The 57,671-nt window shown below is 45.5% G+C and carries 42 protein-coding genes, 5 tRNA genes and 2 pseudogenes (1 of these 49 running past the window's edge); 19 read left to right on the forward strand and 30 right to left on the reverse strand.

What is annotated here, in order from left to right; translation table 11 throughout:
* A pseudogene (locus tag FTU82_RS08690) lies at positions 1 to 111 on the forward strand (IS701 family transposase); the annotation flags it as partial.
* 597 nt (positions 112 to 708) lie between these two features.
* Here the strand turns inward: FTU82_RS08690 and recD are convergent.
* The 3 genes from recD to FTU82_RS08705 all read right to left on the reverse strand — a co-directional run bounded on the left by recD (position 709) and on the right by FTU82_RS08705 (position 10,392).
* On the reverse strand, positions 709 to 2,490 hold the full coding sequence (recD, locus tag FTU82_RS08695) for an exodeoxyribonuclease V subunit alpha (RefSeq protein ID WP_100329313.1): 1,782 nt from the start codon (positions 2,488 to 2,490) through the stop codon (positions 709 to 711).
* 71 nt (positions 2,491 to 2,561) lie between these two features.
* A complete protein-coding gene (locus FTU82_RS08700) occupies positions 2,562 to 6,683 on the reverse strand; it encodes a UvrD-helicase domain-containing protein (RefSeq protein ID WP_180101255.1) in 4,122 nt (1,373 codons plus the stop codon).
* 4 nt (positions 6,684 to 6,687) lie between these two features.
* Positions 6,688 to 10,392 (reverse strand): exodeoxyribonuclease V subunit gamma, encoded by a 3,705-nt coding sequence (locus tag FTU82_RS08705; protein ID WP_180101256.1) that lies wholly within the window; start codon positions 10,390 to 10,392, stop codon positions 6,688 to 6,690.
* A gap of 175 nt (positions 10,393 to 10,567) precedes the next feature.
* Between FTU82_RS08705 and FTU82_RS08710 the strand changes: the two genes are divergently transcribed.
* Positions 10,568 to 11,068, forward strand: coding sequence for a hypothetical protein (locus FTU82_RS08710; RefSeq protein WP_180101257.1), 501 nt, complete (start codon positions 10,568 to 10,570; stop codon positions 11,066 to 11,068).
* A gap of 53 nt (positions 11,069 to 11,121) precedes the next feature.
* On the opposite strand, the gene FTU82_RS08715 is transcribed toward FTU82_RS08710, so the two are convergent.
* Positions 11,122 to 12,540: a phosphate--AMP phosphotransferase gene (locus FTU82_RS08715; RefSeq protein WP_180101270.1), complete on the reverse strand. Its 1,419-nt coding sequence runs from the start codon at positions 12,538 to 12,540 to the stop codon at positions 11,122 to 11,124.
* A 205-nt stretch (positions 12,541 to 12,745) separates the two neighbouring features.
* On the opposite strand from FTU82_RS08715, the gene FTU82_RS08720 reads away from it, so the two are divergent.
* From FTU82_RS08720 to FTU82_RS08750, 7 genes are all read left to right on the forward strand, one after another.
* Positions 12,746 to 13,450: a hypothetical protein gene (locus tag FTU82_RS08720; protein WP_074383941.1), complete on the forward strand. Its 705-nt coding sequence runs from the start codon at positions 12,746 to 12,748 to the stop codon at positions 13,448 to 13,450.
* A gap of 146 nt (positions 13,451 to 13,596) precedes the next feature.
* Complete coding sequence (ubiE, locus tag FTU82_RS08725; RefSeq protein WP_005095322.1) at positions 13,597 to 14,541, forward strand: bifunctional demethylmenaquinone methyltransferase/2-methoxy-6-polyprenyl-1,4-benzoquinol methylase UbiE; 945 nt, start codon at positions 13,597 to 13,599, stop codon at positions 14,539 to 14,541.
* Positions 14,542 to 14,553: 12 nt separating this feature from the next.
* Entirely contained in the window at positions 14,554 to 15,231 is a 678-nt protein-coding gene (locus tag FTU82_RS08730; RefSeq protein WP_180101258.1) for an SCP2 domain-containing protein, read from the forward strand.
* 12 nt (positions 15,232 to 15,243) lie between these two features.
* The gene (locus tag FTU82_RS08735; RefSeq protein ID WP_180101259.1) at positions 15,244 to 16,863 is read left to right on the forward strand and encodes an AarF/ABC1/UbiB kinase family protein; all 1,620 of its coding nucleotides are present in this window, start codon (positions 15,244 to 15,246) and stop codon (positions 16,861 to 16,863) included.
* 72 nt (positions 16,864 to 16,935) lie between these two features.
* Positions 16,936 to 17,358, forward strand: coding sequence for a hypothetical protein (locus FTU82_RS08740; protein WP_100357912.1), 423 nt, complete (start codon positions 16,936 to 16,938; stop codon positions 17,356 to 17,358).
* A gap of 90 nt (positions 17,359 to 17,448) precedes the next feature.
* Complete coding sequence (locus FTU82_RS08745) at positions 17,449 to 18,528, forward strand: patatin-like phospholipase family protein (protein WP_180101260.1); 1,080 nt, start codon at positions 17,449 to 17,451, stop codon at positions 18,526 to 18,528.
* 60 nt (positions 18,529 to 18,588) lie between these two features.
* Entirely contained in the window at positions 18,589 to 18,906 is a 318-nt protein-coding gene (locus tag FTU82_RS08750; protein WP_074383938.1) for a hypothetical protein, read from the forward strand.
* Positions 18,907 to 18,960: 54 nt separating this feature from the next.
* Here the strand turns inward: FTU82_RS08750 and FTU82_RS08755 are convergent, their stop codons facing one another.
* The gene (locus FTU82_RS08755; RefSeq protein ID WP_180101261.1) at positions 18,961 to 21,315 is read right to left on the reverse strand and encodes a Tex family protein; all 2,355 of its coding nucleotides are present in this window, start codon (positions 21,313 to 21,315) and stop codon (positions 18,961 to 18,963) included.
* A 336-nt stretch (positions 21,316 to 21,651) separates the two neighbouring features.
* Here FTU82_RS08755 and ompR point away from each other — a divergent pair, with 336 nt between their 5' ends.
* The 4 genes and pseudogenes from ompR (at position 21,652) to FTU82_RS08775 (ending at position 26,738) form a co-directional block, all read left to right on the forward strand.
* Positions 21,652 to 22,416: a two-component system response regulator OmpR gene (gene ompR / locus FTU82_RS08760; RefSeq protein ID WP_180101262.1), complete on the forward strand. Its 765-nt coding sequence runs from the start codon at positions 21,652 to 21,654 to the stop codon at positions 22,414 to 22,416.
* Between the two features lie 259 nt (positions 22,417 to 22,675).
* Positions 22,676 to 24,136: an ATP-binding protein gene (locus FTU82_RS08765; protein WP_100329320.1), complete on the forward strand. Its 1,461-nt coding sequence runs from the start codon at positions 22,676 to 22,678 to the stop codon at positions 24,134 to 24,136.
* Between the two features lie 205 nt (positions 24,137 to 24,341).
* On the forward strand, positions 24,342 to 25,859 hold the full coding sequence (locus FTU82_RS08770) for an acetyl-CoA hydrolase/transferase family protein (protein ID WP_180101263.1): 1,518 nt from the start codon (positions 24,342 to 24,344) through the stop codon (positions 25,857 to 25,859).
* A 229-nt stretch (positions 25,860 to 26,088) separates the two neighbouring features.
* Positions 26,089 to 26,738: pseudogene (locus FTU82_RS08775) on the forward strand (DsbA family oxidoreductase).
* A gap of 109 nt (positions 26,739 to 26,847) precedes the next feature.
* Here the strand turns inward: FTU82_RS08775 and FTU82_RS08780 are convergent.
* Positions 26,848 to 27,048: a dodecin family protein gene (locus FTU82_RS08780; RefSeq protein WP_005095303.1), complete on the reverse strand. Its 201-nt coding sequence runs from the start codon at positions 27,046 to 27,048 to the stop codon at positions 26,848 to 26,850.
* Between the two features lie 400 nt (positions 27,049 to 27,448).
* Here FTU82_RS08780 and FTU82_RS08785 point away from each other — a divergent pair, with 400 nt between their 5' ends.
* The 4 genes from FTU82_RS08785 (at position 27,449) to FTU82_RS08800 (ending at position 30,681) form a co-directional block, all read left to right on the forward strand.
* Positions 27,449 to 27,616 carry a hypothetical protein gene (locus tag FTU82_RS08785; RefSeq protein ID WP_171063334.1) on the forward strand — a complete coding sequence of 56 codons (168 nt, stop codon included), beginning with the start codon at positions 27,449 to 27,451 and terminating at the stop codon, positions 27,614 to 27,616.
* A gap of 267 nt (positions 27,617 to 27,883) precedes the next feature.
* Positions 27,884 to 28,063 carry a hypothetical protein gene (locus FTU82_RS08790; protein WP_005095300.1) on the forward strand — a complete coding sequence of 60 codons (180 nt, stop codon included), beginning with the start codon at positions 27,884 to 27,886 and terminating at the stop codon, positions 28,061 to 28,063.
* 9 nt (positions 28,064 to 28,072) lie between these two features.
* Positions 28,073 to 29,467: a hypothetical protein gene (locus FTU82_RS08795; RefSeq protein WP_180101264.1), complete on the forward strand. Its 1,395-nt coding sequence runs from the start codon at positions 28,073 to 28,075 to the stop codon at positions 29,465 to 29,467.
* Positions 29,468 to 29,559: 92 nt separating this feature from the next.
* Positions 29,560 to 30,681, forward strand: coding sequence for a hypothetical protein (locus tag FTU82_RS08800; RefSeq protein WP_180101265.1), 1,122 nt, complete (start codon positions 29,560 to 29,562; stop codon positions 30,679 to 30,681).
* A gap of 428 nt (positions 30,682 to 31,109) precedes the next feature.
* Here the strand turns inward: FTU82_RS08800 and htpG are convergent, their stop codons facing one another.
* The 5 genes from htpG to FTU82_RS08825 all read right to left on the reverse strand — a co-directional run bounded on the left by htpG (position 31,110) and on the right by FTU82_RS08825 (position 36,999).
* Positions 31,110 to 33,029 carry a molecular chaperone HtpG gene (htpG, locus tag FTU82_RS08805; protein ID WP_180101266.1) on the reverse strand — a complete coding sequence of 640 codons (1,920 nt, stop codon included), beginning with the start codon at positions 33,027 to 33,029 and terminating at the stop codon, positions 31,110 to 31,112.
* Positions 33,030 to 33,187: 158 nt separating this feature from the next.
* Positions 33,188 to 33,532 (reverse strand): lysozyme inhibitor LprI family protein, encoded by a 345-nt coding sequence (locus FTU82_RS08810; protein ID WP_100355507.1) that lies wholly within the window; start codon positions 33,530 to 33,532, stop codon positions 33,188 to 33,190.
* A gap of 186 nt (positions 33,533 to 33,718) precedes the next feature.
* On the reverse strand, positions 33,719 to 34,327 hold the full coding sequence (locus tag FTU82_RS08815) for an OmpW family protein (protein ID WP_180101267.1): 609 nt from the start codon (positions 34,325 to 34,327) through the stop codon (positions 33,719 to 33,721).
* A 331-nt stretch (positions 34,328 to 34,658) separates the two neighbouring features.
* Positions 34,659 to 36,023 (reverse strand): Na+/H+ antiporter family protein, encoded by a 1,365-nt coding sequence (locus FTU82_RS08820; RefSeq protein WP_005173021.1) that lies wholly within the window; start codon positions 36,021 to 36,023, stop codon positions 34,659 to 34,661.
* Between the two features lie 100 nt (positions 36,024 to 36,123).
* A complete protein-coding gene (locus FTU82_RS08825) occupies positions 36,124 to 36,999 on the reverse strand; it encodes an alpha/beta fold hydrolase (RefSeq protein WP_100355509.1) in 876 nt (291 codons plus the stop codon).
* A gap of 117 nt (positions 37,000 to 37,116) precedes the next feature.
* Here FTU82_RS08825 and FTU82_RS08830 point away from each other — a divergent pair, with 117 nt between their 5' ends.
* Positions 37,117 to 37,611 carry a DUF4442 domain-containing protein gene (locus FTU82_RS08830; protein WP_205668332.1) on the forward strand — a complete coding sequence of 165 codons (495 nt, stop codon included), beginning with the start codon at positions 37,117 to 37,119 and terminating at the stop codon, positions 37,609 to 37,611.
* 57 nt (positions 37,612 to 37,668) lie between these two features.
* Here FTU82_RS08830 and FTU82_RS08835 read toward each other — a convergent pair whose 3' ends face one another.
* From FTU82_RS08835 to rpoB, 3 genes are all read right to left on the reverse strand, one after another.
* Positions 37,669 to 38,034, reverse strand: a complete 366-nt coding sequence (locus FTU82_RS08835) for a hypothetical protein (RefSeq protein ID WP_005095281.1) — start codon at positions 38,032 to 38,034, stop codon at positions 37,669 to 37,671.
* A 211-nt stretch (positions 38,035 to 38,245) separates the two neighbouring features.
* On the reverse strand, positions 38,246 to 42,436 hold the full coding sequence (rpoC, locus tag FTU82_RS08840) for a DNA-directed RNA polymerase subunit beta' (RefSeq protein ID WP_005173031.1): 4,191 nt from the start codon (positions 42,434 to 42,436) through the stop codon (positions 38,246 to 38,248).
* Between the two features lie 181 nt (positions 42,437 to 42,617).
* Positions 42,618 to 46,706: a DNA-directed RNA polymerase subunit beta gene (rpoB, locus tag FTU82_RS08845; protein ID WP_100357923.1), complete on the reverse strand. Its 4,089-nt coding sequence runs from the start codon at positions 46,704 to 46,706 to the stop codon at positions 42,618 to 42,620.
* Here rpoB and FTU82_RS08850 point away from each other — a divergent pair.
* A complete protein-coding gene (locus tag FTU82_RS08850; RefSeq protein ID WP_034608820.1) occupies positions 46,700 to 46,951 on the forward strand; it encodes a hypothetical protein in 252 nt (83 codons plus the stop codon). The genes rpoB and FTU82_RS08850 overlap by 7 nt on opposite strands.
* A gap of 63 nt (positions 46,952 to 47,014) precedes the next feature.
* Here the strand turns inward: FTU82_RS08850 and rplL are convergent, their stop codons facing one another.
* The 16 genes from rplL to gspD all read right to left on the reverse strand — a co-directional run.
* Complete coding sequence (gene rplL, locus FTU82_RS08855; protein WP_005095274.1) at positions 47,015 to 47,380, reverse strand: 50S ribosomal protein L7/L12; 366 nt, start codon at positions 47,378 to 47,380, stop codon at positions 47,015 to 47,017.
* Between the two features lie 48 nt (positions 47,381 to 47,428).
* Positions 47,429 to 47,935, reverse strand: a complete 507-nt coding sequence (gene rplJ / locus FTU82_RS08860) for a 50S ribosomal protein L10 (RefSeq protein WP_005095272.1) — start codon at positions 47,933 to 47,935, stop codon at positions 47,429 to 47,431.
* A 300-nt stretch (positions 47,936 to 48,235) separates the two neighbouring features.
* Positions 48,236 to 48,931 carry a 50S ribosomal protein L1 gene (gene rplA, locus FTU82_RS08865; RefSeq protein ID WP_005095271.1) on the reverse strand — a complete coding sequence of 232 codons (696 nt, stop codon included), beginning with the start codon at positions 48,929 to 48,931 and terminating at the stop codon, positions 48,236 to 48,238.
* A gap of 3 nt (positions 48,932 to 48,934) precedes the next feature.
* Positions 48,935 to 49,363, reverse strand: a complete 429-nt coding sequence (rplK, locus tag FTU82_RS08870; protein ID WP_004278614.1) for a 50S ribosomal protein L11 — start codon at positions 49,361 to 49,363, stop codon at positions 48,935 to 48,937.
* Positions 49,364 to 49,482: 119 nt separating this feature from the next.
* Positions 49,483 to 50,016: a transcription termination/antitermination protein NusG gene (nusG, locus tag FTU82_RS08875; protein WP_004278615.1), complete on the reverse strand. Its 534-nt coding sequence runs from the start codon at positions 50,014 to 50,016 to the stop codon at positions 49,483 to 49,485.
* Positions 50,017 to 50,023: 7 nt separating this feature from the next.
* Complete coding sequence (secE, locus tag FTU82_RS08880; RefSeq protein ID WP_005095267.1) at positions 50,024 to 50,464, reverse strand: preprotein translocase subunit SecE; 441 nt, start codon at positions 50,462 to 50,464, stop codon at positions 50,024 to 50,026.
* Positions 50,465 to 50,538: 74 nt separating this feature from the next.
* Positions 50,539 to 50,614: transfer RNA gene (locus FTU82_RS08885), tRNA-Trp, on the reverse strand.
* A 52-nt stretch (positions 50,615 to 50,666) separates the two neighbouring features.
* A complete protein-coding gene (tuf, locus tag FTU82_RS08890) occupies positions 50,667 to 51,857 on the reverse strand; it encodes an elongation factor Tu (protein WP_005095265.1) in 1,191 nt (396 codons plus the stop codon).
* Between the two features lie 150 nt (positions 51,858 to 52,007).
* A tRNA-Thr gene (locus tag FTU82_RS08895) sits at positions 52,008 to 52,082 on the reverse strand.
* Positions 52,083 to 52,099: 17 nt separating this feature from the next.
* A tRNA-Gly gene (locus FTU82_RS08900) sits at positions 52,100 to 52,175 on the reverse strand.
* Between the two features lie 38 nt (positions 52,176 to 52,213).
* Positions 52,214 to 52,297, reverse strand: a tRNA-Tyr gene (locus FTU82_RS08905).
* Between the two features lie 54 nt (positions 52,298 to 52,351).
* Positions 52,352 to 52,427: transfer RNA gene (locus FTU82_RS08910), tRNA-Thr, on the reverse strand.
* 98 nt (positions 52,428 to 52,525) lie between these two features.
* Positions 52,526 to 54,019 carry an anthranilate synthase component I gene (gene trpE, locus FTU82_RS08915; protein ID WP_100354883.1) on the reverse strand — a complete coding sequence of 498 codons (1,494 nt, stop codon included), beginning with the start codon at positions 54,017 to 54,019 and terminating at the stop codon, positions 52,526 to 52,528.
* Between the two features lie 108 nt (positions 54,020 to 54,127).
* Positions 54,128 to 54,796, reverse strand: coding sequence for a phosphoglycolate phosphatase (gene gph / locus FTU82_RS08920; RefSeq protein ID WP_100329455.1), 669 nt, complete (start codon positions 54,794 to 54,796; stop codon positions 54,128 to 54,130).
* A 78-nt stretch (positions 54,797 to 54,874) separates the two neighbouring features.
* The gene (locus tag FTU82_RS08925) at positions 54,875 to 55,534 is read right to left on the reverse strand and encodes an FHA domain-containing protein (protein WP_005095259.1); all 660 of its coding nucleotides are present in this window, start codon (positions 55,532 to 55,534) and stop codon (positions 54,875 to 54,877) included.
* Between the two features lie 62 nt (positions 55,535 to 55,596).
* Positions 55,597 to 57,671, reverse strand: partial view of a type II secretion system secretin GspD gene (gene gspD, locus FTU82_RS08930; RefSeq protein ID WP_180101268.1) — the 3' portion only. The gene runs 178 nt beyond the window's last position; 2,075 of the gene's 2,253 nt are visible here — the last part of the coding sequence; its start codon lies off the right edge, out of view — the gene reads right to left on this strand; its stop codon occupies positions 55,597 to 55,599.

The following is a 57,671-nucleotide window of genomic DNA, read 5'->3' on the forward strand; positions in this document are numbered from 1 at the left end:
GAAAATGTATATCGTTGGCAGAAGAAATTATTTAGACCAGTTATCAAAAACTTCATTGATGACTTTATTCTCGATAAAAATCATCTGCTACCACAGAGAATCTATAAATAATAGTGCGTAAGTCCTAAAATAGATAAAAAAAAGCCCGAGTTTAGTCGGGCTTTTTGGCGCTGTAGTTCTTTCTCTTATCATTATTATTTATTGTGTTTTTTATAGCGTTTTACGCTTGTTATTATTTTCAAACATCCTGTTGAAAAATCACCTTCCTTGTGTGGTAGATTTTGCCATATTCTACAAAGACAAGTAGAGGCATTTAGCGTATCTTGCTGTAAGCTATTTCGTACAATAACTAGCCTAAAAGTTGCATAATATTACATTAATACCACTTTATTTAACCTAATTCGCTTAAATCCAGCCATTCCACAACAATATCCAACTTTAGAATTAAGGTAAATATCTAGTATTTTGAAATATAAATTAATTAAATATAAAAAAGCCTTGTAGTCTCTCCCAAAACTACAAGGCTTAGCGGCTGTAAGTTTCCTCTTTTTACTTACCTCACTGTAAGTTCGCTGTCTACTGACATTCTTTTTATAATTATACGATTATGCTCAACTTTCCGTGTTGAGTTATTTTGTATGACCAATCTTCTCAAAAACTGATTAAAAGCTCTATGCGGCAATTTCTTGAATCCGTGTAAGCTTTTACCTACAAGATCTGATTATTTTTTGCCAATAAACTAGTAGATTGTTCAAGTATTTTTTGACTTAAACCACTTTTACGTGTGGTTCGTACGCATAAGGCTTGTGTAAAAGCGTCACAATCTACCAATAAACTGACCACTTTTTTAGCACGGGTAATTGCAGTATAAATCAACTCTTTACTTAATAGATTTTGCGCATATTGATCCAGCACCACTGCGGTATGTGCAAATTCTGAACCTTGAGATTTGTGAATGGTCAGTGCAAAAGCGGTTTCTATACTCTTTGGCAAACGGGTGGCTAAGACCCATTTTTCCAGACTCGGAAAATAGACTTCAAACTGGCACTGACCAGACTGCTCACGTAAAAAACAGATGCCAATATCACCATTGGATAAACCCAGTTGATAATCGTTATAGGTCATCATGACCGGCCGCCCGACATACCAGTCACCCTGCTTCAGTTGACCTTGAGCTGCTAAAAAGCGTTGTTCAATCTGTAGATTGATTTTGAATAAGCCCAGATCACCAGAACGAATCGCAGTTAAAATACGGTAATCATCAAATGATCTCACCACCTGTTGTACATATTGCTCGAAATTATCTAAGCCTTGCTTATTTTTGACAACCTGTGTATAGGCCTGATAACCATACATCAACTGGTCATAATATTGATTCAATGTAGTGGCCGTCTGTTCAGCACTAGGCGCTAAATATTGCAACTGGATCTGGTCAATCTCAACCTGATCCAAGGCGATGGCTTGTAATTCACTGGCAGTGACAATCTGCTGCTCAAATTTTTGCAGGACACTGGCAGCTTCATGCTGCTGCTGAATAAAATCAGCCATTGCCCCAATCTTGGCCCCTGCTTTAAAACGTCGTGTGGTAATTAAGTTGACCCGATTATCCTGCAAAGTCGCAACCTGTTGCAGATCTGCCAGAACGGTGCCGACATCCACAGAAGCCAACTGGTCTGCATCGCCAAGTAAAATCAGACGTGCCTGAGATGGTACAGCGGCCAGCAACATCTGTGACAGACTTAAATCCAGCATCGAGGCTTCATCGACCACAATTACGTCATAGGGCAAAGGCTGTTTGGCATGAAAACGTGGCTGTCCGCGCGTGCCCAATCCCAATAAACGATGCAGGGTCACGGGTTGTAACTGTTGTAGTGCAGCTATTTCAAACTGCTGCAAAACTTCAGTCTGTAAGGCTTTTTGCAGCGCTTCTTTCATCCGCTGTGCAGCCTTTCCGGTCGGCGCGGCCATGGCAATCCGGATATTCGGCAGCGCATCATATAAAACTGCAATAATATGCGCCAGCGTATAAGTTTTACCGGTTCCCGGCCCGCCAGTAATAATACTGAAGGCTTGCTCTGCCACCATTTGCAGGGCTTTTTGCTGCTGTGGATCTGAGAGCAGACTGCGGTCACGTGCTGTTAACTCCAGGGCTGCAATAGACTGGGTCTTGATTCGTGCTATATGCGTTGCCACTGCCTGTTCCAGCTGCCAGTAGCGGTACAGATATAAATGCTGATCTTCAAACACCAAGGGGGCAATACCCGTGCCTTGCTGAGCATGATCACGCACCAGATTATGCAATAATGCCATTTGTTGAGGGAGCGCTTCAATGCAGCTATCGCCGGCCTGCATCGCCTCAAGCAATTGCTGAATCAGTAATTTTGCTGCCGGATCAAATGTAGCCGAGCTAAATGGAGGCTGACATAAATAGTCAATCCAGGCCATCAAACTGGCGTTTTGTTGCGACACGTGATTCTGCTCATTTTCCACACAGTTATCCTCAAAGTTATCCACAGGATAATTTTCTGTTTAATCTCTATATATTGTATCAGGCAGCAAAATTATGCTGTTTTTTTCTGCTCAAAATAGCCCAAAATCTGATCCAGTTTTTCAACAAATTCGATGTCTGGTTGCCAGTGATATACACCTTGTTCCATCTGCCCGTGCATACCGCGTAAATATAAATAGCTTGCGCCGCCCAGATGCTGCTGCATTGAATACGCCTGCATATTTGCGTTCAGATAACGATGCAGGGCCACCAGATACAAGGCTGCCTGCAACCAGTAACTGGACTGGCTCATATTCTGCTGAATCGCCTCAGCGGTATAATGCTGTTGATCGGGCCCAAGAAAGTTACTTTTATAATCGGCAATATGGTAACGCTGGCCATCAAAATACACCAGATCGATGGAACCGGTCAGATAACGTGCCGATTTGGCTTCATTAAAATCGCTCATGACCATGTCATGTTCAACAAAGAGCTGATGAATTTGTCGGATCTGCAAAGGCGCATCGGTCAGTGACAGATAGAACGGGAATTCTGACAGATACTGTTGATCACCCAGTTGTGCCAAAACAAAATCTGCCTGAATCGGAGTGACCAGAATGTCATGCACCCAGTCATGCATCAGATTGAGTAAAATATCTTCCCTAATTTCATCAAGCAATCCATCTAAAGCAGTCTGGAATATGCTTTCGACATTGAGCTGTTCAGGACTTGCAAGGTGTGCAATCTGGGCCATTTCCTGTTCAAAAAACAGGATAAAGCTGTCATCATCCAGCTCGGTGAAATAACGCTCAAACTGACTTAAAAAGAGCATCAAGGCTGATCGGTCTTGCTGTGCCGATTGAAATAACTGTCGCCATTGTTGACGATAAGCTTCGCTCTGATCATGCAGGCGAATGCCGCTCAGCAATTTATAGTTCAGGCTGGACAAAACGCGTTGCATACTCTGTTGCAACTCATCTGCTTTGAAATTTGCCTGCGCTGCGGCTTGAAACAGGCTACGCAGATTCACCGCTGCGGCCTGATAATGCGGCGCAAAGGTCTGCTCCAGCACAGTACGCAGTTGAAAGGCCTGTTCGAATTTTTCTTTTAGCTCCTGCCAGATTTGCGGTGCAGTATTTTTAAAACGACGGCGAATTTCCAGATTCCAGTAACTGCTATCCTGAAAATTGATATGTTCAAAAATACTGTGCAAGAAAGTCCCGGCCACCGTACCTTTGGGGAAATTCAGCTTGATCCAGTCTAGCGGTGTGACAGCCGGCTGATCTGCTAAAGCATTCAGATTGATTTCATCCGCTGCACTATCCGGGTGTTCCTGTGCATTGACCAGATCATCCTGCAAAACTGGCGCATGTGACTGGTGTTGCGACAATGCGGTAAAACTGGTTTTGGTGCGTGGATAGAACTGTCGCTCTGGCAAAGGTTGCGCCAGCATGTCGATCTTATGATGGTGTGACTGCTCGACCAGACGTGCCGGTTCCTGAGACAGCGGCTGCTCGACCAGAGATAAAGCATGTTCGAAGATGGCATCGCCCTGGCCACGCCAGAACGCCAAGCCCGAATCGGATTGTGCAGCGTGGTCTTGTAACATGGCATACACCCGATGACTGGCACGGGTCAGCGCCACATACCAAAGCCGGTGATTTTCCGCTGCATTACGCGCTGCATTCTGTAAAATCGCCTGCTCGTGCAAATGCTTATGATTGACTGCAATCACCCGGGATTGTTCTAAAATACTTTCAGACAGTGTGCCACTTAATGAAAAGTTCAAGTTGCCTTTATTTACATCAAAAGCAGCATCTGCGCCCAATAAAAATACCACTTTAAATTCCAGCCCTTTAGAGGCATGGATGGTCATCAGCTGTACCCCATGATCACCAGACAGCTTGCGTTCTTTTTCACTGTCTTTGCCTGAAGGGGACTGTAACTGACGCAAATACCAGTGATAGAGTTTTTGGGCACCCTGATAATATTCGCTTTGCTGGCTCAGAATTTCGGTCAGATGACGCAAATTCACCACCACCCGTTCATTATCCAGACTTTGACTGGCCACCAGATGAGTCCAGACCTGAAACAGGTTTAAGGCATAATTCCATGCCGTGAGAAAACCTTTTTCGAACCACATTTCCCGAATTGCATCCAGATCGGCAATATAGCGACTGAGCCCTTCACTCTGCGCCTGTAACTCAATCAGTTTTTTCAGGTTGAAACCCAGCAGGCGGGTCAGTAAGGCACGTTTGACCTTGGATTCATTAAAAGGATCCATGATTGCAGTCAAGACGGCCGCGACATCCTGCGCAATAGCACTGGCAAAAACACTTTGTTTGGACTCTTTATAACAAGGAATACCCATACGCTGTAGGCGCTGCTTGACCTGCTCAAGGGCAAAATGTCCAAACCCCAGCACTGCAATATCATCGGCTTTCAGGCTTTGAATACTGTTCTGCTGCTGAAAATATAACTGCTGTTGAGCAGACTGATTGAGGAGTGCACGGATTTTCCAGGCCACCTGATCGGCTTCTACATCCGACTCACCCAACTGAATCCAGCGTAAGGGCTGCGGATTGCAGACAGCGCTATCGATGAGATCCGGATGTGGCCGACTACCGGCCTGAATCAGGGTGTACTGCACCTGTTCACCAAAATCCATCTGGCATTGAAATAAAGCATCGACCACTTCGACCAGCGCTTTGACCGAACGATGGTTCTGCATCAGGGTATATTCGCGGCCCTGCTTCTGCCGCACGTCAGCATGTGCCTTGTTATAGGTCAGCATGTCGCCACCACGGAAACCATAAATCGCCTGTTTCGGATCGCCGACCATAATCATGCAGCCGGATTGAACCCGGCTGGCATCCCGCCAGATCTTGGCCAGCAGGTCATCCTGATCCTGATTGGTGTCCTGAAATTCATCCACCAGAATCAGCGGATAACGTGCCTGTACAAACTGGGCAAAGCGCTGGCCTTGTTGTCCTTGCAGTGCTTCTGCCAGTGTGCGGATTTGCTGGGAAAAAGTCGTTTCACCCTGCTGTTGCAGGGTTTGCGGCAAACGAGTTTGCACACTTTGAATAATATGAAATTCCAGATAGGTCGTGAGCTGCTTCAACTGCTCATCCAGATCCTGTTTGACCTCACACAGTGCATCAATTGCCACAATCAGGCTGTGTTGCAAAATCAGCTGCTGCTCCGCTTCCGGACAGCTCTTGTTAAAAACCTGAGTGGTCGGCTGGAAATCAGTTTTTTTACGGCGTAAATGGCACAGATTCAGTAAAATCGGTTGCAATTCCGCATCAAAGAAACTCATGCCACCCTGAGTTTTTAGGGCTGCGCTCCAGGTCATAAAGTTTTCACAAACGTCGGTTAACTTGGTCAAAAAACTCTTGTGAAAATACTTTGGACTTTCCTGACAATAGCGCCGCATGACTTCGAGATCATGCTCATGAATATTCAATAATTGGGTAATACAGGCTTCTAATTTACCTAGATCACATTCAGCCGGCTCGACCTTCTGGAATTGCTGCTTGCTAAAATTCAGAGCATCCCGAACCAGCCCGGTATAATGCTCGACCGGTTTCAGCAGATTCTGCACATACAAATGATTGACCATATATTGGGGCTGCTGCTGAATCCAGTCACGCAGCACATCATGAATCAGTTGCTGGATATATAAATCCTGATCTTCGGTCAGTTCAGCACGTTCAATCTTGCCACTTTCAAAAGCAAATTCACGTAACAGTTTCTGGCTAAAGCTGTCCAGCGTCCCGACAAACAGTTCATCCAGCTGGTTCAGTACCAGACGCAAGCGGCGACGGGCATAGTCCATCCGTGTGCCATAATCTTTCAATACCTGCTGAAATAAAGGATCAGTTTCGCTCTGAATCTTCGCTGCAATTTCCACAGAATTGAGCTGCTGATGACGCTGGATATAGGCCAAAGTTTCTTCGACCCGCAGCCGTACCCGGTTTTTCAGTTCGGCCGTTGCCTTGCGGGTGAAGGTGGTTGCAATCACCTGATGCGGATAATACTGATCCAGAAAAATCCGCACCATCAAACTGGATAAAGTATAGGTCTTGCCGGTGCCTGCCGAGGCCTCAATCCAGTGTAAGCCCCGGAACGTCATGTCCTGAATCGGATTGGTAGAAATGGCTTTTTGCATCTGCTGCTTTAACACGGTCATATTGCTATTTCACCCATTCCAGATGTTGGTGAATCGGCGCATACAGAGCATGGGCGAAATCATGACAGCAGCGCTGCAAGGCCAGATCCGGGTCCTGATCCTGCAAAATAAACTGCCAGTCCTGATGCAACAGGCTGGATTCATCCGAAGCCAAAGGCTTGGCACTTTCATAGCTATTATTCCAGGCTTTTAGCAGTTCCGGCATTTCCACAATGGTCATTTTGCCCTGTTCATTTTCGGCCCACTGCCACTCTTTTTTCATCAACAATTCCGCTGGCAACACCAGCGGCTGCTGTTGACCAATTTCCCAGGCTTTGAACCAGAACTGTAAATATTCTCGCGCTTTAGTTGAACTCAAGCCGGAAAATTTCAGGGTCTTATTACTGAAAATCACAATACGTTCCAGTTCTGGTGAGCGTGCATCATCATTTAAGTAAGCCAGCCATAACAGATATTCCAGCCAGATCTGGGCACGGCGTTTTTCCGAGGCCGAAGAAGATTGCAGACTTAACCAGTAACTGCTGTGCGAGGCTTGTGGTACGCTGATATGAATGATCAGTTCAGGACTAAATTGCAAGGATTGCTGGGTCACCGGCGTCAGTTCTTTGCCGAGCTGTAGCAAACGTTCTTGCAACAACTGCTGTTCCTGCTGACTGCTGAGCCAGGTGGCTTGCTGGGTTTTGCCTACTGGCAAACGGTCTAGCATCAAGCTCGGCTCAATCTGCTGATCTTGTTGTAATAGAAAATCCCGCACCTGATATTGTTCCAGCTTGTTTAATAACAAGGGCTCACGGGAACTCGGCAAATCTGCATAGCGAATTGTGGAAATTCCGACACTTTTCAGAAATAAACGCGCCGGGAAAATCATGTCCCGAATCCACTCATCGCCTTTTAGCACCCGCAGTTCTTTTTGTTCAACTGCCGGATAATGCGCATTGATCCAGCTGCTGCGCTTGCCTTCGGCGCTGCGGATATATTCTGCCACCGCAAACCACTGATCCCGATAACGCGGTGTTTGCACATCTGCAAATCCGGCTGGATCAAAAGGCTGCAAGGGATGTACATGATAAAGCTGCTGGATATGTTTAGCCACTGACAGACCATTGATTTCCACCACAGAATCGACCTCGGCATCCGGCTGTTCCGACTGACAGATGAATGCGATATGCTGAATCAGTTCCTGCAAGGCAGTGGATGGATCGCGGGCCTCGCCATCGTCCAGATCAAAGCCATTATAAAACAGCCATAAATTATCCTGCGCCAATAGCAAGGCATCCAGAAAAGCGCCCTGCTCATCATCCAGACGCGAACGATCGCCGAGTTGCGGCTTCAGGCTGCGCATCAGATCAAACGGCACCTGCTGATTCCGGCTCGGAAACTTACCGCTATCCAGATTCAGCATCACCACCAGCTGATAAGGGAGTGGCCGGATCTGGCCAATCTGGCTAAAAGTGATCTGTCCGGTTGGTTCGGCCTGATCCAGCTGCATTTCTAGCGTATTCTGAATTTCTTCCAGCACATAAGGCAAAGGCAAACTCAGTGCCACCAGCTCCTGACTGGCATGTGAATCATCCTGCTCATGATAATCGGCCAGGGTCAGCATCCGCATCTGCTTGTCGATAATCTCGGCCACAGTTTTGAGCGATTCCACCCCGGCATCACGAAATTCATTCAGATCGGCGCGCAAATATTCCAGCCAGGTTTTCACCGGCGTGCGCTGTCCGGTCTCATGCAAAGTCAGCCAGTCACGGCGCTGCACCAGATCCTGATAAATCTGGATCAGGGTTGAAATCAACGGGAAATCACTGGTCAGAACCTTGGCATAACTCAAGGTATCCTCAAACATTGTATGTTCAGGAATGGCCAGGCCCAAAGCCAGACGGTCTAGCGCGAATTTAAAACTAAAACGGTAATCATCATCGCCTGCGCTCAGGCTTTGCTGTAAATGCTGCTGGTCCAGACCGCGCTTGAAGCCAGCCTCCGTCAGCAACTGCAACATCCGTTCTACCTGACTATAGTCCAGAGCATAACGTTGCTGGGTGGCATTCAGGCTGAGCCAGTCGGCAAAGTCCTCAATACTGAAACGGCGACGTACCCACTGGATCCGGCCCAGTACCGCGCGCCAGGCATTGCTAACATCCAGACGCGACACCCCGGCAATCTGGATCGGTAAATACAGGTTATCTTTCTGCAACCGTTGGCTGCCGATCTCACGCTCACGTGGTGGCGGGGCAAAGACACTGCGAATCGCCGGTTCCAGTTCTTTCAGATTCGGACTCAGCACCAGAATGTCGCTCGGTTGCCGTGGCTGCTGTTCCGTGCCTTGTGCCAGCCAGTGAATGACCTGTTCTTTGAGTACTTCCAGCTGACGCAACGAGGAATGACAGACATGAATCTGCACCGAATCATCGGCCGGATTTAAAGCATATTGATGCTGTTCAGGTTCGAGTAAATATAAAATATCTGACTGGATTTTTGCCAGCAGCTTGTCCTGATAGTTATCGACAAAGACATCGGCCCAGAGACCTTCTTCTCCCGAAGCCAGTTTGGAGAGTAAAGAGAAATGATCCCGCGCCTGCTTGCCAAAGCGGGTCAACAGCGGATGCCGCGATTCACGATCTTCGGCATTAAAATTGAGCTGCTTGATTCGAAATTCTTTCAGTTCAGCATCATTCGGTTTACGTTGGCGAGTTTTTTCAAAGCGCTGAATAAAGCGCTCTTCCCGTTGCAGATCAAATTTGGCTTTCCAGTCCGGATCGACACTGTCGGCCCAGTATTCCTGCGAGGGGTTAAAATGAAAGATATAAATGTCTATGTACTGACCCAGACGGCGTAAAAAGTCCAGCTGGCTGGGCGGAAGTTCCAGCAGGCTAAATACCACTATCTGTGCCGGCAAGCGCTTCAGGGCTTCGCTTAGGGTTTCCGGATTCTCCAGCCGTTCCCAATACAGCCGCTCAATTTCCAGAATTTTGGCATAATCCTCCTGAAATACATGCTGCCACAACCAGCGTTGCCAGGCTTCCAGCTCACGCGCCTGAATTTTGACGAAATCGGCCACCTGCATTTCGTGACCATTTTCATCTTTGGGACTATAAATCATCTGCTCGGTATCCAGCGCAACATCCTGTCCCCAGGCCTCTAGCCAGTTGGTCGGGCAGCTGCAGCTTTGCGGTGGACAGTTACGTGCACAATAGCCGCGATAATCCATATAATGGCTGAACAAGCGCGATACCTGTTCGGCCACCCAGTACAGCATGCTCTGTTTTTTCAGCTGTTTTTCTGTGCCCTGTTCCAGCCGGTCGGCACTGTCGTAAATCCGCTTTACAATTGAATACAGCGGATGATCGACGTCTAAGGGAATCTGTTCTGGCAGAATACATTTGCGCAGTGCCTGAAACACGCGCCATTTGATGATAATACGCGGAATATTGGCTTCTCGAACCTGTTCGACTTCTTTAGGCGCATTCAGCACCCACTGATAAGACGTCCACTGAAACGCACGAATTCGGTGATGGAACTGGCTATTGGCACTGATGCCTTTCTTCTCGGCAATTTTTTGAGTCAACCAGCTTTCTACGGCCGGAGACGGCACAATAAAATGCCGGGGCTGTAACACTTCAAACGGATGCCGGGCAGTTTGATTGACAATACGCAGCATACTATCCAAAAGCACATCAATGCGTTGACTCTGAATAACATGGATTGCCATCGTTTCCCCTGAACTGCTGAACTAGTTTTACTACAAAATGATAAAGATTAGTTACTATACATCTCGAGCGCTGTATGACACTTTAAAACCACACTTCAGTCGAAAAATTTCTTTGAAAAAAGCATCTTAATGATGCTTGCATAGAAAAAAACAACATAGAGCTTAGGTAGTGCCCATGAAATTAGATAAAATTCCTGAACGTATCGATCCAAGCTTAGATTTGGAACAAATTCGTGCCGAGTGCCTGGAACTCACCAAAAAACGTGCCTACTATTCTGCGGGTGCCGCCATTATTCCAGTGCCGTTTATGGATGTCGTCATTGACATCGGCATCTTGTCGCAATTGATTCCCGAGATCAATGCCCGCTTCGGACTGGCGCCTGATCAGATCAGTGTCTATGATCCCAAAACCCGTCAGGTGCACTGGAATGAGCTGCGTAAACGCAGCGTAGAATTTTCTGGTCTGGTGGTCGCGCGAACTGCTGTCAAAAAATCTTTGAACAATGTTGCAGCGAAAGTGATCACAAAGCAAGTGACAAAATTCATTCCCCTGGGTGGTCAATTGATTGCCGCCAGTCTGGGCTATTTTGTCATGAAAAAAATTGCCGAAGCTCATGTCGAGGAATGCTACCGTGCGGCTAAAAATATCCAGCAAAAACAGATCGCTCAAGGTTAAGCACATTTGAGCTCAATATTTTAAACAGCTGAGCCCGTGCTACTTCAGGCAGATTATTCTGCCTGAAGCTGTTTTAAAATGGCCTTTAACACCTCGACCCGTGCGGTATTTTTATCATCGGTCGCAATGATATGCCAAGGTGCATAATCGGTCGAGCTACGTTCAAACATGTCGGCTGCCGCTTTCAGATAATCCTCCCAGCGTTCCCGGTTACGCCAGTCATCCTCAGTAATTTTAAAACGCTTATGCGGTGTATCTTCGCGGGCCTTGAAACGTGCGGCCTGTTCATCTTTGGAAATGGCCAGCCACAGCTTGATCACCACGGTTTGATGCTTGACCAGACTTTGCTCAAAACGGTTAATTTCCGCATACGCACGTTGCCATTCTGCGGTACTGGCAAAACCTTCTATCCGCTCTACCAGTACCCGCCCATACCAGGAACGGTCAAAAATACAGATATCATCATCGCTTTGCAGTTTGGTCCAGAAGCGCCATAAATAGGGACGGCTCAGCTCATATTTTTCTGGTGCGGCAATGGTATGAATTTCATATTCACGCGGATCCAGTTTTTTCACAATGCGCTTGATCGCACCGCCCTTTCCAGCCGCATCCATGCCCTCAAACAGAATCACCACATTCCGCGGATCGGACCGCATCGCCTTGGCCACCTTAGCCGTTAATTTTTTCAGCTCCGGCTTGTAATCCTCTGCCTTGGCTCGAGTTTCGGCAGGATGTTTTAACAGTTCGGGAATCTTGGCCTGTTTCCATCGTCCACTGGCTCTGGCCGGATGATTGGGGCAATGCTTGAGAGCACCCAGAATATGCTGGGCAAATTGCTGGTCACGCTGCTGTTCATCTTCACCCTCAATAATGAACCAGTCTTCGGTAAAATGCTGACGCAAGCGCTGCAAGGTGTCGTACTGTTTTCTGTCGCGCCAGTCCAGACCATGCAGCTGATGCCAGTGCGCTTCACTCGGATCCATGGCATCCAGCCGTTTTTGCAGGGCTTTCCAGGACAGGTCAAACCAGACCTTGACCACATCGACATGATTATTTTTCAGGTCCTGTTCAAAGGCCTGCATCTCTTGCAGATAATGATTGAACTGTGTATTAGTGATCGGATCTGAAGCTTGCATGGCGCTGCTCAGCAGGTCGCTGTACCAGTTGCCAAACAAGACCATGATCTGTCCTTCGGCCGGAATAAACCGCGCATAAGGCTGCCACAAAGTCTGTTTAGGCCCGGCCACTTGCGGTGCATCCGCTTTCACGCGCAAATAGCGCGGATCGACCCATTCACGCAGCTGCTTGACCGCTTCACCCTTACCGGCCAGCTCAATCCCGTTGACCAGAATCAACAGGCTTTTGGCATTTTTCTGGCCACGTGTTTTTTTTAAATCATATTGAGCATCAATCAGCTCGACCGATAACTGATCTTCATCCATTAACTGAAATTGTGGTTGTTCCATGCGTATCTTCAACCCTGATGTTTTATTCTGTTTGCAGTATAACGATGAGTTTTGGCGCAAAAATAGCTCTGGCAACGTTTTTCACACGATTAAATTGGCTATTTAAACAACACATTGACAGACAAATGTCCGATCTGTGTTCAATTTGTCATAGCAGGATTGCCCGGCAGCCTCTAAGATTCTTGCATTCTCAAACTATAATTGAAATCTCATGTCCAAACTTGCCGTTCTCGATGATCTGTTAGCGCATTATTATCAGCTGAGCTATCATACCCAACCGGACATTCTGAGCCGTTTACAGGATGTACAGGCCTGGCAGAAAGTTCGCATGCAGCGAACTCATCGCGCGCATTTTGCGGAAAAACCCAATCAGTTGATGGCCGAATATTTCCTGAACCGTCTCTATGGTGGTGCCGAATTTGATGCACTGGCAGCACAGATTGCCCGGCTGATGAAATATGCCCATAAAGCAGAAAAAGTGATTCCTGAAAATGCCATCAAAACCGGGACATTGGGTGTAGAACTGGCGATTCTAGCGGTACAGCTGGATGAGCAGGTCGCGATTCAGTTATTACAGGATTATCATCCGCATGAAACACTGACCGATGAGATGATGCGCCTGACCTATCTCAAACTGGATCAGGGTCAGGCACGGTTAAAACAACTGGCCTTGCTGGATCAGCTCGGTATGAGTCTGGATAAATACATGCGCTCCTTTGTGGTCTATGCGGCCTTCAAGATGTGTAAAGGCGCGGCCAATAAATATAACTTTCAGGTGATGTATGCGTTTATGCAGGATGGTTTCCTGGCCATGAAGCCGCTGAAATCGGCAGAAAAATTTGTCCGTGAATTTACCGCAACCGAACGCCAGATTATTGATAAAGTGCACTCTGGCGATGCGTTGCCATTTCAATAAATAGTAGTGCAGTATTTCTGCCAAGCGCACATTTTTCTGTATATTATTCATAACAATTGCATCATGATTGCTGAATAAGCCTTTAGAATCTGTCATGATGCAGACAATGCAAGATTAACCCGATTGATATGTTAGGAGTGACTCCAATGTCGAATGAAAATACAACGCCTACCCCTACCCCTGAGTCGGCACAACAGACAGACAAAGTGAGCCCATTCTTAACTGAACCTCTTCCACAAGGTACGCCGCAAGGTCAGCAACAATCCCTCGAACAACGCCTGACTGATACGCCAGTCACAGGCTCGGTGCCGAAATATAACCTGCCACGCGGTGCCAATACCGGCAACGTGGGTTCAACCACACATTTTGGTTATCAAACCGTAAACAGCGAAGAAAAGGCCCAGAAAGTGGCTGAAGTGTTCCATTCGGTGGCCAGCAAATACGACATCATGAATGACCTGATGTCTTTCGGGATTCACCGTCTGTGGAAACGTTTTGCAATCAATATGTCCGGTGTACGCCGTGGCCAGCAGGTGCTGGATATTGCCGGCGGTACCGGTGACCTGGCCAAAGTGTTTAGCCGTGAAGTGGGCCCGACCGGTCATGTGGTGCTGTCTGATATTAACGAATCGATGCTGAATGTCGGTCGTGACCGTCTGATCGATGCCGGCTGTACCAATGTCGATTTCGTACTGGCCAATGCTGAAACCTTAGAACCATTTGCAGACAACAGTTTTGATCTTTTGACGATTTCTTTCGGTCTGCGTAACGTGACCGATAAAGATGCCGCACTTGCATCGATGTATCGCGTACTCAAGCCAGGTGGCCGTTTACTGGTGCTGGAATTCTCTAAACCGGTGTTTGAGCCATTCTCTAAGCTTTACGATCTGTACTCATTCACAGCCTTGCCAATCATGGGTAAAATCATTGCCAATGATTCTGAAAGCTATAAATATCTGGCTGAATCGATTCGTATGCATCCAGACCAGCGTACCTTAAAAGGCATGATGGAAAATGCCGGCTTCCAGAATTGTGACTATCACAACCTGACTGGCGGGATTGTTGCGGTTCACCGCGGTTTTAAACTTTAAGGTTCATTCCCTATGTGGTCAATTCTGGCACTCGGTGCTGTTGAACGCGTGATTCACCATGTGATTGATCTGGATGCGATTACCCGCATCCAGTTAAATGCCTTGTCTGGTAAAATGCTGCGGGTGGTGATTGCCTCACCGCAGCTTTCGGTCGATGTGTTTTTTGATGAAGGCAAGCTTCGTCTGAAGCCGACCGCGACTGGTCATAGTGAAGCATCTTCAATCTTTGAACAGCGTCCATTTGATGCTGGCTCATCTACAGTCACCGAAGCGACTGCAACCTTGCAGGTCAGCAATGTAGTGGAATTACTCAAGCTGCTGCTGTCCGATGAAGTCGGCAATATTCCACTGCAAGGTGACTACAAGTTATTGCAGGAAATCCAGCGCATCATGCAACAGGCAGAGCTGGATCTGGCGGCGCACTTAAGTCCCTGGATTGGCCCGGCACTGGCACATGAAATTGGTAAATTTCAGCTATTACCCAAACAGCTGAAACGTACCCTGCAAAGTCAGCTATTCTTTGCCGAAGATGCCTTAAAAGAAGACAGTGGTCTGTTTGCCCCACGCTGGCAAATGGATGACCTGAATCAGGACACCCGTATCCTGAATCAAAATTTAGATCGGGTTGAAGCGAAAATCCAGCAGCTTCAGGCCCAGATCGATACCTCAAACAATTCTACTCAAGACTAGGTACGCTGCTTTATGATTCCGCATGTTTCACGTTTACTCGAACTTTGGCGCATCGCCGCGCACTATCGACTCGACACGTTGTTTCCTGCGGAAGAATTACCAGAAAAAGCTCGGCATATTCTGTCTTTGATCCGTATGCATCCGGCAGCCTGGTCCAGTCGTGAACGTAAGAATCCACTCAAGCTGAAACTGGCGCTAGAGAAAATGGGACCGCTGGCCATCAAAATGGGCCAGCTGCTCTCCACTCGTCGTGACCTGATTGCACCTGAGCTGTTACAGCAACTGGTCTTGCTGCAAGATCAGGTCAAGCCCTTTGACAATGACGTGGCGCGGATGCGTATTCAGGAATCGCTGAAAGCCGATGTAAATACCCTGTTTGCCCGTTTTGATGTGCAACCACTCGCAGCAGCCTCGATTGCACAGGTGCATACCGCAGCCCTGCACGACGGCCGTGAAGTGGTGGTCAAGGTGACCCGTCCGAATATTCGCCAGCAGATTTTGCAGGATTTTGAAATTCTGCAATGGCTGGGGGACTTTTTGGAAAAACGTCTCGAAGCAGCACGTGCTTTACATTTGTCTGAAATTATTCAGGATTATCGTCAGATCATTTTGAATGAACTGGACCTGACCCTGGAAGCGGACAATACCCGTCGTATGCGCTATCATTTTACCGGCTCCAGCATGATGTACGTGCCGGAAGTCTATATGGATAGCAAAGATGTGCTGGTGGCCGAGCGCATTACCGGAGTGCCGATTTCAGATATCGCGACCTTTGACCGACTCGGCATGGATCGTGCTGATCTGGCACGTAAAGGCCTGACTATTTTCTTTACCCAGGTCTTTCGCGATAACTTTTTCCATGCCGACATGCATCCGGGCAATGTTTTTGTCGAAACCATCAATCCGAGTAATCCGCGTTTTATTGCGCTGGACTGCGCGATTATGGGCGAGCTGTCTAAGCATGACCAGATGACCGTAGCACGCATGCTGCTGGCTGTCATGAACAGCGACTTCATGCAACTGATTCAGGTGGTGCATCAAGCTGGCTGGATTCCACCGGGTACCGATCAGGATGCTTTGGCTCGTGAAATGCGCCGCAGTGTCGGGCCGATGGTCTCTAAACCAATGCATGAACTGGATTTCGCCGGTATTCTGATTGAAGTGATGGACATTGCCCGTCGTTTCCATCTGGAAATTCCACCGCAACTGATGCTGCTACTCAAAACACTAGTGCATGTCGAAGGCTTGGGAACCGACCTGTATCCGGAACTGGATATCTGGAGTCTGGCCAAACCGATCCTGACCGACTGGATCAAGGCACAAATGAATCCGCAGAAAAACCTGAAAGAACTGGGACAAAAAATTCCGGATCTGCTATTAGGGGCACAGGATCTACCAACCTTGATAATTGATAGCCTGAACGGTCTGAAAAACCAGTCAGCCTGGCATGCCAAACAGCTCAATGAACTGCAAAGCATGCGCCTGCAAATGGAACTTCAGCAAAAACGTAGCTGGATGTTTGGCAGTATCATGGCCATTCTGCTGTCGATTGCGATTATTTCACCATGGTTTGTGTCGGTGCTTCTGATTGTGCTGGTGAGCGTTCTGGCAGTCTGGCGAATTTCGAAATAATTTTTTAAATAGCCTGATTCGTCAGGCTTTTTTATGCTTAAATTATTGAAAAAATAAAACAAGAATATCCAAATGAAATATAGTTTTTTATGCGCACTGTATCGCCAGAATAGACAAAAAACCTTTCTCACTGCACTACTTTACAGCTTCCCAACATGGATAGATATTTTTTTCTATATCAACCAAACAGCCCATTGGCTTGCATGGTCCCCTGCTGCCAATACCACATTCTACCGCCTGATTCATAGTGACTATTTCTGGCTCATTGTCAGCTTTAACCTGCTTCCGTTGTTATTTCTATTCTGTCTACGACAAACACAGCTAATACTAGCTTTAAAAATATGGATAGGTATTGCAGGTAGTTTCTTTCTAATTCATGCTTTTTACTGGCCAAGCTATCCTATAACCACGCTTTTGATTATTTCATTTAATCTACCTTTTTTAAATTTACGCAATAAAGAACTCATGCACACTTACATCAACCCGATGCCATGACTCTCAAGTCACCTTAGGACATATCTTGCCATTGGGTCTAAAGACGCATCGATTAAAATAAGCACACACTTGGCTGGTATGGGTTGAATCATGGTACAGATTTTACAAAAACGGGCGCCTGCGCTGACGATTCGTGCTGGCCATCTGGCACGTGAGCTGATTCTGCAACAAGGATTACAACCTGAACAGGTCGATATTATCCCCGGTGCTGCGGGTGGCCCAAAAGGAATCGGGATTCAGGGTCTGGATCAGGCGATTTTTGGCGAGTTTTTCCCACGTGCCCCACAACGGCGTACTCTCGTTGGTTCCTCGATTGGTAGCTGGCGTTTTGCCAGTATGGCTGCACATGGGGCTCAACAGGGAACCGAGCGTTTAGCTGAGCTGTATACCAACCTTTATTTCCATAAAAAAATGACCCGCCAGGAGGTCAGCGAAGTTTGCCGCGGCATGCTACTCGACCTGGTACAAGGCAAGGAAAATGATCTGGTCAATCATCCGGATTATCATCTCGCAGTCATTTCAATTAAAGCCCAGCACATTTTCCAGAGTGACAAAGTGCTGCCTTTGCTGGCCTCTGTAGCCGGAATTGTCGGAACGACTGCTGTTGCACGTAAACACAGCCGTCATTTTATGCAACGTGTGATTAGCCAGCCGAATATGGGGGAACAATTTCAAATCGCGGAAGATGGATTTACTACACATTATCATGCCCTGACCGAGCAGAGTGTATTGTCCTGGCTGATGGCCTCGGCGTCGATTCCCGGGGTAATGGCAGCGGTGAACAATATTCCAGATGCACCGCAGGGTTATTACCGCGATGGTGGTCTGATTGACTATCACATTGACCTGCCCTTTCAGAGCAAAGGCATTGTGCTCTATCCACATTTTACTGACAGCATTACTCCCGGCTGGTTTGACAAGTTATTTAAACGCACCTCAAATCCGGAAAATCAGGCACGCACCTTGCTGCTTTCTCCATCGCAGGAATATCTGCAAAGTTTGCCTTTAGGCCGCTTACCGGATCGTAAGGATTTTACCCTGAAGGGCCTAGATCAGGCAGAGCGGATCAAATTATGGAAAGCCTGTATTGCTGAAAGTCAGCGTTTAGGCGATGAATTTTTGGAACTGGTCGAGAAGCAAAATTTTGCTGAGGTCATGAAAGGCTTGTAATTGACCGAGAGTGCCCGATTATTTGTATAATTGCCTTCATTTTGTGAACTGTTGAGATTTATGCAGAAGTTTTTAGTGGTCCTGCAATACCTGTGTCTGGCCTTTGCCGTCTATCTGACTTATAGCGTGAGCATGTCGCTGTATAACCAAGATTTTGTCCTGATGGAGCTGGTCGCTGATATTGGTACGATTCTGATCTGTATTGACTTGGGCGTGTTTTTATTTAGCAGTAAAACCAAAGCAGGCATTAGCATGGAAGAATATGCCAAACGACTGGAACAGCCACCGTCGAAACTGGTTTATGTGACACGAAAAATGGGGCATCTGGGTATTTTGCTGATTATTACCAGCTGGATTGTACCGATGATCAATTCATAAAAATCAGATATAAAAAAACCTCCCGATGGGAGGTTTTCTTTTAGCAATTAAAGATTACTTTGAACCTTTAATCCCTGCTTGTAATAACAATGCGCCTAAACCACCAATTTTTTGCTCTTGTGGTTTAGCCACTTGCGGTTTCTTGCCCTGAGGACGCTCACCTTGCGGACGCGCTTGCTGTGGACGTTTGCCTTGAGGCTTACGCTCACCGCGCTGTTCATTGTTTTCACGACGTGGCTGACGTGGTGCTTTTGCCGGCGCTTCAGAACCTTCAGGACGCATCGATAAGTTCACACGATTACGTTCAGTATCCACATTCAAGACCCGCACTTGCACGATTTGACCCGGTTTCACCACTTTATGCGGATCCGCGACAAATTCATTGGCAAGTTCAGAAATATGTACCAAACCGTCTTGATGCACACCGACATCGACAAATGCACCGAAGTTAGTGACATTAGTCACCACACCTTCAAGCTGCATGCCTTCAGACAATTGCGCAACTTCAGTAATGTCATCACGGAACTTCGCCGTACGGAATTCTGGACGCGGGTCACGACCCGGTTTTTCCAGTTCGCTTAAAACATCTTTGATAGTTGGCAGACCGAACTTCTCATCTGCAAATTCTTCAGCATTGACCTGACGAATGATTTCAGTATTGCCAATGATGTCTTTTACAGTCGTGGCTTTTGCTTCAACAATTTTGCTCACCAAAGCATATGACTCAGGGTGAACTGCAGAAGCATCGAGTGGCTCAGAACCATCTTGAATACGCAAGAAGCCTGCTGCCTGCTCAAAAGTACGCTCGCCTAAACGTGGCACTTTCTTCAAGGACTGGCGATTATCAAAACGGCCATTTTCCTTACGGAATTCCACAATTTGCTGTGCAATCGATTTATTCAGACCTGCGATATAACCCAAAATCGCCGCAGATGCCGTGTTGACATCGACACCCACCGAGTTCACACAGTCCTCTACCACTGCTTCAAGGGTTTTCGCCAGACCAGTCTGGTTCACATCATGTTGATACTGACCCACACCAATCGATTTCGGATCGATTTTTACCAGTTCAGCCAATGGATCCTGTAAACGGCGTGCAATTGACACTGCACCACGAATCGACACATCCAGCTCTGGCAGTTCTTGTGATGCCAGTTCTGATGCTGAATATACCGAGGCACCTGCTTCAGACACAGATACACGGGTCAGTTTAAGATCGCTATTCGCCGCCATCATTTCAGCCACTAAAGCTTCAGTTTCACGGCTTGCCGTCCCATTACCCACTGCAATCAGGTCAACATTGAACTCGCGGCATAAACGTGCCAGTTCAGCCAATGAACCTGCTTTATCATCTTTGGGTGCAAATGGATAAATCGTGCTGTGTGCCAGCACATCACCCGATGCATTCACCACAGCCAGTTTCACACCGGTACGGATACCCGGGTCAACGCCCAGAGTGGTGCGCGCGCCTGCAGGAGCAGAAAGCAGTAAATGACGCAAGTTTTCAGCGAATACGTTCATGGCTTCTGTTTCAGCAGCCAGACGTTTTTCAGTCAGCAATGAATGTTCAATGCTTGGACGCACTTTGCCAAGCCAGAACAGTTTTGCAGTTTGCTTCAAGAAGTCCTGACGTGCTTGCGGCTGAATCGTTTCTAAATTGTATTCAGTCTCAATGCGTGCCAATGGTGCAGCATCTTCGCCATCCACTTTCAGGCCCAGGACGTTTTCTTGACGGCCACGCAGCATCGCCAATAAACGATGTGAAGGCACTTTGTTCAGGTTTTCAGAGAAATCGAAATAATCACGGAATTTTTTACCGACTTCTTTCTTTTCTTCAGAAGCAACCAAACTTTTCAGCACTGCAGTTTTGGCAAAAGTGGCTTTCAGTTCAGTGGTCAGCGCGATATTTTGTGCCCAGTCATCAATCAGGATATGCTGGATCGCATCAAGCTGGCTTTCAGTATCTGGATAATCGTCATGGCTAAAACCGGCCAATGCGTCGCTTGGATCTACCGCTTCAGCAAAAATTTTCTCGGCGATTGGGCCTAAACCGGCTTCCTTGGCCTTAAATGATTTACTGGTACGTTTTGGACGGTACGGTGCGTAAATTTCTTCTAATGCATTTTTGGTTTCAGCTGCATTCACACGCGCCAACAAATCATCAGACAATTTATCTTGTTCTTTGAGTGATTCAATCACCTTGTCACGGCGCTCATACAAATCACGCAAGTATGATAGACGCGTATCGAGTTGACGTAATTGCGTATCGTCTAAGCCTTGCGTTACTTCTTTACGGTAACGTGCAATAAAAGGAACACTGGCACCTTCATCAATAAGCTTGATGGCAGCTTCAACTTGGTTTGGACGTACGGCAAGTTCTTTTGCCAACTGCTGAACTAAGTCAGTCATCGTGTTTGATCCCACAAGGATAAGTACTAAATGGCATGATTATAAAGACCGGGCCTATAAAATCCACCATTGTTTTTATTAATTTGTCTCAACTTTATATTATGAAGTGCGACAGTTTTCAGCTTTTCTGAATATAGTTTGCATGAACTTTGCTTTTTATGTTGCTCCAAATCATATTTTTTGTCCATTTAGATGTATATATTTGGTATCTATGTCTTGATTTTAACTGCAATATTTGGTGCTTTAGAGCATAGTCAATTAATATCAATGAATCGTATACTCAAAGCATATTTCATTTTTTGTTTATGACGACAATAAAGAATAAAGGAGCATCTCATGAGTTTAGTTGTACCTGCTGAAAAAGCCGATGCCGTACATACCGAAACAGACCGAGTCGAACGCATCTTGGTTGTTGATGATGATGTTCGTCTGCGTACCCTATTGCAACGTTTTCTCGAAGATAAAGGCTTTGTGGTGAAAACTGCACACGATGCCACGCAGATGGATCGACTTTTACAGCGGGAACTGTTTTCTCTGATCGTGCTCGACTTTATGCTTCCGGTCGAAGACGGTTTAAGTATCTGTCGTCGTTTACGCCAATCCAGTATCGATACGCCTATTATTATGCTGACCGCGCGCGGCAGCGATTCTGACCGTATTGCAGGGCTTGAAGCCGGTGCGGACGATTACCTGCCTAAACCGTTTAATCCGAATGAATTGCTGGCGCGTATTCGTGCGGTATTGCGTCGTCAAGTGCGTGAAGTACCGGGCGCACCGAGCCAGCAAATGGAAGTGGTCTCATTTGGCCCCTGGTCACTGGATTTATCAACCCGTACATTGACCCGTGAAGGTCAAGTCGTGACTTTAACCACAGGTGAGTTTGCGGTATTGAAAGCTCTGGTTCAGCATCCACGCGAACCGCTCACCCGTGACAAGCTGATGAATCTGGCGCGTGGTCGTGAATGGGGTGCCATGGAACGTTCGATTGATGTTCAGGTGTCACGTTTACGCCGTCTGGTTGAAGAAAATCCGGCGCGTGCGCGTTATATCCAGACCGTTTGGGGTGTGGGTTATGTGTTTGTTCCAGATGGTGCGGAGTAAATTAATACCTTGATTCATGACGGAGTCTGATGGTTTAAGCTCATTTATAGGGTTTAACCTGCGGTTCGCCTTACTTTTGTTTCGACAAAAGTAAGCAAAACCATTGTCATCCGCAAAACTCGACAACCTCCGTCATTCAAGCAATTCTCTCGCAGAAACATCATTGATCATCTTAAGTCTTGCCTCAAACAGTTGCGGATGACCTTAACGTGTATCCAACTACGGGGGAAGCCTCCCCTTTTGAGTAAAAGGACGCAGTGTGAAACTCGACCCCATCGACCCACAAAAATTTACCGATTTTGTTACCTACTCAGAAAAAAAACGCACCCGTGGGGAACGCTTTCTGGACAAGATCAAACCGCGTTCTGCCGCCATGCGTACCACAGTTCTGGTGGTCTTTGTGGTCTGTTTCAGCCTGTTCATGTCTTTGTGGTTCTTCTGGCGTACCTTATTTTTACCTGAAATCCAGCAACATGCGCGCTATCTGGCCATGGAACTGGAAATTCTCAATAATCCCGATCTACGCCTGTATCATAAACAGCAGGAAGTCGATATTGATACCTGGTTAAAAAACCGCGTTGGTATTGAATATGTGACCAATCCGGCAGAGTATCCCACTGTCCGGGAAAAAGTGATTGCAGAATTTTTTACCCGGCAGATCGAAACCAAGCTGGCCAAAGAACTACGTATTGAAGAAGCCACAGTCTATTTCCAGTTTAAACCAAGCCCGCGCATCTGGATTCAGACCCCTGAAATGAATGGTCACTGGGTGCAAGAGCCTTTAAAGACCTATGCCAATTACAGTAATGAGCTGATTCTGGGCTGGTTACTGGGCACGCCGATTATTGTCGGTATTATTATCCTGACCTTGGTGCGTCAGCTCAACCGTCCTTTACGCCGCTTGCAGAATGCCGCCAACAGTTATAGCCGCATTGGTTCAGCACCTTATCTGGACACCAATCATGGCCCACTGGAAATCCGTCAGGTCAATCATGCCTTTAACCAGATGATTTATACCTTGGACCAGACCGAGCGGGAACGCCGCATCATGCTGGCCGGTATTTCACATGACTTGCGCACGCCTTTAACGCGGATTCGTCTCAGTGCCGAAATGATGCCCGATGAAGACTTTCTCAAAGAAGGTCTGATTTATGATGTGGAAGATATGGACGCGATTCTGGATCAGTTCATTTCCTATATGCGCGATGGTTCCGATGAAGAACCACAGGACACCAATGTCAATGTATTGCTTCAGGAACTGGTCAAGCAGTTTAAACCGCTCGATATCCGTTTCAGTCCGCAAGAAATACCGTTGATTCAGGCGCGCAGCATGTCGCTAAAAAGACTGATTGGCAACCTGATCAATAACTCAAAACGCTATGGTTCAGAACCGATTGAAATCTCTGCACATGTCGAGGAAAACCAGCTGTTAATTTGTGTTGCAGATCATGGCGAAGGCATTCCGGAAGACCAGATTGAAGCGCTGATGCAGCCTTTTGTACGGGGAAATTCAGCACGAACCGTCCAAGGCAGTGGCTTGGGACTGGCCATTGTGAAACGGATTGTCGATATTCACCAAGGTCAATTACGCATTCATAATCGCCCTGAAGGCGGACTTGAAGCCATCATCTCACTCCCCTTGAATCAGCTTAACCCAGAGACGCCTCCCCCAGCCACCACACTTGATAAAATCCGCCAAACACTGACTGATCGCTTTTAAGAAACGATCAGTCAGTGAGCAAATGATTTTGTAGTTTTTCTATACAATTCATTTTATATTTCATTAATTCAATCACTTAAAAATCATCATTTTTTATTATACCTACATTTAGCTAAAAAATTAGACCTTAGCCTAACACCTATGCACAATACATTTTTTGAGCGGTACAATCCGTCTCATAGTTTAAGAATTAATGAGAGTTAAAATGTCTTTAGATCGTATCCGTTTAGCCTCCCTACACAACAAAGTCATCAGTCCAGAACAAGCGGCTGAATTCATCAAAGATGGCATGACTGTGGGTATGAGTGGCTTTACTCGCGCGGGTGAAGCGAAGGCGGTTCCTTTAGCTTTAGTTCAACAAGCAAAAGCAAATCCATTAAAGATCACGTTAATTACTGGTGCATCACTAGGAAACGATCTAGACAAACAACTGACTGAAGCTGGCGTACTGGCACGTCGTTTACCGTTCCAGGTCGACAACACTTTACGTAAGGCGATCAACAACGGCGAAGTGATGTTCATCGACCAGCATTTGTCTGAAACTGTTGAACAAATGCGTAACCAACAGCTGAAAAAACCAGATGTTGCGATCATTGAAGCGGTTGCAATCACTGAAGATGGCGGCATCATTCCAACCACATCTGTAGGTAACTCTGCAAGCTTTGCAATCTTTGCTGAAAAAGTAATTGTAGAAATCAATACCAACTTAAGCCCGGCATTTGAAGGCTTACACGATATCTATATCCCGTCATACCGTCCAACGCGTCAAGCGATTCCTTTGACTCAAGTGGATGAGCGTATCGGGACACATGCGATCAATATTGATCCAGCAAAAATTGTCGGTATCGTATTCAACAATGACTTGCACGACTCACCATCTACAGTGACTGCACCAGATGATGAGACGCAAAGCATCGCCAATCATTTGATCGCTTTCTTTGAAAAAGAAGTGGCTGAAGAGCGTCTACCGAAAAACTTAGGTCCATTACAGGCGGGGATTGGCTCAATTGCCAACGCAGTATTGACCGGTCTGAAAGATTCGAACTTCGAAGACTTGATCATGTACTCAGAAGTACTACAAGACTGTACCTTTGAATTGATTGATGCAGGCAAAATGAAGTTTGCTTCAGGTTCTTCGATTACCCTGTCTGCTAAATATGGCGAGAAAGTATTTAACAACCTGGAACAATACAAAGACAAACTGGTATTACGTCCACAGGAAATTTCGAACCATCCTGAACTGGTACGTCGTTTAGGTATTATCGGTATCAACACGGCACTTGAGTTTGATATTTACGGTAACGTGAACTCGACTCACGTCTGCGGTACCAAAATGATGAACGGTATTGGTGGTTCAGGTGACTTCGCACGTAATGCGCACCTGGCGATCTTCGTCACCAAATCAATCGCGAAAGGTGGCGACATCTCTTCTGTGGTACCGTTTGCTTCACATATCGACCATGCAGAACACGATGTAGATATCCTGGTAACTGAACAAGGTCTGGCGGATCTTCGTGGTTTGGCGCCGCGTGAGCGTGCTCGTGCCGTGATTGATCACTGTGCACACCCAATGTACCGCGATGCCCTGAACGATTACTTTGACCGTGCATGTGCAAAAGGCGGCCACACGCCTCACATTCTTCGTGAAGCGCTGTCTTGGCACACTAACTTCGAAGAAAATGGTCACATGCTTGCTGTAGAAGCTGCAGTAAAAACTGCATAATCGTCTGCATTCGAAAAACGCCCTACGGGGCGTTTTTTTATGGGATTTTTATCTTTGTTGAATAGCCATAAGTAAACTCTCTGGACAAAATCATCAGGCTATCATTCATATTCTCGTCCAATCTTCATGCTGCCAATATGCTGTAGAAATCCCCTTCTGATGCTCAAGGACTTTAAATTCTGATTCTTCACCCTCATACTTAAACACAAGAGTAAATTAGAGACATGACATGCGCGTAGATATCTGGTCAGATGTGGTTTGCCCCTTCTGCTATATTGGTAAAAAACGTTTAGAAGCAGCTGCACAAGAAGCAGGCATTGAACTTGAAGTGCATTGGCACAGTTACCAGCTCGACCCTGAAGCACCAGTGCGCCAGGAAGTGTCCAATTCTGAGCGTCTGGCACAAAAATATGGTCGTAGCGTAGCTGAAGTCGAAGAAATGCAGCGTAATATTGCCGAGATGGCCAAAGCTGAAGGCATTGAATTTAACTGGGAAGGTGCCAACTCAGGCAATACTTTCAATGCGCATCGTATTATTCATCTGGCGCAAAGCAAAGGTTTGGGTAATGATGCACAGGAAGCTTTCTTCTATAGCTATATGACGCAAGGCTTGGCCATTGGAGAGCGTGAAACACTGGAAGATGCGCAGCACGTATTGGCCTGAATCCGGTCGAGGTCGATGACTTACTGGACTCTGATGAATTTTCTGATTTTGTCAAATTTGATCAGGAAGTAGCACAGGATCAGCTCAAAGTGACTGGTGTACCTTTCTTTGTTTTTGATCAACGTGTGGCCTTGGCAGGCGCGCAGCCTAAAGACGTGTTCTTGCAGGTTTTTGAGAAAGCGCTGGAGACTGCAGCAGAAAATCCGGCTGAATAATACTCAACAGAGAGTTGCAATACGCCTAGGCAATCGAACTCAGAAAATTTATAAAAACATCCCCATTTCAGATGGGGATGTTTTTTGCCTGTCATTTACACTCATTGACTTAGTCGACCAGAAAACTAATTTTTAAATTTACACGATATTCCGTGATTTTATTTTCTTTGATGACCACCTTCTGTTCATTGATCCAGGCACCTTGTACATTTTTGATGGTTTCTGTGACTTTTTGAATACCGGTTTGAATCGCATCTTCAAAGCTTTTCGTACTGCTTGAATTAACTTCCACCACTTTTGCAATTGCCATAATGAAACTCTCATTGTAAACATGAATGAAAATCCATCTTAGTTCATTCCCACAGGATTGCAGCAGCGCGTAAACAAGCGACAGCAAAAACTTACATGGATTGAACAAAGCTTTCATCTGAGCAGATGAAAATCTGTTGACCTTATTTTGGCAGTTCATGATATTCAAATTTCCATCGTGACTAACAACCATAAAAGCCCCGTAAACAGCCGAAACCCAGACTAGAGCAAATACACTAATATATTGTTTTGTAGAATAATTTTTCTAATTTTTAGGTGCTGCTTTTGCCGAATCTATCATTTTCTATTCAGCCTTATTTGCTATGATTTCACCCGAATCAAGTTTAAATACTCTCCCCTCTGTTCAAGTTATTGAACACCCTGATATTAAAGGTCGTCCCATGAATGCTCTTAAATTTGCTTTCGCAGCAACTGTTATGGCTTTTTCTGTTCAAGCATCAGCGCAAATGGCACAAGTGGTTTATCTGCCAGACTTTCCGGCAAGCAAAGCACCTGCTGAAACTGTAAATACAGAAACTGCAACGCCGGCAACTGAAAAAACTGCTTAATACCCAACAAGTTTTTATGCAAACAGGCTGATTGATTCAGCCTGTTTTTTTATATCGATTTAATTTAGCTGCTCTCTGAAGAAAATCAGTATTTTAAAAATTATCGATCATTTCATATTTTGCTATTTTCCATTGATATTGATCGCTTTTTTGTCATTAAATTTAATAGATTATAAATATAAAACAGTTAAAATAAATCACTATTTCATGTGATCTACGCATATAATTGTAGCAATATAAAAATACTGATAATACAAAAGCATTGTTATGAACAGACTTCAGGCATTGGTGCAGGGCAAAATTTCACCTCAGTCCATTTCTATTGATTTTCTGATTGAAATGGCAGAACGCCATACAGATCCTCATTCTGCTGAATACAAATTAATCGAGTTGGCGCTGAATATGGTGCTGGCCCAAACTTTGGATAAAGCGCTAAAACATATCTAGAGATATAAAATGAACGCTTTAAAAAAAGCACACTTAGTCAAGGAATTACATGAATTGATCCAGCAACTGGAGCATCAGGCTCTACCTCTGTACGACGTGGCCCGTTTCAAAAAAAGAATTCGTGATATCTTTAATCTTTGTGATGAACCTATTTTTAAAAATCAGATTTTAGCGTTTAAAGCCCAGACCCAGCCTGAACTTGCTGCCTATCAATTTTCCGCCAGTACCCCCTATCATCTAAGTTTTTGTGGTTATTTCACTGAAATTCCAGCTCTGGAAAAGGCACTGTATACCCAGCCAGATATAGGCTGGGCAATTCTACATCATCCTGAGCGTGGCTGGCAGGTCTGGCTAATTCCGGCACCGAAGCATCCTGCACTAAACAGTGAATGGAATGAGTTACAACAATGTTCTATCTGGCTGTCACAGCAACAATTGACAACCGGTCTGCAAGCGGCTCCTCCATTGACTGTACCGGCCTTATCCCTGAATGAAGCAGAAGCCAGCTTAAAAGCGGCGGCCACGACTCGATATCATCGTGGCCGACAAAAAGCAAAAATCAACCCATTAAGCTTAAATCATTCAGATGAACCACACATTCAGATACAGGCCACGTCTGAGTATCTAGATCATCCATTACCCACTAAAACTGCGATTGTGCAGGAAAAAATTATTGTCCCAGAAGTGATCGATTTTCCCGCTGAGATTCAACTGGGAGACGTGATTGCACAGGTTCAGCCTTTGACTCCGGAAGATACCAATCTCCAGCGGCTTTGTGCTTTAGAATTGGAACCTGATGTCGGGCATCCAGCCTATCTGGATATTGTGCTGTATTATGCCGCAGAAGATCACTGGCAGGCACGCCAAGTTTATTTGGTGGAGCAGCTGAATCTGCAAGGCCAGTTTATTAAATATCTGATGCTTTTGGGTGCATCAAGTCAATTACAGGCGCACTATTGTATTGAGCATTGGTTGAGTCAGCATCAGTATCAGGCTGCTGCGATTAAATCGCTGTCGTGGCCTCAATTAAGTACAGGTTTCACGCAATTGCATCTGTTGTCAAAAGCCTATTTGCAACAAGCAGAAATAGTCTGGACACAACCCGATTATTATCCTTATATTCCGGCAGATTCGATTCAGAAACAAAAATTTATCTCATTTGAGGAAGCCCTTGCGGATTTCTCTACACCGATACTCTTATTGCAAGAACATCAGCGAATACGCGTGATTCATGGTGAAAAACGCCTGTCTCTCGCAGAGGATGAACTGGCCTATCCATCTATCTTGCTGCAACGTGATCAACAGCTAAACTGGCAAAAAATTCACACGATTATTTTAATGATGTCGCAACCCATTCAGGTCATGGAGCTTTATCAGGCAATTCAGACTCAAATCATTGAATAATTGCTGTTATTTTGTAGCTTTAACTTGCTTTTTATCGCTATATTTAAGAAAACTACAGCTGAATAAAAGAATACAAGAGTAATAAATATCTCATGCAAATAAATCGAATTACTCAGATCTTCCTGCTCTCTCTTGGCATGGGAATCAGCAGTAGCATGTCTTGGGCAAATTCAGTAAAAGATGCTTCTTCAGACCAGGAAAAAAACTCGGAGAGTGTTGAGCCGGCACGTTCAGGACTGCTGGATCAAATTCCGCGTTTGATTGATGCAACACTAACCATTCTTCCAGAGCAGTCGAATACCGCCATCGTCCCGCCTACGCTAGAAACGGAAAATCATTCATGGGCCGATCAGAAACAGAAAAGCATCCGAGAATGGGCAGATCGTACTGCGCATAAAATTGATAACTGGTTTGGTGAAACTGATCCGGATCAGCCGGCTGCCGCCACACTGCGTGTCATTTTGGATAATCGCTGGGATGAATATGAGGGCTATGAGATTAAGCCCCGTATCCGTGGCAGAATCAAACTTCCCACCTTAGAACAAAAGCTGAGTCTGGTCTTCGGTGATGACAGTCTGGACAATGAATTAGACAGTAATGTCGCGATTACCAATGAAAATCCGGCAACATCTGGAGATAAGCGTCTCGATACCAAGCGCGCACGCCAGGATAACAGCTCATTCGCCTTACGCTGGTCGGAATGGTCAGACCGGATTCCTTTTGAAACCGATCTGGATCTGGGTTTACGCTCCGGAGATGATATTTACCTGCGCGTCAAAGCCAGTAAAGATTGGACACTGGAAAATGACTACTTTTTTCATGCCGAACAGATTTATCGCTACGGGATTCAAAGTGAAAACTATTTGCGTACCAATCTGGAACTGATCCATGCCCGTCCCAATCAGGCATTTTTTTCCAATCAGCTCAGTCTGACCTATGCAGATGATCAAGATGATGATCTGACCTGGGACAACTATACCTTTAGGCAACATCAGTTTTTTCAGGACAACCGTTTTAGCTATGGTATTTATACTGGCGGTTATCTAAATGACAAGGATCTGCGTCTGAATCGCTGGGGACCGTATGTGTCCTGGAGACAGCCTTTTTTACGTGAATGGTTTTTTGTCCAGACCGACCTCAACTATCTGAATGATCATCGCGAAGATCGTGATCACTATGTTGGTGCTTTGGTGCGTTTAGAGGCATTGTTTTAAACTCAAGCGCGGTGCAAAGCTAAAAAATCCCTCCGTAGAGGTAATGCTGATCAGTTAAGGAGTTTAGAAATAGACTCTTTAACTTTTTAGTCGTTCACGACGGAGTCTTAAATTTATAAATCAAATACTTAAAAATAATTTGTTACTTTGGTTTCGCCCAAATGAGAAGCGAAGCTTCGCAAGGAAGGCATCTTGCGGAGCAACACTCCTCACCGCAAAACTCGTCAGCCACCATCGATTAGTAAATTTGTCGCAGAAACAATCATTTTTAAATCTTACGGTGCAATACACCTCATGCCTCAAACAGTTGCGGATGACTTTTCTATCTATCAGATATAATCATGAATTTGAAAAAGAAAATGCCAGTCAATTCCTTAACTGACTGGCATTACTCCGTAGAGGGATTTTTTAGCTTAGAGCATCATGTATTAAGCAAGCAACAAGCTATTGATACGCTTCACATACTCAGCAGGATTTTCTGGTAATCCGCCTTCTGCAATCACCGCTTGATCAAAGATCACATTGGCCAGATCGTCAAACTGCGCTGAGCCATCCAGTTTTTTCACCAAAGGATGTTCCGGATTGATTTCCAGAATCGGCTTCATATCCGGTACAGGCTGACCTGCATCTTTCAGCATACGGATTAATTGTGGAGATAATTCCCCTTCTCCAGTCACCAGACAGGCCGGTGAATCGACCAGACGCGTAGTCACACGTACTTCTTTGGTCTTGTCTTTGAGTGAATCCGTCAGCTTCTCGACCACCGGTTTAAACTGGGCTGCGGCTTCCTCAAGTGCTTTTTTCTCTTCAGCATCCTGAAGATCGCCCAAATCAACTGCACCCTTAGACACGTTTTGCAACGGCGTGCCATCGAACTCATTCACAAAGTTCATCGCCCATTCATCTACGCGTTCGGTCATGAGCAGAACTTCAATGCCTTTTTTCTTGAACAGTTCTAACTGCGGTGAATTCTTTGCAGCATTCAGGCTGTCTGCAGTCACATAATAGATGGCTTTCTGACCGTCTTTCATGCGTGCTTTATAGTCTGCCAATGAAGTGCTGACTTCATCATTGTTCGAGGTTGCATAACGCAGCAGTTTCAAAATACGTTCACGGTTGGCAAAATCTTCGCCTAGGCCTTCTTTCAAGACTGAAGCAAATTCCTGATGGAAAGTCTTGAATTTTTCCTGATCTTTTTCATCTTCAGATTTGGCCAGATGATCCAGAATCGTCAGGATACGGCGGGCATTCCCGTCACGAATGGTTTTCACATCGCGGCTTTCTTGCAGTAACTCACGGCTGACGTTCAGTGGTAAATCGGCACTGTCTACCACGCCTTGTACAAAGCGCAGGTAATTCGGAATCAGATTATCCGCATCATCCATAATAAAGACACGTTTCACATACAGCTTGATACCGGCTTTTGATTCACGGGTGAAAATGTCATGTGGGGCTTTGCTTGGAATATACAATAACTGGGTATATTCAGTACTGCCTTCCACCCGGTTATGCGCCCAGGCCAATGGCGCCGTGAAATCATGGCTTAAGTTTTTGTAGAACTCGACATATTGTTCTTCAGTAATTTCAGACTTGCTCCGTGTCCAGAGTGCGCTGGCCGAGTTAATCGCTTCCCACTCATCAGTCTTGACATACTGGCCACCTTTCGATGTTTCACCTTCAGCCGCTTCTTCCTCCTGCCAGACTTCTTTTTGCATCTGGATTGGCAGGCTGATGTGGTCTGAATATTTATTGATAATCTGCTTCACTTTATAGCTTTGCAAATAATCCAGCGCATCGTCACGCAGATGCAGAATAATATCGGTACCACGGCCTTGTTTCGTGATCTGCTCAACTTCGAACTCACCGGTTCCGCCACTAATCCAGCGTACGCCTTCAGAGACATCTGTACCGGCACGACGCGATTCTACCGTAATCTTGTCAGCCACAATAAAACCAGAATAGAAACCGACACCAAACTGGCCAATCAATTGAGCATCGGCTTTTTGATCACCGGTCAGTTTAGACATAAAGTCTTTGGTGCCCGATTTGGCAATGGTGCCTAAATTATCAATAGCTTCCTGTTCGCTTAGACCAATTCCGTTATCTGAAATGGTAATGGTCTTATTCTCTGCATCAAGGCTGACACGAACGCGTAAATCCGGATCATTTTCATAAAATTCGGGATGATTGATCCCTTCAAAACGCAATTTGTCACAAGCATCCGAGGCATTCGAAATCAGTTCGCGCAGAAAAATTTCAGGGTTTGAATAAAGCGAATGGGTCACGAGATGTAGTAACTGAGCCACTTCAGCCTGGAAACTATGTTTTTGTGCGTTAGACTCTCTCATTAATCACTCCTTTTATTTTAAATACAGGTCAATACTGTTGCCTATATGAATGGAGTGAGTTCCTCAATTTTCAATAGTCAGGGGTATATTTTTTCTCAAGATATTTTTGAGCGCTTGATCTGGCAGGGTTTTGGTCTTGGCAAGACTGATTGCCAGACTTAATAAGGCCCAAGCTTATAAATGCGCTGAAACTGCAAGTCCAGCTGCTGTTGCCGCATATTATAGACCTGGCTCAGGCAAGAGACCGATTCCTGACACTGGTCACGAAACTGCAGCCATTTGACCTGATCGCGCTGAATGACTGAACGTGTCCCCATCGGCACCATACGGCGTAAGATATGATAGCTGGTACTCATTTTGACATCGGCATCATTGAGCAGGCGATGCTCACAAATGGCTTTTTCGGTCACGGTTTCAGCTTTCTGACAATCAAAACTTGCGGCATAGGCAGGTGCGACCAATAGGCCGCAGAAGATCACAATACTCTTCATTAAAAATCTCATGCTGATCTTCCTTATTATTCAATTATTAAGTCGTATTCAATTAATATTTACTTTATTCGTTTTAATATATTTGAACATTGCCAATCTGCTCAATTTCAATAGGTTATAAATCGTTGTTATTTTGAAAAAAAAAGCCTCATGTGAAATGAGGCCTTTGGAAAATCAATCCAGAAATATGAAAGCTTATTAGAATTTGTAGCTATAACCGAGTGTATAAACCATAGGGTCAATATCAAGATCAAATTTTACAGGAGTATTTTCTACTTGTACTTCTGGACTGATCTGTGCGTAACGTGCATCAAAGAATACACCCCAGTTTTTAGCATCTGCTGGCTGATAGTTAAAGCCTACCTGACCTGCAAAGCCAAAATCTTCTTTCACTTTCACATCGGCTTCTTCTAAAGGACCAGTGGTTTTTTCATCCCAAGCAATAAATGCTGTACCACCTACACCAATATATGGGGTAAAGCGAGTTGCATTTTTAAAGTGATATTTTGCGGTAATTGTTGGTGGGAGATGTTTAATTTTTACCGCATTCACCCCAGCAGCTTGCACATCATGGCTAATTGGAGTAGCAAGAAGTAATTCAGCAGAAATATTATCATTAAAGAAATACTCAACCGATGGTGTAAATGCGAACTCATTATCAGCTTCTACTTTGATTCCGCCTAAATCTGCTACTGAAGTTGATTCTGTCGGTGCAACAACTGAACCACCTACTTTCACTTGCCATTGACCAGCCATCGCCGATGCAGAAAGACCCATTAATGCAATTAGAGCAACTTTTTTTAACATTTTAAAATACCCCACTGGAAGATTATTTATTAAGAATTTAAATATTAATTTAATGATAAACGTGGAGGGATTTAACATGCAATAGAGATTATAAAACTAAATTATAAATATTATTTAAGTTATTGTTTTCATATATTATTTATTTTAAATATACTAAATTGGTTGGTTTTAATACCAACTAATCTAATCAGATTTAAATAAGGTTATTTAAAGAAATAAACTCATTTTTATATTTAAAACCATTAAAACATGTATTTTAAATATATATTATAAAGTCATTTAAAATACCCCTTGAGTGAATTTAATATTCACTCAAGTCCGTATAATTAAATTACAGCACCATCGCCGCGATCCAGCCAAAAATCATCAGCGGGATATTAAAATGAATGAAGGTTGGAACCACACTATCCTTCATATGGTCATGCTGACCATCCATATTCAGACCGGATGTTGGGCCTAGAGTTGAATCTGACGCTGGAGAGCCGGCATCGCCTAAAGCCGCCGCAGTCCCGATAATGGCAATGGTCGCAGCCGGGCTGAAACCAAACTGGATACACAGCGGAACATAAATAATCGCCAGAATGGGAATAGTCGAGAAAGACGAACCAATGCCCAATGTGATCAGCAAACCAATCAACAGCATCAGAAATGCGGCCAGTGCCTGACTATTACCAATCCAGTTTACTGATGCTTCAACCAAGGTTGGTACCTGATTAGTCGCTTCAATCACCGCGGCAAAGCCTTGTGCCGCAATCATGATAAAGCCAACTAGCGCCATCATGCGCATACCGGTAATGATCACATCATCCGCTTCTTTCCATTTAAAGATCCCGGCACAACTCAGGATTGCGACACCGACCAGACCGGCCAGAATCATCGAGTCTGAATAAAGCTGTACCGCCAATGTGGCAATAACTGCAAGGCCGGCCATCCAGATGGTAAATTTGGCAATCTGCGGTTTAACCTGCTCAGCCACACCCAATTCAGCGGAAATACTTTGCTGTTCCTGGACATGAATATCTTGATATTGACGTGGTTTGCGATAGCTAATAAAGATCGCCACCAATAAGCCCACAAACATACCGAATACTGGAATTGCCATCGCAGATGGAATCTGGTCATAGCTAATTTCAAATCCATATGGCTTACCAAAAGTATTGATGTTATGACCCAGAATGTCATTCAGGAAGATGGCACCAAAACCGACCGGAATCAGCATATAGGTGCCTACCAGACCAAAGGTCAGCAAACAGGCAATCAAACGACGGTCGAGCTTTAAATGGTTAAATACAGTCAATAATGGTGGAATCAGGACTGGAATAAAGGCGATATGTACCGGAATCACGTTCTGGGAAAATACCGCAGCAATGGCTACTGTAAAAAAGATCAGATATTTCACCCGGTTTTGTGCTTTAAAATCAGCCTCACCTTTTAAGGTGTTGATCATTTTATACGCCAACAAATCCGGCAAACCTGAACGTGCCAACGCCAAAGCAAATGCACCTAAAATACCGTAAGCCAAGGCAATTTTGGCACCGCCGCCCAAGCCATTGTTAAACGCGTCCAAGGTTCCCTGAAGGCCAAGACCTGCCAGTAAACCACCCGTAACAGCACCAATGACCAGGGCAAAAACCACAGGTACACGTGCCAATGAGAGTCCGAACATGACTCCAATAGCAGCAAGAATTGCGAACATAATGAATCGGAATAGAGAGAAAGCGGCTATTTTATCAGAAAATTCGGATAAAAATTCCGCCACTTTTCCTTTCAGCAGTCATGTTCAGTGCTGAGGCTGATTAGACGACTTCAGCAGATTGACGCTGAATAAAGTGATCAATTAATTGAGCCACTTGTTCTGGCTGGCTCAGAATTGCCCAGTGATTGGCGTCCAGTTCCACTTTAGAGAAATTATCGACCCATTTTGCCATCTCATCGACCAGATCAGGCCCGACAAACTGGTCATATTTCAGTACAATCGCTTGTACCGGACAGATGGCAAAGCGCTGCCGTGGTCGGGCCAAACGCGGTAAAAAATTGGCCCGATACAGGTTTACCCCATACTTGCCATCTTTGACGATCTTCGGGTTCAGCGGCAGATCGTCCCGTCTTTCTAATTGCCGGACAATCTTGGCCCAGCGCTGCGGATTAAAAAAATTCCAGGCCAAGGGGGCTAGTAAAGGCAACTGAAATACCGCGATATACCAGGACTTGCTCATTTGCTTTAAAAATTTTGCTTTGTCTTGATTGAACTGCTCGCGCATCCAGAAAGCAGCATGATCCAGACAAGGGCCAGACAGCGTGCTATAAGACAGAATTCGGCCTTTGAATCTTAAATCTGTGACAGATTCCCAAGACTGAATTGAACCCCAGTCATGCGCTGCCAGATGAAAACCACGATTCGGCAATACCTTGCTCACTACCTCTTCCAGATCCTGACTTAAGCGTGCCAAGCGGTAATCCGAGATTTTTTGAGGAATACTTGACTCACCTGCGCCGCGCACATCGTAGCTCACAACAAAATAATCCTGACTCAAATAAGCAATGACTGGCTCCCAAACCGCTTGATGATCGGGGTAGCCATGAACCAGTACCAATGCCGGCCGTGTGGGCTGTCCGTAAGTTTTAACGCAAAGACGCTGCTGATCCGTGGTATCGACCCATTGCATTTCCATGTTTTGATCCTGTTGTTGTTATTGACCGCATAGTTTATAAATCGGAATAATTTATCAATGCCAGCGCATTTTTGTTGCTCTAGTATGCATAACTACACAAGAAAAAAGAATGTCAGCATGAGCCTATTCCAGAAAATTCAAAAACTGCCTTTGGTTTCAAAATTTATTCTGAACCGCTATGCCCCCTATCGTGGTGCAGGCATCGAAATTGATAAAATTGATTTTAATCATTATCACATTCGGGTCAAAATGCCACTGACCCGTAAAAACCAGAATATTGTCGGCGTCCATTTTGGTGGCAGCTTATATTCAATGGTCGATCCATTTTATATGCTCTTACTGATGCATCATTTAGGGCCGAAATATATCGTCTGGGATAAGGGCGCGAGTATCCAGTTTTTAGCACCGGGTCGCGGCACCGTCTTTGCTGATGTGCGCATCTCTGCTGAAGAAGTCAGTACTATTATTGACCTGGCTGCTGACTATGCACCGGTATATCGCCATTACCAGCTCAATATCTATGATGAGGCTGGCGTTCGAATTGCCGAAGTACAAAAAACGGTTTATATCCGGCGCAAACAAAGCAAAGGAAAAATTCAAAAAACTGGATAAGGTAAAAGCGCCACATGGGCGCTTTTAGATCTGAATCGATTTAAAGTCAGTGCAGACTTAACGACGGCGGTTATCCTGTTCGATCGCAGCACCTGCGCCACCACCGATTGCACCACCAATCGCAGCACCAGCATTCCCACCGAATATGCTTTTACCTACAGCTGAGCCTACAGCACCGCCGACACCACTATAGGTTGCATTACGGTTTGAGCCACCTTGGGACTTACTTCCTACGGCTGCGCCTGCACCACCACCGACTGCAGAACCAAGACCACCCCCGACACTATTACCCACACCACCACCGACTGCACCACCTAAAGCGGCAGCACCGATACGCTGCTCATTGGCAGACATACTTTCACAACCTGCCAGCATAAAGGTGGAGAGAGTTGCAACTGCCATCACACCCATTAATTTTTTCATGACTTTGGCCTTCCTTTTCATACTTTAATTTAGCTTATCTTCATTTTATAAAACTAAAACATGGAGCGTGTTACTTCTCTCGGTATTCCTGCTGAGTTTTGTAAGTATCAATGGATTATTCCGCTGTTTAGCCTTTAATTAGCTTTTAATTTTTATGTATTTAAGACAAAAAAGACGCCCGAAGGCGTCTCTTTTTTAGCTTTAACTTGAATTAGAATTCTTCGTTAAATGCTTGACTTAAAGCTTGATCAACATCAGAGAAGTCATTGTGCAGTTCAAATTCTGCAGCTTCTGCTTCTTGACGACGACGCTCGAGATGGTAAGCCAAACCTGTACCCGCTGGGATCAGACGACCTACAACCACGTTTTCTTTCAGACCGCGTAAGTCATCTTCTTTACCTGTTACAGCCGCTTCAGTTAACACACGTGTGGTTTCCTGGAACGATGCAGCAGAGATGAACGAGTCAGTCGAAAGTGACGCTTTGGTAATACCCATCAACAGACGTTCAAACTTCGCAGGGAACTTGTTTTGTGCAAGAACTGCTTGGTTTTCTTGTACAACACGGATGTAATCCACTTGTTCGCCTTTGATGAAGCTGGTATCGCCACCATCAGTGATATCCACTTTACGCAGCATTTGACGTACGATGACTTCAATGTGCTTGTCGTTGATTTTTACACCTTGCAGACGGTATACGTCCTGAACTTCGTTCACGATGTAGTTGGTCAACGCCACTTCACCTTTCAGACGTAAAATGTCATGCGGGTTCTGTGGGCCATCAGAAATGGTTTCACCACGGTTCACATGTTCGCCTTCGAACACGTTAATGGTACGCCATTTCGGAATCAGCTCTTCGTAAATCTCAGAGCCATCATCCGGTGTAATCACCAGACGGTTCTTACCTTTGGTTTCTTTACCGAAGCTCACAACACCCGATACTTCTGCAAGGATTGCATGCTCTTTCGGCTTACGTGCTTCGAACAAGTCAGCTACACGCGGTAGACCACCGGTAATATCACGGGTACGTGAAGATTCTTGTGGTACACGACCAATAACGTCACCGACACCAATCGTTTCGCCATCACGGACAGAAAGAATGGTGTTTTGTGGCAAGAAGTAGAACTGTTCAGTGCCTTCAACTGTGTCTAACACTACAGCAGGACGCAAATCTTTACCTGACGCAGGACGTGAAGTCACTGGCAAGATTTCGATGGTTGACATACCTGTTGCATCATCAGTTTTCGAAGTCACGGTCACGCCATCAGCGATCTGGCTGAAACGCACTTTACCTGCAACTTCTGTTACCAATGGATGTGTATGCGGATCCCAAGTCGCCACGATACCGCCTGCTTCTACAGCTTCGCCATCTTTTAGCAAGATAGATGCACCGTAAGGCAGTTTATAGCGCTCGCGCTCACGACCTAAATCATCCGCAATACCGATCTCACCTGAACGTGAAGTCGATACCAAGTGACCTTTGGCATGTTGTACTGTTTTCACGTTGTGGAAACGCACTGTACCCTGGTTACGAACTTGTACGCTGTTTGCAGCAGACGTTCGGCTTGCAGCACCACCCACGTGGAAGGTACGCATAGTTAACTGTGTACCTGGTTCACCAATTGATTGAGCTGCCATGACACCAACAGACTCACCCGGGTTCACCTGATGACCACGCGCCAAGTCACGGCCGTAACATTTCGCACATACACCGAAAGTAGACGCACAGTTTACAACCGAACGTACTTTAATTTCGTCGACACCTTGGCTTTCGATAAACGTCGCCAGTTTCTCGTCAATTAAAGTATTACGTGGAAGCAGAACTTCGTCTGTACCGACACGTTTCACATCTTCAGCAACCACACGACCCAATACTCGTGCACCCAAGTTCTCGATGACATCGCCACCTTGAATGAATGGTGTCATTACTAGACCGTCGAAGGTGCCACAATCTGGCTCGGTAATCACCAAGTCTTGCGCAACGTCTACCAGACGACGCGTCAAGTAACCAGAGTTCGCAGTTTTCAGTGCTGTATCGGCCAAACCTTTACGCGCACCGTGTGTCGAGATGAAGTACTGTAGTACAGTCAAACCTTCACGGAAGTTCGCTTTAATAGGCGTTTCAATGATCGAGCCATCCGGCTTCGCCATCAAACCACGCATACCCGCCAACTGACGAATCTGAGCTGCCGAACCACGGGCACCCGAGTCAGACATCATGTAGATCGAGTTGAATGATTTTTGCTTCTCGTCTTCACCCTGTTTGTTTTTAACAGTCGTGAAAGACAAGTTGTCCATCATCGCTTTAGCAACCTGGTCATTGGTACGCGCCCAAATATCGACCACTTTGTTATAACGTTCGCCGGCAGTTACGAAACCTTGTTCGAACTGTTGTTCGATTTCACGAACTTCAGCTTCCGCTTTACCAATAATGACTTGTTTTTGCGGTGGAATAACCATGTCTTCCATACCGACAGATACACCTGAACGCGTCGCCTGACGGAAGCCTAGGTACATCAATTGGTCAGCGAAGATAACAGTATCTTTCAGACCCAATTTACGGTAGCAAGAGTTAATTAACTTAGAGATGTTTTTCTTGGTCATCTCAACGTTAATTTGCTGGAAATCCATACCTTCAGGCACAACTTCCCAAAGTAGGCAGCGACCAGGTGTGGTATCTACAATAATGGTTTGATGTTCACGGTTGCCATCTTCATCGATGACAGTCTGGTGTACACGTGCTTTAACGCGAGCGTGTAGATCAACCTGACCTGTTGCCAGTGCACGGTTTACTTCGTGAGTATCCGCGAACACCATGCCCTCACCTTTGGCATTGATTGCATCACGCGTGATGTAATACAAGCCCAAGACAACGTCCTGAGACGGCACGATGATTGGCTCACCGTTCGCTGGAGACAAGATGTTGTTGGTCGACATCATTAACGCACGCGCTTCTAACTGCGCTTCAAGTGTTAATGGTACGTGTACCGCCATTTGGTCACCATCGAAGTCGGCGTTAAACGCAGCACACACGAGCGGGTGTAGACGGATCGCCTTACCTTCAATCAGGATCGGTTCAAATGCTTGAAGACCTAGACGGTGAAGTGTTGGCGCACGGTTCAACATCACTGGATGTTGACGGATCACGTGAGCAAGAACGTCCCAAACTTCTGGCGTCTCGCGCTCAACCATTTTCTTCGCAGCTTTAATGGTGGTTGCTTGACCAGATGCTTGTAGTTTCGCGAAAATGAATGGCTTGAACAATTCAAGTGCCATTTTCTTCGGAAGACCACATTGGTGCAAACGCAGGTTTGGACCAACGGTAATGACCGAACGCCCTGAGTAATCGACACGTTTACCCAATAAGTTCTGACGGAAACGACCTTGCTTACCTTTGATCATATCTGCCAAAGATTTAAGCGGACGCTTGTTTGAACCGGTAATTGCACGACCACGACGACCGTTGTCTAACAATGCATCGACAGACTCTTGCAACATACGTTTTTCGTTACGTACGATGATGTCTGGCGCTGCAAGGTCAAGAAGACGCTTCAAACGGTTGTTACGGTTAATCACACGACGGTAAAGATCGTTCAAGTCAGAAGTCGCGAAACGACCACCTTCAAGTGGTACCAACGGACGAAGGTCTGGTGGCAGAACTGGAAGTACAGTCAACACCATCCATTCTGGCTTGTTGTTCGAATCGTTGAATGCTTCCATCAACTTCAAACGCTTAGAGGCTTTTTTCAGCTTGGTTTCTGAAGTTGTCACAGGAATTTCTTCACGAAGACGCGCAATTTCAGCTTCAAGATCGATGTCTTTCAACAAGTCTTGAACCGCTTCAGCACCCATTTTCGCTGTGAATTCATCACCGTGTTCTTCCAACGCATTGAAGTATTCTTCATCGTTCAGAAGCTGGTATTTCTCAAATGGTGTCATACCAGGATCGGTAACCACATAAGATTCGAAATACAATACGCGTTCGATATCACGTAGCGTCATGTCTAATAATAGACCGATACGGCTCGGCAATGATTTCAAGAACCAGATGTGTGCAACTGGAGAAGCTAGCTCGATGTGACCCATACGTTCACGACGAACTTTCGCAGTTGTTACTTCAACGCCACATTTTTCACAAATGACGCCTTTGTATTTCATACGCTTGTATTTACCACACAAGCATTCGTAATCTTTTACTGGACCAAAGATTTTGGCACAGAATAAACCATCACGTTCAGGTTTGAACGTACGATAGTTAATGGTTTCTGGCTTTTTAACTTCACCGTGAGACCATGACTTAATCATTTCTGGTGACGCAAGACCAATACGGATGCGGTCAAACTCTACAGGAGCATGACCGTCTGAATCCGTCTTTTTGCGCATGATATCGAGCAAGTCTTTCAATTTTTTTCTCCGTGTGTCGAGGAGATTTTCACTTCTCGACTGGGTCACAAATATTGTTTTTTAACTGAAACTGGGAATCCCAAGAATCCCCCTAAATCCCCCTTTAAAAAAGGGGGACTTCTCCCCTCTTTATCAAAGAGGTGAGAAGCACTGCTTCGCAAGGGAGATTCAATGGAACTAATTAGTCACCATTTTTCAGTTCAATGTTGATACCTAAAGAACGGATCTCTTTGGTCAATACGTTGAACGATTCAGGCATACCCGGGTCCATATAATGGTTACCATCTACAATATTCTTGTAGATACGGGTACGGCCTTCAACGTCATCCGATTTCACAGTCAGCATTTCTTGTAGCGTATATGCTGCACCGTAAGCTTCTAGTGCCCAGACTTCCATCTCACCGAAACGCTGACCACCGAATTGTGCTTTACCACCCAGCGGCTGTTGCGTGACTAGAGAATAAGAACCAGTTGAACGCGCATGCATCTTGTCATCAACTAAGTGGTTCAGTTTCAGCATGTACATATAACCCACAGTCACTGGACGGTCGAAACGCTCACCAGTACGACCATCATATAATACTGTCTGACCAGTACTTGATAGACCTGCAAGTTGTAACAATTCTTTGATCTGACCTTCTTCAGCACCATCGAATACAGGCGTTGCCAAAGGCACACCAGCACGCAAGTTACCAGAAAGTTTCAAGATTTCATCATCAGTCAAGCTGTCAAGATCTTCTTGCTCGCCACCAACTTTGTTATAAATCTTGTCCAGGAAATCACGAAGCTCAAGTACAGTACGCTGTTCTTTCATCATCTTGTCAATTTGATCGCCAAGACCTTTCGCCGCCATACCCAAGTGAGTTTCAAGAATCTGACCCACGTTCATACGCGATGGTACGCCCAGCGGGTTCAGTACGATATCAACAGGTACACCATTGGCATCGTGTGGCATATCTTCTACCGGCAAGATGTTTGATACAACACCCTTGTTACCGTGACGACCGGCCATCTTATCACCCGGCTGGATGCGACGTTTTACCGCAAGATAAACTTTAACTACTTTCAATACGCCAGTGGTCAGTTCATCGCCTGTAGAAAGTTTGCGTTTTTTCTCAGCAAATTTCTCGTCAATTTCGAAGCTCTTCTCTTTCAAGAACACTTGAATTTGCGTTAGACGTTCAGCAATTGCTTCATCAACTGGTTGAATTTCAAGAAGATCAACAAGCTCTAAACCAGACAACACGTCTTCAGACAGTTTGTCGCCACGTTTAGTGGTACCGCCACCATTCGACTCTTGACCGTTCAACAAACGAATTACACGTTCACGTGCTGCTTCTTCAAAGATCTTGAACTCTTCTTTCAAGTCTTTACGGTAAGCATCAAGCTGAGCTTTTTCAATTGCTTGAGCACGTTCGTCTTTTTCAAGACCATCACGTGTAAACACTTGAACATCAATCACAGTACCTTTGGTACCAGATGGAACGCGTAAAGATGAATCTTTAACGTCAGCTGCTTTTTCACCGAAGATTGCACGAAGCAATTTTTCTTCCGGCGTTAGCTGCGTTTCACCTTTAGGCGTCACTTTACCAACAAGAATATCACCTGCTGTTACTTCAGCACCGATGTAAACAATACCTGATTCATCAAGTTTAGAAAGCGCTGCTTCACCCACATTCGGGATATCGGCCGTGATTTCTTCAGCACCAAGCTTAGTATCACGTGCGACACATGACAATTCCTGGATATGAATCGAGGTTAAACGGTCTTCTTGAAGTACACGCTCTGAAAGTAAGATCGAGTCTTCGTAGTTGTAACCGTTCCAGGTCATGAATGCGACGCGCATGTTTTGACCAAGCGCTAGCTCACCGCCATCAGTCGATGGACCATCAGCTAATACGTCACCACGACCCACTTTATCACCCAGGTTCACCAGAACTTTCTGGTTGATACAGGTGTTTTGGTTTGAACGGGTGTATTTGATCAGGTTATAGATATCTACACCTGCCTCACCTGCGATCATCTCTTCTTCGTTCACACGAATGACTACACGAGATGCATCAACAAACTCGATACGACCACCACGCTGAGCGATCACACATACACCAGAGTCATGTGCTACGTTCGCTTCCATACCCGTACCTACGAGTGGTTTGTCAGCGATTAACGTAGGAACAGCCTGACGTTGCATGTTTGAACCCATCAATGCACGGTTGGCATCATCGTGTTCAAGGAACGGAATCAGTGACGCAGCCACAGATACAACCTGCTGAGCAGATACATCCATATGCGTTACTTTTTCCGGCGGCATGCGTACGAAGTCACCTTGGTGACGTACAGATACAACTTCTTCTAATAAATTACCATCAGCATCTACTGCAGAATCGGCCTGTGCAATCACAGTACCCACTTCTTCAATCGCAGACAGGTATTCAATGTCCATGGTTACACGGCCATCAACTACTTTACGGTAAGGCGTTTCCAGGAAACCGAAGTTGTTCGCTTTAGCATATACAGAAAGCGAGTTGATCAAACCAATATTTGGACCTTCCGGCGTTTCAATTGGACATACACGACCGTAATGCGTTTGATGTACGTCACGCACTTCAAAGCCTGCACGTTCACGCGTCAAACCACCGGGACCAAGTGCTGATACACGACGCTTGTGCGTGATTTCAGACAACGGGTTGTTTTGATCCATGAACTGAGACAACTGGCTTGAACCAAAGAATTCTTTGATTGCAGCAGCAACAGGCTTCGCATTGATTAGATCTTGCGGAGACAGGTTGTCTGTTTCAGCTTGAGATAAACGTTCTTTAACAGCACGTTCTACACGAACCAGACCGACACGGAATTGGTTTTCTGTCATTTCGCCCACAGAACGAACACGACGGTTACCCAAGTGATCGATATCGTCGACTTCACCTTTACCGTTACGGATTTCAACTAATGTTTTCAATACATCAGTGATATCTTCGTTCGAGAGAATACCTTCAACTTCACGCGACTTCTGGTCTGTACCCACTTCATAAGGACGACCTAAACGACGGTTGAACTTCATACGACCGACTGGAGACAAGTCATAACGCTCAGAAGAGAAGAACAGGTTATTGAACAGGTTCTCAGCTGCTTCTTTGGTTGGTGGCTCGCCCGGACGCATGACTTTGTAGATTTCTACTAATGCTTCTTCACGAGTGGTCGTAGTATCTGCACGTAGAGAATCTGCAACGAATGAACCACGGTCGATATCATTGGTGAACAGAACATTAAACTGCTTCACGCCGCCTTCTGCAATTTTCACCATGACTTCATGGCTCAATACGGTATTTGCAGCAATCACGTCGCCATCTTTTAATGCGATGTCTTCAGCCGTGATACGCTCATACAAATACTCATCAGGCACTGCAAGTTTTTCAAGACCTGAAGCTTCCATTTGACGTACATGACGCGCGTTAATACGTTTACCTTGTTCAACGATTGCCTTGCCATCTTTATCCAAGATGTCAAATTGTGCCATTTCGCCGCGCAGACGTTCCGGCACCAAGTCAATTTGATAGCTACCCATGTCAAGATACACAGGGACTTTCTCGTAGAACATGTTGAGAATGTTTTCGTTGCTATAACCCAGCGCACGCAGCACCACAGTCGCAAGTAATTTACGACGACGGTCAATACGTACATAGACTAGGTCTTTGGCATCGAATTCAAAATCTAACCATGAACCACGGTAAGGAATGATACGCGCTGAATAAAGGACTTTACCACTTGAGTGAGTCTTACCTTTATCGTGGTCAAAGAATACGCCTGGTGAACGGTGTAATTGAGATACGATTACACGCTCGGTACCATTAATTACAAAGGTCCCGTTATCCGTCATCAATGGCATTTCGCCCATATAGACTTCTTGTTCACGTACGTCTTTAATTGACTTCGTTTCACGATCTTTCAGGATCAAACGAATTTTTACACGCATTGGTGCTGCATAAGTTGAGCCACGAAGAATACATTCGCGTACATCAAACTCAGGCTTACCAAGACTATACTCAACAAATTCTAAAGCAGCATTGCCAGAATAACTTTCTATAGGAAAAACTGAACGAAATGCGGCTTGGAGACCGATATCTTCGCGGTTTTTTGGTGATTTGCCATCTTGTAAGAATGTTCTGTACGAGTCGACTTGAATCGCGAGCAGGTACGGAGCATCCATAACGCTAGGCAATTTACCAAAATTCTTACGGATCCGTTTCTTTTCGGTATATGAGTATGCCATCTGGAGTCCTCGGAAAGTGTAAACCAAGCCCGCCTGCAGAACGGGCTCAGAAGGAATTACGCTGGCCGATATGGCCACCACTCTTTACAAATGCTGCAATTTTTAGTGGTATTAAAACGCTTATCAATATTTTTTTACTGAAAAATATTGGTAAACGTTTGTTCATTATGTTTATTTTTAATTTGTATGATTTTTATATCATGCAAACAAAAATCGAGCCGATTATTGTAACGCAAAAAGGCTGATGACCCAAGAGCCATCAGCCAATTTTTGGAGCTGATTATAAAAAAACCGGCTCCCTTAAGCTATTACTTAAGAGTAACTGTAGCACCAGCTTCTTCAAGTTTCTTCTTAAGTTCTTCGCCTTCTTCTTTAGAAACGCCTTCTTTAAGAACTGTAGGAGCGCTTTCAACCATGTCTTTAGCTTCTTTCAAGCCAAGGCCAGTTGCTTCACGAACTGCTTTAATTACAGCAACTTTGTTTGCGCCAAAAGAAGTCAATTCAACATTGAATTCAGATTGCTCTTCAGCAGCAGCAGCAGCAGGACCAGCAGCAACAGCTACAGCAGCAGCAGAAACGTTGAATTTCTCTTCGAAAGCAGAAATAAGTTCAACAAGTTCAAGAACAGTTTTTTCAGCAACTGCGTTTAGGATTTCTTCGTTTGTTAAAGCCATGAGATTAACTCCAAATGGGTATTGAATGATGTGTGTGTAAGTTTGAGCTTAAGCAGCTTCTGACTCGTTTTTCTCTTGAAGCGCTGTAAGTAAGCGGCCCAATTTCGAAATAGGAGCTTGAAGAACGTTTGCAAGCATAGTAAGCGCTTTTTCTTGGTTCGGAAGATTCGCGATAACGCTAACTTCTTCGCCTTGATAAAGTTTGCCATCAAATGCAGCAGCTTTAAGTTCAAATGCTTTATTAGTTTTAGCGAATTCTTCGAACAAACGTGCAGCAGCACCCATGTCGTCTTCAGAAGTCGAGAAAGCTAAGATTGTTGGGCCAACAAGGTTGTCGTTCAAGATATTGAATTGAGTATCTTGAAGAGCGCGTTTAGCCAAAGTGTTACGCACGATACGTGTGTGAACACCTAGTTTACGAGCTTCAACGCGAAGAGCAGTTAATTGCTCAACAGTTAAACCTTGATAGTCAGCAACAACAGCGGCAAATGCAGTAGAAGCAACTTCAGTTACTTCAGCTACGATCTGTTTTTTGCCTTCGATAAGAAGAGCCATTGTAAAACCTCCTAACGGTGATTTATGTACTTACGCGAAGTACACTCCCAATTCGTTAATCCATCACTGGACTAACACGCGGAGGATGAACAAATCACACCACCGCGTCTACGCAGGCTGGACGATTAAGAGCGAAGCATAAAACTCCCCTCGCCCGCGGTCTTTGACGCTGATAAATTTTCATTTATCAATTCAAAGTTTGCCTAAGTTTGCAAAATACGACGGAGCGTTTCTTGCGTAAGTTTTAAAGCAGTGCTTTAAAACTTACTCAGGGCTTTAAAATTCTGTATAAGTCGAGACTTATTTAGAAACGTTTGCTACATCAACGATCAAACCAGGACCCATAGTTGAGCTCAAAGTGATCTTTTGAATGTATACGCCTTTAGAAGTCGCAGGCTTTAAACGTTTCAAGTCAGCAACGAGTGCTTCAACGTTTGAACGAACAGCTTCAGCAGTGAAACCTACTTGACCGATCGCAGCGTGGATAATACCCGCCTTGTCTACGCGGTAACGTGCTTGACCAGCTTTTGCATTTTTAACTGCAGTTGCTACGTCAGGAGTTACCGTACCCACTTTAGGGTTTGGCATTAAGCCACGTGGACCAAGGATCGTACCAAGTTTACCTACAACGCGCATTGCATCTGGAGCAGCAATTACAACGTCAAAGTCAAGGTTACCCGCTTGGATGCTTTCAGCAAGATCATCGAAACCAACAACGTCTGCGCCTTCAGCTTTAGCAGCTTCAGCAGCAGCGCCTTGAGCGAATACAGCTACACGTACAGTTTTACCCGTACCTGCAGGAAGTGTAGTCGCGCCACGAACAACTTGGTCAGATTTACGAGGATCAACACCTAGGTTTACCGCGATATCCAAAGATTCTTTGAATTTAGGAGCTGGAAGGCTCTCTAAAACTGCAACAGCTTCTTCTAGCGTGTAAACTTTGTGCGCTTCTACAGCAGCTACGATCGCTTTTTGACGTTTAGTTAATTTAGCCATGTCTTAAAGCTCCACTTCCAAGCCCATAGAACGCGCAGAACCAGCAATGGTACGTACACGTGCGTCTAAATCAGCACCAGTCAAATCTGGTTCTTTAGTAGTCGCGATTTCTTCGATTTGAGCACGAGTCAACTTACCAACTTTAGTTTTGTTAGGTACAGCTGAACCCTTCTGGATACCAGCAGCTTTCTTAAGAAGAACAGCAGCAGGTGGAGTTTTCATGATGAATGTGAACGACTTGTCGTTGTACACAGTGATCACGACTGGAATTGGTAGACCAGCTTCAACTTTTTGTGTCGCAGCATTGAATTCTTTACAGAATGCCATGATGTTCACACCACGTTGACCTAGTGCAGGACCAATCGGTGGAGATGGATTCGCTTTACCAGCTGGAACTTGCAGCTTGATATAGCCGTCAATCTTCTTAGCCATTTCAAATTACCTCTGGGTGCAAACGCCGGTGAAGGCTCCCCAATGATTTCAAGTAACGATACCGTTACAACAACAATGCCTGATTTGCACGCAAATCAGGCGTTTTCAACCCAAACCAATTAAACTGATTTTTCGACTTGACGAAATTCCAGTTCAACTTGAGTTGGACGGTTAAATACATTAATGGTCAACGTCAAACGTGACTTTTCGTACTGAACTTCTTCCACCACACCTTTAAAGTCTGTGAATGGACCGTCAACTACGAGTAATTCTTCGCCTGGTTCAAACATCGTCTTAGGACGAGGTGCTTCACCAGTATTGCGTACACGCGCAAGAATCGCATCGGCTTCTTTTTGCGTAATTGGCGCCGGTTTTTCCGCCGTACCACCAATAAAGCCTAAAACTTTCGGACATTCTTTAACAATGTGCCAAGTGTCGTCATTCATTTCCATTTCGACTAGAACATAGCCAGGAAAGAACTTGCGCTCTGATTTACGTTTCTTGCCATCCTTCATTTCTACCACTTCTTCGGTAGGAACCAGGACTTCACCAAAGCTATCGGCAACAGCGCTACGCTGGATTCGATCATTAAGCGAACGCATTACTTGTTTTTCATAACCTGAATAGGCATGAATAATGTACCAACGTTTCATAGCTCTCTTACCCGATAATAAACTTGATTAACCAGCCTAAAATATAATCGAAACACCATAAAACAATGGAGGTAATTACGACTACAACAAGAACTTGCCAAGATGTGGACACAGTCTCTTGCTTGGTAGGCCAGGTCACTCGACGGAGCTCGATTCGTGCATCTTTCAGCAGACGAATAAAGCCTTTGCCTTGATGGGTGGCGTATAATAAACCGAATGCTGCAACGATACAAGCCAAAATCACCCCAACACGCACCCAAATATCATTCGCAGGGGCCCAGTATGCTGGTAAATATTGGTTTACCATCATTGCACCAACCAATAAAATCAAGGCGATAACCCATAGAACCATGTCTAATGGAGAACCAGAACTTACATCTACTGCAGGATTATTTCTTTGAGGAATTGCCGCTTCGCCTAATGCGTCGCGTGATTTTTCATTCGACATTTTTGTACTCGTCGTAGGTTTCGCGACTTATTATATGACCAATTTTGCCGACATCAAGCGTCTTTTTCAAAACTTGGCAGGTCAGGAGGGACTCGAACCCCCAACATTCGGTTTTGGAGACCGACGCTCTACCAATTGAACTACTGACCTGCAAAATAACAAGTTGGAGCCAAAACCCCAACCCGTTTATCTTATTCTATGATTATGCAGTTACTTTAGCAACTACACCAGCACCCACTGTACGACCGCCTTCACGGATCGCAAAACGTAGACCTGGGTCCATTGCGATTGGGTGGATTAGCTCTACTGACATCTCAACGTTGTCACCAGGCATAACCATTTCCACGCCTTCTTTAAGCGCGATCGCACCAGTTACGTCCGTAGTACGGAAGTAGAACTGTGGACGGTAACCGTTAAGGAATGGAGTGTGACGACCACCTTCTTCTTTAGAAAGTACGTATACTTCCGCATCGAATTTAGTATGTGGCTTGATCGCACCTGGTTTAGTCAATACTTGACCACGTTGTACGTCTTCACGCTTAGTACCACGTAGAAGAACACCACAGTTCTCGCCTGCACGACCTTCGTCAAGCAATTTACGGAACATTTCAACGCCAGTAACTGTAGTTACTTGAGTATCACGGATACCAACGATTTCAACTGATTCGCCTACTTTAACAATACCAGTCTCTACACGGCCAGTTACTACTGTACCACGACCAGAGATTGAGAATACGTCTTCAATTGGCATAAGGAATGGAAGGTCGATTGCACGTTCTGGCTCTGGAATGTAAGAGTCAAGTGCTTCAACCAGTGCAACAACAGCGTCTTCGCCATACTGACCAGCTTCACCGTTAAGTGCAGCAAGTGCAGAACCGCGGATTACTGGAGTATCATCGCCCGGGAAGTCATAAGTAGAAAGAAGTTCACGAACTTCCATTTCAACCAGCTCAAGAAGCTCTTCGTCGTCTACAAGGTCGCATTTGTTCAAGAATACAACGATGTAAGGCACACCTACCTGACGAGAAAGCAGGATGTGTTCACGAGTCTGTGGCATAGGACCATCAGTCGCAGCACATACAAGGATCGCGCCGTCCATCTGAGCAGCACCAGTAATCATGTTTTTAACATAATCGGCGTGGCCCGGGCAGTCTACGTGAGCGTAGTGACGAGTTGGAGAATCGTATTCTACGTGTGAAGTATTAATTGTAATACCACGTGCTTTTTCTTCTGGTGCAGAGTCGATTGCAGCGTAATCACGCGCTTCGCCACCGAATTTTTTCGCACATACAGTTGCAATCGCAGCTGTTAAAGTTGTTTTACCATGGTCGACGTGACCAATTGTGCCCACGTTAACGTGTGGCTTATTACGTTCAAACTTAGCCTTAGCCATGTTAATACTCCTCGTTTACGTCGAACACAATTCTGAGTAAAACCCAGTTCCGACATGTCGTTTTAAAAAACCAAATACCAAATACTTGAAAAGCAGACTAAATAGCCTGCTTCTGGAATATTGTGCAATAAAAATTGCTAAACTGTAATCTGGAGCTCTTATCGAGATTTGAACTCGAGACCTCTCCCTTACCAAGGGAGTGCTCTACCACTGAGCTATAAGAGCAAATATTAGCACTTCAATGGAGCGGGAGACGAGGGTCGAACTCGCGACATGCAGCTTGGAAGGCTACCGCTCTACCAACTGAGCTACTCCCGCACGATGTTGGTACAAACCACTTATTGAAGTATTAAAATTGGTGGTGAGGGAAGGATTCGAACCTTCGAAACTTTCGTAGCGGAGTTACAGTCCGCCCCCTTTGACCGCTCGGGAACCTCACCATTTTACACTTACATCAGTGCTGTTCTTTACTCAACCCTTGAAACTCTCTAAGATGGTGCCGGCACACGGATTCGAACTGTGGACCTACTGATTACAAGTCAGTTGCTCTACCAACTGAGCTATGCCGGCGTTTCTTAGTGTTTCGTACGTTTCGTATCGGAACGGTGTGCAGTTTAGCAAAACTCACAAACCATGCAAGTGTTTTTTTCAAAAAAAACCCCAAAAACTCATAAAATCAAACCATTTGATGATAATTCAACCGCTTTGATCACTGCGCGAGCTTTTATTTGGGTTTCATTCCATTCAGATTCGGGATTTGAGTCGGCAACCAGCCCTGCTCCGGCCTGAACATAGACCTTATTTTCACGGATCACACAGGTACGAATCGCAATCGACATGTCCATTTCACCATGCCAGCCTAAATAACCGACAGCGCCACCAAAAATTCCACGTTTTACCGGCTCAACTTCGTCAATAATTTCCATGGCACGAATTTTTGGTGCACCTGAAAGCGTACCGGCAGGGAAAGTTGCCTTGAAAACATCCAAGGCATCGACATCGTCACGCACTTCACCCTGTACATTCGAGACAATATGCATGACATGCGAATAACGTTCGATCACCATTCGATCAGTCACTTGAACTTTACCAATTTTTGCAATGCGTCCGACGTCATTGCGCCCCAAGTCAATCAGCATGACATGTTCGGCAATTTCTTTTTCATCAGAGAGCAAGTCTTGCTCAAGGGCCAGATCTTCTTCCTTGGTTTTGCCACGTGGTCGTGTGCCTGCTAAAGGACGCACTGTGGCAATGCCATTTTCCAAACGCGATAAAATTTCTGGTGATGAACCGACAATATGGAACGGTGTATTGTTTTCCAAGGTTTGCCCTTGTACCAGAAACAGATACGGCGAAGGATTCAGATGACGTAGCGCACGATAGACCTGTAAGGGATCACCATCGAAATCTGACACCATACGATGCCCGGGCACCACCTGCATCACATCGCCAGCACGAATATATTCTTTGACCTTTTCAACCGAGGCAATAAAGTTGTCATGTCCGGTTAGAGATTCAAAATGTGGCGGACTATGTTTTTCAGCTTTCAGGCTAATCGGTGTTGCCAGAATATTTTCCAATTCATTCAATTGTTCATGTGCTTTTTCATAAGCAATCGGGTCAGCTGCATCGGCATGCACAATCAGAAATAAGGTATCTTTTAAATTGTCAAAGACAATGACGGTTTTAGACAACATCATCCAGATATCAGGCAAGCCAACCGGATCTGCTTCAGGCACATTTTTGAGTTTGGGTTCAATATAACGCACGGCATCATAACCAAAGTAGCCCACCAGACCGCCAGTGAAGCTTGGCAATGCAGGCAAGTCCTGTTGGGTCGGCACTTTAAACTGAGCCTGAAAGTCACGAATATAGTGAAAAGGATCTGCACAGTGCTGCTTTTCAATCGAGCCGTCCGCATGCTGTACCGTCAGTTCACCGGCATTACAGGAAAATACCGTAGATTCGCCCAGCCCAATAATCGAATAGCGTGCCCAGTTTTCTCCACCTTCGACAGATTCAAACAGATAAGCCTGCTGATGCTGCTTAAGACGCGCGAAAATAGAAAGTGGGGTATCCGTATCGGCCAGACGCTGACGGTACACTGGAATCAGGTTATAGCCTTGTGCAGCAAGTTGCTGGAATTGTGCTTGTGTGGTCATGCGGTTTTTCTCTTTAAATTGGGTTTACTCAGTGTATAAATAGACTTGAACTGAGCGACGCCATCGAAAAACCTGATCACTATTCATTTTATTTTCCTAACACCCTAATTAAGCAAGCAATTCACGTAGATCATCTACAATTTCTTGAGGATGACAGTCTGCTATATTTTCACCGTGATTATAGCCGTAGCTCACCACAATACAATCAATCCCGGCGCGACGTGCAGCCTCCACATCATTGGAAGAATCCCCGATCAGTAACACCTGTTCTTTCGTTACACCATACTGTTCGACACAGTGTAATAATTGACGCGGATGCGGTTTACGCTCGCTAAAACGGTCGCCACCAATGGTCTCGGCAAAATAATGTGCCATATCCAATGTCTCTAAAATAGCACAAGCAGGAAGCTCCGGCTTATTGGTGACGCAGATCAGGGTTTTGCCCTGCGCTTTGGCCCAGTCGAGAAACTTCAGAATTCCGGGAAATGGAACCGTGTCGACACAAGGATCAACATTATAAATATCCAGAAAAGTATTCAGCAGCTCCTGATGCTGTGCGGGTGTAACTTCACCGACCAGATGTAGCAATACACTTTCACAAAATATCGAGGTGCCCTTGCCCACCCAGGTACGAACCTGCTCTTCCGTGACCAAAGGCAATTGCAACACATTCAGGCTCATATTCATGGCACGATACAGGTCATGCGCCGAATCAACCAAAGTACCATCCAGATCAAACAAGATCAGTTCACGCTGTTCTAATTGTGCAATAGACATCCCGACCCTCTTTTATATTATTCGCAGCCACAAAAAAGGCATGCGCTGTGCATGCCTTGATTGTAACCAATCATCGGCTTATTTAAACATTACCCAAGCCATAATTGCCAAAATAATCAATACAATCACTGAAATCAAACCAACAGACACATTTTTCTGGGTTTCTTTTTCCTGCTCTACCCGTGACACAGGCTGCTCAACCGGCATTGGTGTAGGTTCTGGTTTCACTGCAGCAAGATCGACACCTTCAGGAATCGGCGCTGGTTTTGGAATCCCGACATGGGTTGGCATGCCATCTCGGGTCAGCTGGACTGAGGCATCTCGCTGTGTCAGTTCCGGTATACCCTGCTCATTCATTTGTTGTGCTGGCGTTGGTTCAGTCACTTCAACCTGTGCCACGACTTTTTCTGCCGTGGCTTCTATTTCTGCTGGAACTTCTACCGCAGCCACAGGCGCCAACACGGAAAATTTCAGGCTGGCAAACTGAACGATATCATCCTGTTTTAATAACGTTTCCTGTGCAATCTGCACATCATTGACGAAAGTGCCATTCGATGATCCTAAGTCCTGTACCCAGAGCGCATCATCTTTGAGCAAGAAAGCAGCATGTTTGCGCGAGATCTCTGCGGCCTGCAACACAATGTCTGCGGCCTGATGACGTCCCACCAGCATATCACGGTCAATGCTAATCTCTTGCCCTGTCAAGTCACCTGTAATCGCGTGTATTTTCCAAGTCATGAATTTACTTCTCTTTTCTCTTTGACATTATCATAACATGCTGTTTGTTCATGCTACATCACTTAGCTTTTCGGTCTAAGTGTTGTGGTGGTCACGGTATTTTTACGCTTTTCGACGTGTTGTCCGGGTTGTGACTGCAACACAGGCTCAATCGCGACAGGCGTGACTACCACAGCAGCTGACTGAGTCGGCACTGGAGCCGTCGGCACAGTTTGATAAGACGAATTTTGTAAAGGTGTTTTCGAAACCGGAATACGCTGTTGATAGACATCACCGACCTGTTCCGGCAGCTTGGCAAAATTACCATCAGCATCCAGGGCCAGTTGCAGACTATACAGTTGGCTATAACGTTGCTGGGTCAGTTTACTGACCTCATTTTTATCACCCACAATCGTTGGATGGATGAAGATCAGCAGATTACGTTTCTGATTAGATTTACCTTCAGAACGGAATAAACGCCCAAGACCAGGGATTGCGCCCAGACCCGGAACTGCCTGACGGCCATAACTGGTGTTATCCGAAATCAGACCACCCAGCACAATGGTTTGCCCATTTTCGGCCAGAATCGAAGTTTTAATCGCACGCTTGCTGGTTACCAGATCCTGCGCTTGTCCACGATCCCGATTAACAGCCGATACCTCCTGCTCCACTTCCAGACGCACCGTACCATCTTCACCAATATGCGGCACCACTTTTAAAGTGACCCCGACATCTTTACGTTCAATCGTGGTATAGGGATTGGCCACCCCAGCAGCGCCAGTTGAAACCGAACCTGTCACAAAGGGTACGTTTTCACCGACCACAATATAGGCTTCTTCGTTGTCCATAGTCACAATGGATGGCGTAGACAACAGATTGGACTTGGTGCTTTCTTTTAAGGCCTGAATCAGCGCACCATACAGACGGCGTGAACCATCACTGCCTTCACGATAATCACCAAGCACCAACGAAGTCCCAGCTCCCACGGTACTTGCAGCACCTGCACCACCGCCGGTGAGATAACCGGCTGCCACATTTTTTAGGCTGGTACCAAAATTATCAAAGTTAATCAGCCCGATACCGCTACTGATATCTCCCAAGGCCCATTGCACCCCAAGCTGATCGGCATCTGTACCTTCTACTTCGATAATGGCAGCTTCAATCAGTACCTGTTGACGGCGAATATCCAGCTGATTAATTGCTGATTCGATTTCCCGCATCAATTGTGGATCGGCCTTAACCACCAAAGAGTTTTGCGTGGCATCGGCAATAATACTCACCCCGTTTGCGCTAAAGCTGCTAATTCCACCCTGCTCGGCGTTCATGCCGGTATTCAACTGAATAGCGGAGGAAGTATTATTTCCGCTGGTGTTGCTACTGTTGTTATTGCTTAAACTGTTATTCGAACTCAGGGAAGATGAACCCGAAGACGTACCAGTGGAATTTGAACTACTGTTCACCGCCTGCCCTGTCACCAGTCCCTGCAAGATCTCTGCCAGATTCTTGGCACTGGCATATTTCAAACGAAAGACTTTCAAGCCGCCCAGACGGTCTGCCGCCGGCACATCCAGGGTTTCAATCATTTGACGCAGCCGCTTACGCGTCGTCGGATCACCTTTAATGATAATCCGATTGGTGCGGGTATCTGCGATGACACGTACCCGCGAACCACGCACATCTTTGGCTGCACCCGTGGCTGTCATGGACTCGATCAGCTCGATCATTTCCTCGGCCTGACTCGATTGCAGACTGACCGCTTCCATATCATTTTGACCGGTACCATCCAGATTACGAATGATGGTTTCCAGCTGATAAATATTATTGGCCCGATCCGACACGATCAGCGCATTGGTGCCCGGCACTGCTGCCAGATGGGCAAATTGCGGCATCAAAGGGCGCAGTGCTGGAATCAGATCATTCGGATTGGTATTTTCCAGCCACAATACCCGAGTCACGATCTGGTCACCACTGGCACGGCTTCTGGCATCATAGGGAATGCCCGAGCTTTTGACATTGCTGTCCGGTACCAGCTTGATGGTATTGCCCGAAGGAATCGCCACCACACCATTGACATTGAGCACACCTAAAAACAGGTCATAGACTTCATTTTTATTCAGTGCTTTATTGGAAATAACGGTAACATTACCACGCACCCGCG

The organism is Acinetobacter sp. YH12151 (assembly GCF_013418355.1).
Lineage (GTDB): Bacteria > Pseudomonadota > Gammaproteobacteria > Pseudomonadales > Moraxellaceae > Acinetobacter > Acinetobacter pseudolwoffii.

Bases quoted from the DNA above. Each gene is read 5' to 3' on its own strand.
- FTU82_RS08700 (WP_180101255.1), bottom strand. From the start codon at position 6,683: ATGACCGTGTTAAAGCAGCAGATGCAAAAAGCCATTTCTACCAATCCG.
- FTU82_RS08705 (WP_180101256.1), bottom strand. From the start codon at position 10,392: ATGGCAATCCATGTTATTCAGAGTCAACGCATTGATGTGCTTTTGGAT.
- FTU82_RS08710 (WP_180101257.1), top strand. From the start codon at position 10,568: ATGAAATTAGATAAAATTCCTGAACGTATCGATCCAAGCTTAGATTTG.
- FTU82_RS08720 (WP_074383941.1), top strand. From the start codon at position 12,746: ATGTCCAAACTTGCCGTTCTCGATGATCTGTTAGCGCATTATTATCAG.
- ubiE (WP_005095322.1), top strand. From the start codon at position 13,597: ATGTCGAATGAAAATACAACGCCTACCCCTACCCCTGAGTCGGCACAA.
- FTU82_RS08730 (WP_180101258.1), top strand. From the start codon at position 14,554: ATGTGGTCAATTCTGGCACTCGGTGCTGTTGAACGCGTGATTCACCAT.
- FTU82_RS08735 (WP_180101259.1), top strand. From the start codon at position 15,244: ATGATTCCGCATGTTTCACGTTTACTCGAACTTTGGCGCATCGCCGCG.
- FTU82_RS08740 (WP_100357912.1), top strand. From the start codon at position 16,936: ATGAAATATAGTTTTTTATGCGCACTGTATCGCCAGAATAGACAAAAA.
- FTU82_RS08745 (WP_180101260.1), top strand. From the start codon at position 17,449: ATGGTACAGATTTTACAAAAACGGGCGCCTGCGCTGACGATTCGTGCT.
- FTU82_RS08750 (WP_074383938.1), top strand. From the start codon at position 18,589: ATGCAGAAGTTTTTAGTGGTCCTGCAATACCTGTGTCTGGCCTTTGCC.
- FTU82_RS08755 (WP_180101261.1), bottom strand. From the start codon at position 21,315: ATGACTGACTTAGTTCAGCAGTTGGCAAAAGAACTTGCCGTACGTCCA.
- ompR (WP_180101262.1), top strand. From the start codon at position 21,652: ATGAGTTTAGTTGTACCTGCTGAAAAAGCCGATGCCGTACATACCGAA.
- FTU82_RS08770 (WP_180101263.1), top strand. From the start codon at position 24,342: ATGTCTTTAGATCGTATCCGTTTAGCCTCCCTACACAACAAAGTCATC.
- FTU82_RS08780 (WP_005095303.1), bottom strand. From the start codon at position 27,048: ATGGCAATTGCAAAAGTGGTGGAAGTTAATTCAAGCAGTACGAAAAGC.
- FTU82_RS08785 (WP_171063334.1), top strand. From the start codon at position 27,449: ATGAATGCTCTTAAATTTGCTTTCGCAGCAACTGTTATGGCTTTTTCT.
- FTU82_RS08790 (WP_005095300.1), top strand. From the start codon at position 27,884: ATGAACAGACTTCAGGCATTGGTGCAGGGCAAAATTTCACCTCAGTCC.
- FTU82_RS08795 (WP_180101264.1), top strand. From the start codon at position 28,073: ATGAACGCTTTAAAAAAAGCACACTTAGTCAAGGAATTACATGAATTG.
- FTU82_RS08800 (WP_180101265.1), top strand. From the start codon at position 29,560: ATGCAAATAAATCGAATTACTCAGATCTTCCTGCTCTCTCTTGGCATG.
- htpG (WP_180101266.1), bottom strand. From the start codon at position 33,029: ATGAGAGAGTCTAACGCACAAAAACATAGTTTCCAGGCTGAAGTGGCT.
- FTU82_RS08810 (WP_100355507.1), bottom strand. From the start codon at position 33,532: ATGAGATTTTTAATGAAGAGTATTGTGATCTTCTGCGGCCTATTGGTC.
- FTU82_RS08815 (WP_180101267.1), bottom strand. From the start codon at position 34,327: ATGTTAAAAAAAGTTGCTCTAATTGCATTAATGGGTCTTTCTGCATCG.
- FTU82_RS08820 (WP_005173021.1), bottom strand. From the start codon at position 36,023: ATGTTCGCAATTCTTGCTGCTATTGGAGTCATGTTCGGACTCTCATTG.
- FTU82_RS08825 (WP_100355509.1), bottom strand. From the start codon at position 36,999: ATGGAAATGCAATGGGTCGATACCACGGATCAGCAGCGTCTTTGCGTT.
- FTU82_RS08830 (WP_205668332.1), top strand. From the start codon at position 37,117: ATGAGCCTATTCCAGAAAATTCAAAAACTGCCTTTGGTTTCAAAATTT.
- FTU82_RS08835 (WP_005095281.1), bottom strand. From the start codon at position 38,034: ATGAAAAAATTAATGGGTGTGATGGCAGTTGCAACTCTCTCCACCTTT.
- FTU82_RS08850 (WP_034608820.1), top strand. From the start codon at position 46,700: ATGCCATCTGGAGTCCTCGGAAAGTGTAAACCAAGCCCGCCTGCAGAA.
- rpoB (WP_100357923.1), bottom strand. From the start codon at position 46,706: ATGGCATACTCATATACCGAAAAGAAACGGATCCGTAAGAATTTTGGT.
- rplL (WP_005095274.1), bottom strand. From the start codon at position 47,380: ATGGCTTTAACAAACGAAGAAATCCTAAACGCAGTTGCTGAAAAAACT.
- rplJ (WP_005095272.1), bottom strand. From the start codon at position 47,935: ATGGCTCTTCTTATCGAAGGCAAAAAACAGATCGTAGCTGAAGTAACT.
- rplA (WP_005095271.1), bottom strand. From the start codon at position 48,931: ATGGCTAAATTAACTAAACGTCAAAAAGCGATCGTAGCTGCTGTAGAA.
- rplK (WP_004278614.1), bottom strand. From the start codon at position 49,363: ATGGCTAAGAAGATTGACGGCTATATCAAGCTGCAAGTTCCAGCTGGT.
- nusG (WP_004278615.1), bottom strand. From the start codon at position 50,016: ATGAAACGTTGGTACATTATTCATGCCTATTCAGGTTATGAAAAACAA.
- secE (WP_005095267.1), bottom strand. From the start codon at position 50,464: ATGTCGAATGAAAAATCACGCGACGCATTAGGCGAAGCGGCAATTCCT.
- tuf (WP_005095265.1), bottom strand. From the start codon at position 51,857: ATGGCTAAGGCTAAGTTTGAACGTAATAAGCCACACGTTAACGTGGGC.
- trpE (WP_100354883.1), bottom strand. From the start codon at position 54,019: ATGACCACACAAGCACAATTCCAGCAACTTGCTGCACAAGGCTATAAC.
- gph (WP_100329455.1), bottom strand. From the start codon at position 54,796: ATGTCTATTGCACAATTAGAACAGCGTGAACTGATCTTGTTTGATCTG.
- FTU82_RS08925 (WP_005095259.1), bottom strand. From the start codon at position 55,534: ATGACTTGGAAAATACACGCGATTACAGGTGACTTGACAGGGCAAGAG.